Below are 57,671 nucleotides of genomic sequence, written 5' to 3'. Positions count from 1 at the left end.
TCCTTGTCGCTTTATGTTAGCGGACGAAGTTGGTCTTGGTAAAACGATTGAGGCTGCCGTCATTATGAAAGGATTACAGAAGCGACTGGGTCAAATAAGTATTGTTCTCATTGTACCTGAATCGCTCCTCTATCAATGGCGTAATGAGTTGAGTTATAAATTCTGGACTGATTTTGAGGTGTATGACGGAAAGCCAGAACAGTTGCATGAGAATCTGTTGCTTTTCCCTCTTGAGAAGGTGAATTCTAAGGATGGAAAGCAATTGCTCCAGAGAAAGTGGGATCTGTGTATTGTTGATGAAACCCACCGACTTCTCACGATGGACACAGAGTACGAGAGCATTTATAAGTTCAGTCGTACGGTCCCGCATCTGTTGCTACTAAGTGCGACACCGATTCAATCGAGACAGGTTGAATTTTTACGTCTGGTCCGTTTACTTGATCCTCCAAAGTATAGTCGCATGACTGAAAGTCAGTTTGGGCAATTGCTGGAAAAACAAGCGTTTTTACGTAGAAAGGTGCATCGCATGATGCAAGACCTAACTTCGTATTACGAAGATGAACTAGCAGAAGATTTTGAAGACGATCTTGACGATGTCGCCAAGTCATTGGAAGATTCGAATTTTCAAAAACTTGTGAATTCCATCGATATAAGAAGTGAAGATGAAGGGTTGTCTCAAGTAAAACTGGCCCTTGCATATTTAGGGGAGCATTATCAAATTGAGCGCAAAATACTTCGCCATCGTCGGAAAGAAATTGCAAAGTATCTTGGTGACCGGACACTTTATGAGGATACCTATGTCATGAAAGGTTCAGATGAGAAGTATCACGAGAGTGATACATATGATGCAATAATTGATTATTTGGAGTTTATCAAAGAATCAGATTCAGATTCGAGTGTTGGGGACTATCAGCGATGGTTACTTTCTGCTATGTTTAGCTCCCCCTGGGCACTTGAAGCGGCTATTACCAGTCGAAAAGATATCATTACCAAAAAGGCACATAGCAAAGGTAAGGGTATCCCACAACAGTTCCCGATTTTAAAAGGTGAAGAAGAATATTTGGATAGCCTTAAAACAAACGTGGGACGCTGGCGTCAGGCAGCCGAATCTGAGCTGAAGAGGGTAAAGGAATGTTACGATGATCCAGATCTGATTCAAGGTCGTCTTATGAAGGTGATGGATCATATTCTTCAGGAAACAGTAGACGAGAAAGTTGTTGTTTTTGCTTCTTGGACGGAGACTTTACTGCCACTTGAGAAAGCATTAGCGGATCACTTCAATAAAGACGCCGTTCGAGGTTTCTATGCGGGAATGACAGATAAAGAACTACAAGCGGCGGTGGACGATTTTCAGAATAATCCAAACTGCCGATTTATGTTGTGTGATCCTCTTGGAGGCGAAGGTCGAAATTTCCAAATGGCAGATCGTATTATACATATTGATATCCCGTGGAACCCTTCTGAACTCGAGCAACGAATTGGTCGTCTAGATCGTATTGGTCGCACAGGAAACGTCCTATCTGTCGTGGTGTACTCGGAGGGGACCATTGAAGAACAGTTACTCCAAATATGGCGTGATGGACTTCAAATCTTTAACGAATCACTCAGTGGAATCGAAATTGCGATCCATGATATTCAAAACGAAATGACATCGGCACTTGCTCGGGACTTGCGTTATGGTCTTCAGGATGTGATGCCTTCCATGAACGATATGTTAGGCAGAATGCGTGAGCGTGTACAGGAAGAACGATATTTTGATATGGCGCGCCAATTAGATCGTCACGTCCAAGAGCAACTTTCAAATCTCATTACGAAGTTTGATGCAGACGGTGGCATGAAACTTGCAGATACAATGATGAAATGGGCATACATGACCGGACTACACGGGAATTCGATAGAAGGTGGTCAAGTAGTCATGTTTGATAAAAATAGAGCTGTTCCAAAATCCATGGTTCGTACGTTATTACTACAACCAGACAATTCGGAGTTGCTGGATAAGTCCGGTAAAGTTGGACAGGTTCGCGGTACCTTTAGGCGTGAAGTGGCCGTAGCTCGTGAGAAACTCTCGTTTTTCGCTCCAGGCAACAGCATGTTTGATGCCATTGTCAATAATGCGCAGGAGACAGACTGGGGTAGGTCTACGGCTCTTGAAATCCCTCATGCGGATTTTGATTGGGAAGGGATCGTTTATACGTGGTCGGTATCGCTTAACCCTAACAACTTACTTGCTCTAAAGGAACCATTGGAACATCTGGTGCATGCGCAAGGATATACCCCATTAGAGCATTTTATAACGGCAGAAGCCCTTGTTCCCGGACAGGAAGGACAAAATTCAGATGTTCTTAGCATGATGCTGTCTGGAAGCATTAGAAAAGCAACTCACTTGGGTAAACGTGAAGGCAACAAGGTTAAGGAATTCGTGGAGCAATATCCACCGGATATTTGGTCAGATCTGATCCGCCGTACGAGTGAACAAAGCAAAAGGAAATTTGAACAGTACGTTAAGGAGCGCGTTGATGTTTCTCGTGCTGAGAATGATTTTGGACGCAAACTAAATGCGATGCGCGCAGCAAACTTGTATTTTGGGCAGGAAAAACACTCGGAGGCTGCAATTGGACGATTATCGAACATTTACCAGGCTCTATTGGAAGGACTTCGTCATCCTGTCATGCGTTTGGAATCTATGGCTTATGTGAGGCTGGTGAAACGGAATGAATCGATGTTATGAAATAGCTGAAGAGGCGCTCCAAGGTCGTTTAACACCAGAGACTGCGCTCCAGAAGCTAGAGAAAATAAGGAATGAAAAGACAGTGTCGACGGAACTGCGTTCCGCCACCTCCTGTCTAGTTAGACTCTTCCAATCCATGTCGAGCATTTCATTGAAACAGGCAACGGCGATGGATCTTGCGAGTCATCTCCGTCAATTCATCTTAACGTTCCAACGAAAAATTGTGATTAGTAAAGAATGGATTAAAAGTATTCAACCAGTCGCAGAGAAGTTCGGGTTAGTTATGTACAGTGATGGGGAGACGGATGTAAACACACAAGTGAATGGGGGGTATCCAGATTGGATAAGTTCCCCAGAGGCCGTAAATGATGCCTATCAGTTAAAAGTACGAAAGCAGAGGGATCAGGTTTTAGGGGATGGTGTTCTTCATAGTATGACACAATTTACCCACTACCAATCTCGGACGCAGAAGCAGTTGGTTCAATCTGCGATGCAGATGCTGCCTGGAGAAACGCTAACGATTTGTTTACCGACAGGTGGAGGAAAGAGTCTCGTTAGTCTTCTTCCTACTTTTTTTGACACGGAGGGAGGAACGCTTAAAGGAGGCATTCGTGAGACATCTGGAATCACAGTTGTTGTTGTACCTACAGTTGGGCTTGCCATCGATCAAAAAAATGCAGCAAGTAAATATTTCAATGCTAGGGAAGAAAAATACCGGCCACAGGCTTATCGATCGGAAATGCCGCAAGCGGAGAAAGATTTGATCTTTGAAGGAGTAAAGGAAGGGACGATCCCTCTCTTATTTACCTCTCCAGAGTCGCTTGTCTTAGGTCCACTCGGTCAAATCCTACTAACATCGGCCGCTAGAGGCCAAGTTAATCGGTTTGTTATTGATGAGGCTCATATTGTTGTTGACTGGGGAAACAGTTTTCGAACGGGATTCCAGTTGCTATCAGCCTATCATAAGCAACTACTCGAAAGAAGTAGTGGAAAGGTAAAGACGATTTTAATGTCTGCCACACTGACACCATGGACTTCTAAGGTATTGAAAGACCTGTTCGGAGTAGAAGGTAAATATACAGAGGTTCGTTGTGATGGCCTTCGTTATGAGCCTGCCTACATGGTGGATAAAGCTATAACTGAAGAAAATCGATTTGCGAAAATAACGAGGGGAATAGGCTTTTTGCCTAGACCACTGATCTTATATGTCAATACCATTGAGCATGCTACAAAATGGGTCGAGCGTTTAAAGGATGAAGGTTATTCGCGTGTTAATCAGTTTACCGGCGATACCAAAGATAATGAGCGAAGAGAACTTCTTCGTCAATGGAATGAAAATAGCATCGACATTATGGTTGCTACAAGTGCATTCGGCATGGGTGTAGATAAAGCAGATGTTCGGACTATTATTCATTGTGGGATACCTGAGAGTTTAAATCGATACTATCAGGAGGTAGGCCGTAGTGGACGCGATGGCTTTGCATCCGTTAGCTTAGTATGCTACATCAAAAATGATATCGAAATCGTTCGAGGTCAAGTTTCTAGGCAGTTTCTTACAGCGGAGCTTCTCGTCGATCGGTGGATGGCCCTTTTTGAGAATGCCGAACCAGGTGAACGAGCAGACGAGATGTGGCTCAATATGGCCACCCAGCGAGAGAAGCTCAAGGATACGGTTTCCGGGGCGAGAAATGAGAATTGGAACGTTGCAACCGTCTTACTTATGGTACGTAATGGATTGCTTGAATTAGTTGAGTTTGAACGTTCAGAAGTAGATACATCAAATGTACCTCGTTTAAAAGTTCGTACCTTAGTGTATAGCAGTTTGAACGATGCACAGACTCTATTGCGTGTGATCACCCCGGAGCGTGAGCGTGAAAAAGATAGAGTGATAGAGGAACTTGAAGTCATAAAGGAATATTTATATCATCCAGCGGATCGTTGTCTTTCCGACTATTTAGTTGAAACCTATCCATATAGTGAGACTGTCTGTGGGGGATGTACTTATTGCGTGAATAATGGTCAATATTTGCGTTACAATGCGACAAAAATTAATTTCCCATTCCGTTCTCGCTTGAAAAAAGAATCGGTTACTATCGGAGATACTTTGTTTCCTTATCTAATTGGTTTTCGTCATCTACTAATGACAACGTCTTTGCAGCATGTAAAAGGTGATGACTATCCAGTCATTATCCAGGCTCTAATCAATACGAATATACGAACCATCGTATTACCACCACTTGATGACAACGTTATTCGTACGATTATGGCGCAATCACCGGATGAGAGCAAGAAGAGGCATTATCTATTTCTTCAACAAGAGGAATTACAGTATCCATATGCAAAAGAAATAGATGGACCTGTAGCCATTATTTATCCTTCTGACCTAACCATAGCAAACCTTTTTTATACGTGGATGAAGAAGCTATATCATCAATCCGAAGAGACGGTTTTTATTCATATTGTGGACCCTGAGATGAAAATTCTCGATGAAGGAAAGTCCATTCGGGATGTACTCGATCATTTATCCTTGCCGTTGGATGAGTTTCTTGCTAAGCATCAGCGCAAGGCAGATATCGCACTATATTAACCTGTAAAAAGGAGGGCTTTGAATGCCATTTGATAATTCCATAAAAAACATGCAAACACCAGAGCGTGTCAGAGCATTGTGCCAGTTGGTAGAGTATTCCTCCTACACGAAGAATGAACTTCTTGAATTACTTCAACCGCCTGCTGTTAACACAAGTGAAAATATAGCAGCGGAATGTTATAACTTTGCCTCAAAGGGAAATCTCATTGTAGAAAACAAAGATCGCAAAGTGATCTCCAATATGTCACCTAACGCGGCACAAGATCCCGTGACATTCCGACGTGAAATTATTCGTAATGCCCATCAACAACCAGATCTGGTGTTTCATCGATTTATGGCGTGGGCTCTTGGAAAAGGGCAAGACGTTATGACTTACAAATCAGAAAAACTGGTAAGCAGTTTCTTCCTTGATGTCACATCCAAGACAAAAGGTATTGGGTTAAGTAATGAAGATAGAAATCGGGAATACAACACGACCAATACAAAAGGTTGGATGAACTGGGCTTCTTATTTAGGATATGGATTCGAACATAAGGGTAGTTTTTTAGTTAATCCTTCGCTTCGCTTGAAAGAGGAATTGATGTTCGACACTTCACTAGATAAAGGGAAATTAATACCTTTCCGAACGTTTATGAGTTGGCTGGCTCTCGCATTACCTGAACTTGACGGGGGAATATACAATGAGCAAGTCTATTCAGAGAGAAACGGATCTCAGCAATTGTCCTATGCGCTTTCGACAGGGTTGAGATCACTCCATTCGCAAGGTATCGTTGAACTTGTTCAAACAAGGGATGCTGGGGACGTTTGGCATTTAACCCCGAGTAAATTACATGAAGTGTCTTCTGCCGTTACTGGTATTAAGATAGTAGGAGGCCAAGAAGGATGAAACATCTTGCTATCGCGAAGCGATTAAATCAAGTCATTAAAGTAGAGGCAAAAGATACGAGCGAAGCATATTTCTTAGCTACACATAAACCGTTTGAAAAATTAAAGTATGTGCCGCGAAATATGAAAAAGGAAGAAGTTGACTTCGTACATGAAGAAAATTTCTTCAATTCCATATTTAATCACATGGATCAACATCACTTTGTGATGGTAACAGGTGATAACGGATCGGGTAAATCACATCTGATCCGGTGGGTTAATGAGCAACTCTCGTTTTCAGGTATGATCGATAAAGAAAAAGAAACCGTATTATTCATTTCAAGAGCTCAAAGTACACTTCGTGGTGCCTTAGAGCAAATCATTAATGCTAAGGCCTTCCAAGAGAGTGATATGACAGAGAAGTTACGTAAGTTAGTCCAAGCGAACGAGCATTTGAGCAAGGATGGTTTAAAACAACGTATCATTCATCACTTTGCGATTGCCGTAGAGGAAGAGGGGGAGGACAATAACTTTAGTCCTCGCGAACGCAAAGGGTTATACGCTTTCTTAGTCGATCAAGACACACAGCTTTACCTGATGGGAGAGAACGGTCCTATCGAACGGATTCAAATGAAGTTGGCTTCAGAAGCAAGAAATGAAGTGATGACGGATGTAACCCCTCGATTCGAACCAAATGATTTCAGAATTACATTGTCACAACTGGAAATTATAAAGCGTTCTGACGCTGGGAAAAGAGCGCTTCATTTTGCTGAATCTGTTGCAGACTCAACCAATTCGATGGAGCAGCAAGAGATTCTCATAAAACGGGAGCGGTATGCTGCTTACTTGAACAGTTTTCTGGATCGGGTCGTTCAAGAATGTACGCAATTCCGTGGGACAGACTTAGCAGATATTTTCAAGTTACTTCGACAAGAATTAAAACGTAACGGTAAAAGTTTAACGTTGCTTATTGAAGATATCACATCTTTTACAGGTATCGATAAAGCGCTTATGGATGTGTTGGCCTACACGCATGAGGGAACGGAATACGACGAATCTCTTTGTAGGTTAATTTCTATCGTAGGTGTAACAAACTGGTATTATGATAACTCGATCAACGATAACTTTAAGGAACGTGTAACTGCCAATGTCTATGTAGATGATGCTTTTGGTGAAGTTTCGGATATCGTCGATATGACGGCACGCTACTTAAATGCTATTTATGTAGAACCTCAATTGGTGGAAACTTGGTTGCTAAATGGGGCCAAGCAAGAGCAACTTCCCATTGCGGATGTGTTTAGCGAGCATCAATGGGCGCATGTGAAGATTGGCGAACATACGATGACTTTGTTCCCGTTTAACCAAACGGCATTAGCCAATTTCCATCAGAAAAAAGAACTAAGGACGCCTAGGCGTTTTCTGCAAGATGTCATCTTAAAGTATGTTCATTCCATGATCATTCATGGACAAGAAATGTTTCCACCCGACTACACGTCATTTGGATTAGATGTTGCTTGGAAAGATTCAAATGATGATGCTGTATTAAAACGTGAATCTGCTCCTGATAAGGTAAACCGGTATATGTCATTATTTCGGATCTGGGGCAATCGCACGCTAGACGCTTTTACAATTAATGGGGTAAAGGTTGTTGGTGGTCTTTCTGAAGATGTATTTCGCTCGTTTGGGCTACCAATTCTAAGAGGAAATACAATCACGGCACCTCTATCAAGTGGAAATGGGAATAAGGGAAACAATCAGGGACCAATAGCGATTGGACAGGGAAACAAAGCAGGGCTTGGTAATGGAGTTGTTGTGCATCGCCCTAATCTTAGAGATATCCCAGGGGATAAGCCTAAACATGAAGATGGTAACGGTGAGATAAACAAACCAGCCATTGAACCTGTTACTCCTAGGGACATTGAGGATCCGAAAGAGAAACGCTTCCGTGAAACCGAAGGTCAGATTGAAAGATGGATGCGAGGCGAAAAGCTAGTCTCGAAGTTACTAGAAGATTTGCTTGACGCACTGAGTGAATTTATACGATGGGAAGATAATGGTGTATCTGCTTTGCAAGTAAAAGAGTATTTTAATACGCGCCGTGTAGTCATTGAAGATTATTTTGGCAATGTTTCCGCAGGGACTACCCTCATTTTTGAAAGGAGCGAATCGTTAAGATACGCTTTGTTGGCACTTGCTGCATGGAAAGATCGAGGCAAAAAATCATGGGACTTTAATGGTGCTGAAGAATATGCTCTAGCATTATACGATTGGATGAGCCAGCAAGAGAATAAAATCGTTGCGTTCATCCGAGATCCTTTCCAAACCGGCACTTCATCTGTGCAAATGGATGAGTATACGACTATGGGGCAGCTCGTTGCTATTACATTAAGTGGTTCACTTACAGGAACAGTTTCAACAGCAGAAGAACTGTATCATGAATTAGCCCATTCGATCTTACCAATAAAAGTGGATACCACACGTGATCCTAAATGGCAAGCCCTTCAGAAGTTACTACCTAGTGATCTAAAAGAATTTAGTGAACGCTTTTTGCGGCACTTCAATTTAGTTCAAGGTGATATTAGTAGAGGGACCAACACAAACGTGTTTTACTTGCACGCTGCAAAAGTTTTGCCTGTTCTTAAGAAAACATTAGGGGATAACTGGGCGTTTGAACAACTTTCACTTCCAGAACGACCAAGTTCAAAAAATGATGCATGGTATCAATCGATTCATGTGTTGCATGATATCGTGAGAACCTTGCCTGAAGCTACTAGGGCTGAATATGAAAAGGCGGAACAGTTCGCTAAACATATGCAAAATTTAATCGGGGAGGATATTCATGATGTTGGTTTGCTCTTCGACGAGATAAAAGAGATGTTGAGTTGGCTTACGGCACAAAGGGAGAACTATGATCCAGCACCATTTAAATGGATGCAATCGAATCAATGCAATCCTAGTGTAATTGCACCTCATTTACAGGCCATTGCTATGCTTACGAAAAGAAAAGGGGAAGCTAGTCAATTTATTGGTTTATCCCAAGATCCAATTGCAGCACTTCGACCTTACTATGAGTCTATTGTAAGTTTTCATCAACTTCTGGATCGATTGCAGTCCACTTATAGACAGCGCCTTGCCCAGATGAGTCAGGCATCTAGTTCAGTTACCAATGTGGAAGAAGAAACCAAGAATGCACTCAAAACTTGGTATGGTGAACTTCAACTGTTGAGCGAGGAGGTTCTCTATGCTAAGAGATAAAATAAAATCTACACAAGAATTAATTCAGCAGGCAAAAGAAGCACAACAATTACAAGATCGTCATAGGCGGAGTGAAGAATTTGGCCAATTTGTTCAGGAAAAGCTTCCTCCGCTTGTTAAAGAAGTGAAAGCGATTCGTATGGTCGAGAAGAAGTATCCAGGGCAATGGCATTTATCTCAAGTGAACGAGACTATTCAAGGCTTAAAAGAGCTAATGCAGAATATTAGAAATGAACCGAGATCAAAGTTTGGGCAAAGTGTCCGGTCTTTTGAGCCCCTCCAACGGGAGGCAAAAGCGCAATGGCCAGCAATTGCAAAAGGACAGCATCAAGAGAGTAGAAAAGCGTTGGAAGTATTCCGTCGCATTCATAACGAAACAAGCACAATTGATAACCTGCTTCAGACTTTTACTAATATAGAGAAAACATGGCCGCTCTCCGAACAAAATTTGAAACAGTATCAAAATGTTCTTGAAGAGGCGAAGCAGTTTATTGCATCGCTTGGGGCGAGCCCACGGATCCAGCATTTTCTTGAAAAGATGGCTGCTGGTTCAGCAACTTTGGATGATTTAAATGATGAAGTGTTGCAGTGGATTCGGGCTCAACATTTAACGTCTAATGTCTTCATGACTTTTAAATGAGGTGAACAAGGTGGCCCGTTCGCGGTTTGATCTATTATGTGAAGAGCTTTTATCTCAAATTGAACGTAAGGAAAATCAGTTGTTAGAATGGGGCTTCATTGGCGGTTCCATAGATGCAAATGAAGTCCTTGAACCAATAATTGAACAACCGCCTTCAAAAGTGCTTAGCTTGTTAATCGATGAATTAGGTATTGATACTTCATCGATTCCAGCTATCATTGAAAATCTTCAAGATCGTAAACTCATGTTTCCTGTTCCACCAAATCGCTTCCGTACGCGTTATGCGGAAGCGTTTCGGTTACTTCTACTGCTGAAGCAAAGGTTTAGTGCGAAAGACTGGCAGTCCGGTCGTAATTTAGTCAGTCATGTAAAGCCGTTATTATCGTATCGGAAATATCCAAAACGAGATCAGCGAATGGCTGAAATTCTGTATTATCTAGGTTCGCTTCAAATTGACAATCGTACGCAACAAGCCGTCCGCGCTTTACTGCGTGATGGGGAGTTTGAACTTGCTTCCTTTCAAGTGCGCTCCTTACGCCATCTTTTACAATGGACCAGGCATCCTAAAGATCAAGCTACGATTATTGGTGCAGGTACGGGCTCTGGTAAAACGAAGGCCTTTTATCTCCCCGTATTTAGCCATCTAACAGCGCTCTTGGAGCGAGATCCGCGTACTTGGACAAAGGTTTTTGGAATTTATCCACGTGTCGAATTGCTAAAAGACCAGTTCCGTGAAGCCGTCGCTGAGATAAAGGCTTTACAAGACCATTGTACATCGTTGAATATCCGAAGCCTTACGATAGGTGTTTATTATGGAGATACACCGCAAACAGCCGATGATGTCATTCATAGTCGATATCGGAAATGGAAGAGACAAGACAATGGTTATGTTTGTCCGTCTCTTTCTTGTCCAGCATGCGGTTCAGCGATGATTTGGGACGAAAAAGATGTCCAATGGGAAATCAAGCATGGCGGTACTGGTGAAAAAGAGCGTTTAACTTGTGAAGATCCTGCTTGCGGATTCCATATTGGATCCGGACAAATTATTCTTACAAGAAAAAGGATGATTGCTCATCCACCTGATGTTTTGTTTACTTCGACCGAGATGTTGAATCGAAAATTGACAAATATCGTGGAACGTCGTCTATTTGGTGTCGACTCTATTGAACCACCTTTATTTGTGCTCATGGATGAGGTTCACATTTATGAAGGGGTAAGCGGTGCTCATGTCGCTTATTTGCTTCGCCGTTGGCGTAAGCAAATGCGCCGAGGTACACGTGGAACGCACTTCGTAGGTTTATCTGCAACGCTTTCGAATCCAAAATCTTTCTTCTCCCAGTTGACGGGGCTTAGTGAGGAATTAGTTACCTATATTACTCCTGAAGAAGATGAAATGGTTTCCGAAGGAATAGAGTACAATCTTATCGTTAGGGGAGACCCTTTTTCAGCAACGTCTATTCTTTCGACGTCCGTACAGACGGCCATGTTAATTGGTCGCATCCTAGATCCACTAGAGGATGATGTATCACGAGGGGCAATTGGGTCCAAGTTATTCGGTTTTACGGATAAACTCGATGTCATTAATCGTTGGTATCATATCGAAGTGGATGCTGAGAAATATAAGACACTTAGTCAATATCGAGATTTAGATCTCTTTCAAGATGTTTATGATGGCACAGTTGCTGCCCAAGTGGCACTAGGTCAACTATGGACCATTCCTAAAATCATTGATAAAAATAGTTTACGTCAACCGTTAACTCTGGATATTACCTCTTCACAGCATAAAGGGGTTAAAGATACAGCTAAATTGGTTATCGCTACAAGCACACTAGAAGTCGGTTATAACGACACTAAAGTGGGCGCTGTGATCCAACACAAGGCGCCGCGGAACCTTGCCTCCTTCTTACAACGTAAAGGACGTGCTGGCCGCTCACGGGGGATGCGCCCATGGACGATTGTCGTTACGTCAGCCTATGGACGAGATCGTTATGTTTATGATTACCCTGAGCAACTCTTTCAACCGACGCTAAATGATCTTTCTTTGCCACTGCGCAACTCCTATGTGCAGCGGATTCAACTTGCCTTTACCTTGCTCGAGTATCTAACGGGTAAGTTGGCGGCAGTTAACAGTTCAGTCGATCTTCGGTATTTATTAACGGAAGAAGGCTCGAAAAGGAATCCAAGAGAAAACCGGTTCATCACGAATGAGTTGAAGCGATTGCTTAATGGTGACGACGAAGAGTGGTTAGCTTACGCGACTGATGCCATACTAGTATCAGAAGCGGAATTAATGAGATTACTTTGGACACCGCCACGTTCATTCTGGTTTGAATTACTACCGACGCTATACTTACAACTTTCTTCGAACTATGCTTTGGCAGATGACGAGGAAAAGCGAGAACCGCTTCGTGGGTTTATCCCTCAGACGTTGTTCACTGCACTGGACGTTTCGGAGTTAATGTTTCTTGTACCTAATGGGAAAGAAGAGTCTTTAGGACTTGTACCAGGTATGATCGAATTTGCACCGGGGAACGTATCCAAGCGTTTTGTAAATGCAGAATGGATTACAGAAGCCCATTGGATTACCAGTGAAACAGGCATGATTGATCTAGACGGGGAAGATCTAAAAGCAAAACATATTACAGAAGTTCCCGTTTTGGATGATATGGGTAACGAGATGAACTTACCGATCTGTGAGCCTTACTTGATAAAACTACAACAAATTCCAACAGATGTTTCTGACCGTTCGACGGGATTTTATGACTGGGGCACACATATCAGGCCAAGTACTGAAGCAGGCATCGATACTCGAATCACATGGCATACGGAAAGTGCACTTGCTCCACTTTTAAAACAAGCAATCAGTTATACCAGTGAAGAGAATAACTATGTTGTATTTACGCGTTATTCGGCACGAGTAAATTCTGAGCTTAAGTATAAGAAGTCTGAATTAGGTTCTGTTAGCCGCATATTTGAATTCACTTATGAGCAAAAGCCAGCGGCGCTTGGTTTCCAGCGGTATGTAGACGCCTTAGCATTTGAAATTCATGACTATGACTTGGCACCATTGTTTAACCATGAGCAATGGGATCGTATTGCGGAAGAGTCTATACCCACTTTTTACGCGCATCTTGCGAGAACGAATGATGAAATCGCTGCTAGGTTAAATTCGTTTGAAATCGAATGGCTGACTCAGATCATCCTATCTTCTGTACTAGCTGCTGCTGTTAGCAGGCAGGGAAGCCTTTCGGAAGCTATTCAAGAGTTTAAAGAAAAGGCAGAAGCGATTAGCAAGCGAACACTTCAAGTCATTTTCCATTCCACCATCGTGGATGCAGGAGATCAAGATCGAGATCATGCAGAAGATAGTAAAGTACTCTTAAACCTGTACTCGCTTATTCAAGATAAAGAACTAATGGACCTCTTCTTGCAGTTACTTGAACCATTAAGCGGAGATCTGAGGCAAAATGCTGCTTTTTCTGAGTGGGTAAATGCAACAGTTACAACGACTTTAGCCGCAGCTATTTATCGGGCTCTAGGTGAGATGTTACCGGAGGTCAATGTTGAAGATCTATTGGTGGATATACAGGACAATTGGATTTACTTGTCTGAGACCGAATCAGGTGGCCTCGGAATCATTAGTAAATTGGCTGGTGTCATGCGACATTCGACGGGTAAGTTCGAAGAATATGTGATGAAAAGTTTGCATACGTGTGAAAGAAATAAAGTGACGACATCCCTAAAAGCGGTGCTTCCACTCTTAGAGGAATGGCCATTACAAGAGATTGTGGCACAGATTCGCCAGGAGCGTCGTGTAGAGCAGCAACAGGAGTTGCTTGAGCAGTTACTAGATACACTGGAACGTGCCGGGATTCCACCAAAACGCGAATTTGTTATAAGCCTAGTGGCCAAATATTTACGTAGTCACAGCACAACTGAATTAGACTGTTTTACGAGGGAACTCCATAAACTATGGCATGAGGAGAGTCGTAGAATAGGGTGTCATATCAGTGCTAATATTTTTGCAGTGGCATGCCTAAGACTTGATCACATTGCGGAGCAAGCAGATGTCCTTCTGGGCCTTGTTGGAAGTGATGAAGAACAACAGCAAAAGCAACGATACTTATTTATTGAATCGCTGTTGCTTAGTGATTGCCACGAATCCTGTCCAGAATGTTTGGAGCTATATTCGCCTTTCCAGAAGTTTATGAAGCCGTCTAGAATCATTACGGAACATCTCTTGAAGCCTGTGTATACGACGATTCACTATGCAGAGACCGATTGGAAGGCGCGAGTGGAGGATGCGATGGGGCGTGGAAGCCGAGTGAAGTTGATTGTGAGTTATGAAGATAGAGTACATCTCCAGCAGGAGATGCTGCAACTACTGAATTCACCAATAGAGACGGAGTTTGAGGTCTTCTTCCCATATATTAATTCCGTTCATAATCACGGAATGGATTGGCATTATGACTTGCGCGTACGAGAGGTGTCCCATGCTTAGACGAACGTTAAATGTCCGTACTGGACAAAAAGCTTTGAAAGATACCATTGCCTCATCACTCATGACTGAACTAATGAACCCAAGTCATGAAATATACTTCGTTGTTAATGAGTTAAGTGATGTTGCGCTTTTGGATAATCAGCTCGAGTCTTACTCCGATCAGTTCCCACGTGTGCGCAGGAGATGGATTCATTTGTCTGACGTCCTACTCGCTCTTGCTGCAAAAGGGGCGCTCGTTCGCATGGTTTGTAATACAGAGCACCAACAGACCCAAAGAGTGGTTATGGAGTTTGATGAGAAAATTGAAATACGCCATGAAAACGTTGGGGTCGAGCACGAAGGATTATTTACGGAACGACTGTCGCTTAGTGGAACGTTGGCATTTTCAGAGCAGGGTTCCTATACAGGTTCGGACCGAGTGATTTTGAATTTGGAACCATCTGAGGTTTCGAAACGATGGAAGGAAGCAAGGCAGTCTTGGGAGGTGGCTAAACCATTATGATGAATCGTGGTAATGATTCATTTATAAATGTCTATATTGAGCACCATTCCCCAAGCCACTCAAACGTTGTGTACCACCGCATGATTTCTCGTTTCATCAATGAACAGACTGCTGTGCTACCCATGCAAATGGGTAACGAAATAACCTGGATGATCCTTCAAAAGGATAGTAAAAAAGCAGATGATCATGCTAAAGAAATTCAGCATTTTATTGGTCGATATTGTAATTCGTTCATGCCGAGAAAAGTGTTATTTACTGGTGAACAAACCCCGTTTGAAAAAGTAGGGGCTCAGCATTTTCCAGAGGGATACTTTATATTTGTATCCCCTCTTACCGTAAGTGAGAAAGTATGGGACATGCTTAACCTTTGGATTAGGCTTGATGAAAAACGTCCGGCTATCACTTCTTCGGACACGGAACATAGTACATTTACGCTTCGAAACCAGTTCCAAGAACAGGTTGCGATGGAGCAATGGAAAGAAGCGTATGGGACTTTAGAGACTATACGCCTCGGTAACTACGTCAGCGACGATAATTATTTGTTCCTTAAAATGCAGTGGTTGGCTGCTCAGCATCGTTGGGATGATATCTGGTATTCCAAAGATTATGAGAGTATTACGCAACTCGATTATATCCCAGCACGTATCCAGCAAATGCTGCTGAGAGCGGCTTACACGGTTCTTGCTCCTTCTGATCTGACAGAAGACTTTGATAAGAGTCTGGAGTTGTTTACGGAGTCTAGGTATCGTCTAGGCGCATTGATTCATAAGAGTGTAAGCAGTGAAGAAGAGTCGATCTGTAGACTTAAGGCTTATAACGCATACCTTGAATCTGATCAAATTGGACTTCAGCGCTTATTAACGCTTGTTCAAGACAGTACCTCGATAGCGATTATTCAATTTCTATTAGGACAATTAACGCCACAACCAGAGAAGTCTGATTTGACGTTAGAAAATAGAGTGCTTACCGCATTCCAACTTCAACATTTTGAACAAGCTTATCAAGATCTAATAAAGAGTAGTTTAACTCCATTTAAGACCAAATATTTATGTAAGATTGCCACCATGACGGATGCGTCAATCGTGTATGAGGAAGCAAAACTTGCTTGGGATGCATTGGCAAGTGAAGAACAACAAACTTTGCTTCGTGACCCAGAGTGCCGCGCTGATGTGATGTTGGTTCAAGCTCGTATGAACGCCATTACGATCGCTCCACAAGTGCCTTCCAACCCAATTGTCTCAAGAAGTGAAGAAGTGACTTGGCACAGATGGTTTGCGCAATTTTTATCAAACACAGATGACATTGAACAGGGACAAGCATTGCTCAGAGAAATGGATACGACAAGAGGAGGTATGGTATGGACAGATAGTGTGCTGACCTTATTGGCCGAACAATTCGCGGAGATCGCGATGCTGCCTTTACATGGGAGTGCCAGAAGTTTATTAGAGACGGCGTTATCCATGTTTTTGACCGAACTAATGGATCCTGCCCATTTCCCGAAAGACTCCGCACTGAGTCTGTATGATTATTGCTCTGAACTGATCCTAGCTCATTCTAAGAAGAACCAAGCATCTATGACATACTTCCAGAAGTTATCCGAAGGTATTGTGTATTTGGACTTCAATCTGGCGCATACCCAATTTGAACGCACGGTAGCCTGGTTTAATCTTTCCCCTAGTAAAATGGTACTTCCATACCTACAAGCAGCACTAGAACTGTATTTCGACTACGATATTCCTCAGCAGAGGCTCGTTGATTTGTGGAATCATTGGTCAGGAGCATTAGGGGATTCGTTACAGACCCTTGAATCGGTGCAGCTAAATGGTTGGTATGAACTTGGACGTTTAATGGGGGCAGATGCGAACCTACTGGTGAGGTTATCCCAATCATTTCATAATCATGAAGAACACACGGAGGATATCCTTGCTACTTTGTCGCCGCAGAAAATAGCGATCTTTACTTTACGGGAGCATACAGCACGGCGTGCAGTAGAGAAATTGGGCCCACGAAACCCGAGTCATCGATACGTTATTTGTACAGATGATGCACTAACAGCAGAAGCCAAATCACATGTAAAATCCTCTGATATTGTCGTGATTGTTACGACATGTTTAAGTCACGCTATCTTCTACGGTATCCAACCTTATTTGCGAAATAACGTGGTTTACCCAAGAAGTTCTGGTACAACGGGGATTTTAGTAGCGATCGAAGAATATTTAAATAATTTGAGTTAGAGTGAGATTTCTAACTACAATCGGTAGATCGAACAAATATGAGCAGGGTAGGAATCCTGCTCATATTTGTGCATGAACTAAAGATAGGTAAACCGTATATTCCGTAGAGAAAACAACTTATTAAATCCTATTTGATTTTCAAGGTGTCATATCAATGAGGGGGGAATAGAGTGTCTAACTTAAGAAATCAGCCATGCCCATGTGGTTCAGGGAAGAAGTATAAAAATTGTTGTATCAATGGTGATTCCAATATCGATCGTGTTCCTCCGTATTCAGAGCAGGAGAACGTGTATTTATTACTCCTATAGAATCATCCCAATCAAAAGATTATGTTTCACTATTAGATTTAGGGATTCACTATAAAAGAAGAGGTCAGTATGAGCAAGCGAAAGAACAATGTATCAAAGCAATAAAGGTCAATCCGAAACATTTTTAGGCGTATTATAACCTTGGCAAGATTTTATATATTCTAGGGGAGTACAAGCAAGCAGTGAGGTCCTATAAAACGGCATTGGAGTTAGGACATGATAAAATCGGTGATGTGATGCGTCATCTAGGACATGCTTTATTAGATGTAGAAGCATCTGAAGAAGATCTTCCAATTGTCCGAAATTATCTTCAATCCATTGATCCCTATAAGAAACTAATCAACAAAAAACCAAGCATAAAGGATATTGATCAGTATGATGCAAAGTGTGCTTTAGCTGCCAAAAACTATTTAGAATCGAATTTAGCAGATGAATAAGATGAGAATCGCAAAGGATTTCTTTAAACATGTGCCAATCGAAAAGCAGTCGATTGTTCTTGGGAAATTAGAGACTTTTACGCGGATCATTACGAATACGAATGTTTTTCACGAGATACCGAAAGGGTTTTGGATTCGAAAAATAATAGGAACAAATATTTATAAATTCCGAGTGAACTCAGGCGATCGTATTCTATTTACGTTTAATGAGAATGGTATGATCACCTATTTGAGTTTTGAAACGCATGATAAACAGATTTTATCTGCTAAACGGATGAATATGGGGGATATCATTGAATTTAGAATAGATGAATCAGTGTATCATGAAGATATATTGGATGAAAGTATTAATCGGTATGCTGTTCATGAATTAGTTAGTAAATTAAATATTATCTCCCAGCAGGATGTTATGGATGATGAGTATGTGTCTCTATTACTCGATAATGATGATCTTTTTGAAACCGAGCAGATATTAACGCGTGAGCAATATGACGCCTTAAACAATCCATACCAGTTAACGGTTATCTTAGGCTGTGCAGGTAGTGGGAAGTCAAATATCGGTATTCGTCGATTGTTACTACATCAGGAATAGAAAAGTCCAACGTTTTATGTGAGTCATTCCTCTTATTTGATGAATGATATTAGAGTTCAATTTAATAAATGGTCTAGCACCCAACAACATATTCAGTTTTTCTCTTTGCATCAATTTTATGAACATCTATTGGGACAGGCGTTTACCTTGATCACTCGAGATGATTTTCTTCTTTGGTTTAAGGAAAACGAATTACATAGCAGATTAACGGCAGAAGATTTGTTTTTAGAAATTAATACCGTCATTAAAGGCCGTACGGAACAAAAAATGATGACACAGCAGCAGTATTATACATTTGTGTCTGATTTTTCGTTACAGGAAAAACAGAATATCTATTTTGTTGCTTGTTTATATCAGAAGTGGTTGGACAAGACATTCATACCATGATTTGAATGATTTAGCTTTTTTCATTCTTCAGAGTGATAAACAAATTAGTGAAAGTATTGTATTTGATGAGATACAGGAATTAACCACGAAACAGTTTGAGAGTTTGTTACATGTATCAACATCTATGGATCATCACTTATTACTTGGTGACCCGTACCAAGCCTTAGAAAACTATTCGTTCCAAGCCGAGCAAATCTTTTCATTATTATCTAAACATCAAATTTCCTATCAACGATATACATTGCGTAAAAACTTTCGTTCAGGATATGAAGTAGTCCATCTATTGAACTATATAAAAGAGCAAGAGAATAACTATTATCCAACAACAGATGATTTAAAAGAAACAGCAATAAGAACGACAACGAAGCCCAACTTAATTGTGCAAAAGGAATTATCGCATGAATTGTTAGAAAAACTTGATAAAGATGCAAAGCATTGTCATTGTTGCTTCAACAGATGCAAAAAAAGAGATACAAATGCAAGGCTTCCAGCGTGTGTTTACTGTATCCGAAGTACAAGGATTGCAATACAAAAAAGTATACTGCCAAGATATTTTGCAGTGGTTTACTAATGGAGATCATAAACCGTCTAAACTAAACAGAACCCATTTCCATCAGATGTATGTAGCAGCTTCACGTACTTCACAACATATCTATTTTTTCGAGAGTCACGGAATTAAAAGCAGTCTGATGGACTATTTTACATCATGTGATTATGTAGATCTAGTAGGAAGAGATAATAACATTACAACGAGTGTAGAATGGCTTCAAGAAGCTAGAAAGTTAGAATTGCTAGGAAAGTTTGAACAGGCTCTTGATGCGTATAAAAAAGCAGAAGATCTGGATGGTGTGAGTCGTTGTCAGGCCATTTTATTACGAGAAAAGAATTATGGGCACCTCGAAGAATATTTGACCATTATCAGATTTGATTTCGATCTTCAGAAACCTAAACAAATAGAGATGGCTCTTCAACTCTTTAAAAGTCAGCAACTTCAATTGATGGGTCGTATCACGTATTTTGTTACTGAGTATGGCGGCAATATTAGATTTAATCCGTTTTTTATTGAACCTGGAATGACTATGGAACAAATCAGCAAAGAGTTATTTAGTCGAATAAATTATGATTATGCAATGAAATGTACGCTTCAAATAGCAGGAGTGTTTTATCAAGAGAATGAACCAATCCGTCTCTCAGAAAAGTTCAAGCGAATACAAGATGATCTTATTTTATATCTAAAAGATGGAGGTATCAGATATCAATTAACTAATTTAACCGACTCCAGGTACAAGTTGAAAGGGTATATAGAGTTTGAAAAACAGAAACAGCCGAAAGTTAAAGAAGCTTTACTTGGTTTCAATGTAAATGTCGTAATTGAAAACGCCCAGAAGAAAGAAACAGCAGAGGATTTTCTATCGGATTTTTTTGGAGATTAGGGCAGAGAAGAAGCGATTCTATCGCTTCTTTTTTATATCTGTTCTTATAGTGTTCCGGTTTCCATAAAATCTCGTTTATGGTACTATTGTCATAGGCCTTAGAGATCAGTCTCATAAGGCCTTTATTATGTCTAATATAAGATCTGGAGGAATGGGATGTTTACTTTATATACCTATGATAACCAACGTCCAGACTGCTCCCTAATTGAAAAGAACATTGTTAAGGAGCGTCAATATACCTATATAACGGCTACGAAAGCATTGGCATCTGTTAGAGAACGCGAAGGTTTAATTCCTGAACACCAACGCCTTGAAGATGATCGTGGCGAGAAGCGAAAAATGATCCTTTTTGCAAATATTGTTCGGGCATGGACGAAACAAAAATATGCGCTATCTTCAAGAGGCGAAGAGAAGACCATGCTTTATCGTGCCATGAATGAAGTGTCGAAAGGCACTACACATCTTCGTGACTTGTTGCGTCATGATTTTTCTTCCTGGATTCGTATCTTATACGGCTTAGCTGCTTTAGGAATAGATCTTCGACATACCTCACTTCCGGAAGAAAAACGGAAACAATTGGTTAATCCCGTTATTGAAACGCATCTGAAAGATATTCAATCTTCCTTCTATGTTCAATTGGAGAAGGTAGGTAAACGATTGTTTGAAGCAGCAGCGAGGGACTATTTTCAAGAGAAGTCTTCTCCAACTGAACTCGTTATTATGGAGGGTTTCACCTATTTTACGGACCTTCAAAAGTGGTTTATTGAACAATGCCGAATACAAGGGAAGGAAATTGTATTTATCGTTCCCTACAGGGAACGTCAAAAACAGGGTTTTGCTATCATAGAAGAGACCTATAATATAGTCCCTACTCATTGCCGTTTTACCTTGGAAACGCCTCAGATTAGTGGAAAGATGGACGTTGCATTTCTTCAAGGACAACTTCTTCAAAATGAGAGCCGTACTATATTTCAGGATCCCGTTTCGAATGTACGCTTAGCTCAATATCCGAATCGGGATAGGGAGTTGCAAGGTTGTATTGCTCAACTTAAATTTTGGTTTGACAGCGGATATGAACCTAAAGAAGTGGCCGTAGTAATGAGACGCTCTAAAGAGTTTATTGATCGACTGCGCGATTATATGGCCATGAATCCCTTACACTACCGGGATCGTAAAACGGGCGAAAGGAGAAAAGTGGAATTGGTTACAAGTCCTCGCTTGCTCCTACTTACGCCTGTAGGAAGGTTTATATTGAACTTGTACCAAATCTGGAAAGAAAATAGTCTTCACCTCCAAGCCGATTTATTAGAATCGATCTTATCTTCTGGTTGGTTAGGAGCAGGAATACAAGACTCAACTCCTGTTTTTCGGGCAGTAAAGTACCAATACTTTACAAACTGTAAATCAATGGATGAATGGCTAGGTGTATTAAACCAACTCGAGCAAGACAGCGAGAAGGACACCATCTTTCGCTTACCGGTTCAACTTGTTGATAAAGAAACGGTTAGAAAGTGGCGTGAAGTTATTGAATTACTGGCTCGCATATGCAACCGTTTATTTAATCAGAAGGAAGCATCCGTAGCCAAGCATATCGAAATTTTGCAAGAAGAATTAAATCAAATGTTACCTAAGGCTCTCCGCAAAGCTGAACGTATCGTATTGGAAAAGATTCAGACGGTGTTTCAGGAACTAAGTACTTATTTTTCTATTCCGCTCACCACTGAAGAGTTCGGAGATGCGATACACGCTCTTACAAAAGGAGAGAATACGGATGAAGAAGATGAGAGTCAGAATGAGGAAGAAGAATTAAATCCTGACTTACTTCGCATTGTAACGCCTGAGACCTTAGATGGAATGGTTTATAAAGCGGTATTGTACCTGGGCTGTGACAATGTGCATGTACCTGTCTTATATCCTGAACCATGGCCTTTTTATGAGGATGGAAGAGGGAAACACCTCATGACCGAGCGGTACATGTTCTTGACGGTTGTGCGCTCTGCATCAGAACAACTTGTGCTAAGTTACGCTCAAAAAGATGGAGACCGTTCCTTTCAACCTAGTACTTACATGCAAGAAGTGGAAAGGCTGTTAGGTAGTAAAAGAGAAGTGCAGGGCATTCTAGACTCCCTTGATTTGAGTCTTGCTCATGATGGCGTTAAAGATGTAAAAATAAAGTCAGCAAAACGAAAATCCTATGATCTGAGCGAGTTAGCCCATTACGGTCTTTGCCCATTGCGATATCGATTAGAGTTACTTCATCCTGAAGCGAGAATGTATCGTAATGAATGGCAATTACAAATCTACGCTCAAAGCACATGGTTAAATCGTATCTATGGTCAGATTGAACGATCGAATTTAAAGTCTGCCTCAAAAGATATCTTTTATCAGTCACTATTAGTCTTTATGGAAGCAACACGAGGGGAAATCCACAGGATGTTTCCGGCGTTTAGCCCAATCGTTTGGCATGCTATTGAAATACAGGTAAAGGATCAATTAGATTACCTTTCGAATTGGCAGCATAGCTTTTTCCGTAGCGTTTTCAAAGGTTCTAAGGAGTCTTTTAGTGTTTTAGTTGATGGGGAAGTGGAAGAAAGAACTATTAAAGTAACGTTTGAGATTCCTTATATGCTTCAATCCGCTAGGTTTAATCTTGCCATGTTTGGAGACTTGCTTTTAGGGGAGTGGCTCTTACCGGGTAAAGATGAGAGCGAAGGTAAAGATGGCCAAGGGGAAGTAGAAATAGATGGGGTCCAATTGTTTCGTAACCAATATCAAGCCGTTTCTTGGTGGAGAAAGACGATTAACTCCTTTTTCGCTATTGAAAAGGGGCAAGTGGTAATCGAAAATAACCACACGAAAAGACTCAAAGTACATTATGATAGCCTACCGGAAAAAGTAGGCCAATTGGTTAAAAATATTGAATCAAATAAGTTCCCCATGCACTCTGGTGAGCATTGTACATCATGTCCCGTACGTCCGGAGTGTCTTGGTATAGGCAGTCAATTGGGGGTGGCCGAATGAATCATCGTGGGGGAATATCTCTATCTCAAGAGCAGGCAGAAATTGTTGACAGCGTAATCGGGCCTGGATCGATAACGGTGGTTTCGGCCGGTGCTGGTTCTGGCAAAACAAGGACCATGGTTGCCTCTGTGCTTCATCTCGTGAAAGAAGAGAAGGTAAACATCGATGACTTTGCATTAATCACCTTTACCAATAAAGCAACAGATGAGATGCGAGAACGTTTAGAAAGTGGTGTGCAAGACCGAATACGGGATGCAGAAAAAGCCGGTGATTGGGAAGAGAGAAGTCACTGGTTTGAACAAAAGGAAAGAATTGCTTCAACGTTTATTGGAACGATACATCGTTTTTGTGCGATGCTGCTTCAAAACTTTGGATATACGGAATTAATTCCGCATGAAACTGAAATTGTGATGGCACGTCATCATTTTTTAACGGCTCTCAAAGAGACGCTAGACGAGGCGTTAGATGATCCAATGACTTCTATATTATTCATTAGCAATCACATCCACTGGGCCCCTCATGTGATGGCTGAGCACGTGGAGAAGTGGTATGAATATATAAGAGGTCGTGGTCGTTCGATTAAGGTTGTGGTTCGAGAAACCTTGAATCAAAAAGAAGGGGACGAGGAACAAGATTATCGGAATGCAGTTGCTCATCTACTAAATAAACTCGACGATAAGTATCAGGAACTAAAACGGGAATTGGGTGGCGTAGATAGTAATGATCTTCTCCACAAATGTGCAGCGCTCATGACACAATACAAGGATCAAATTAGTCCACTAGTGGCCTCAAGATTTCGTTATCTCTTTGTAGATGAATTTCAGGATACCGATGAACTGCAGATGAATATAATACAAACTTTATCGCCAAAATTGAAGCATGTTTTGGTAGTTGGAGACCGAAAACAAGCGATATATGGGTTTCGCGGTGCGGATCATTCCGTGCTTCAAAAGATTGCAGACCAGAACTATACCAAACCACTATCCCTTAGTGCTTCACGACGTCCAACTGCGATATTACACAGGGCGCAAGAGGCCTTGTTTGATGAGATGGGCTTGAGATACGATTTCTTGAAAGAGAAATTAAACCAAGCAGAGGACGCCCATATGCCAAAGGATAATCTCATCCCTTTTCAATACGAACATATTAGTGTTTTTAAAGATAGGGAGCAACCGATTTTTGAACGTGTCATTCAAAAAATAAGAGACTTTCTTGGTCAATCAATACATGATCGGCATAGAGGTATGCGACCAGTTACGTATCGGGATATCTGCATTCTATTTCGTTCAAACTACCAACTGAGCAGTTATTTATCACAGTTTCCATCCGATATACCTGTGATCAACGATACCAGCGGTCAGTTCTTTAGGAAGCCAGAAATCATAGCCTGCTATCACATGCTTCAAGCCATTTTAAAGTATCCTGATGATGTCTCTTTGGACTTGGCCTTAGGAACACCGTTCTTGCCGTTCATCGCTCCAAACTCGATTTATAGGAGCGACGGTACAAATCAAATGCTTAGAGACTGGTTTGAGGATGAGGAAGACTGTAAGGATTGGCTGAAGGGGATTGCGGAACTTCGTAAAAGAATGAAAGTGGACTTAGTTCCTCAACTCTTAACGTATATGTATGAATTTACTAGAGTCAGAGAGTATTATGGTAAGCAAGGAAACTCTCAGGCTGTGGCTAACTTGGAGAAACTCGTGATGTGGTCGCGTGGTCTAATGGATGCTGAGGCCCAAACCCTTCAACAGTTTTTTGATCGTTTTCAATTAGCACTCTTATCAGGTATGGAAATGGATGAGGCAGATACTGGCGAAGATGAAGCGAAGCCGGATGCGGTGCGGCTCTCTACTGTACACTCAGCCAAGGGTTTGGAGTATCCAATTGTTATTATCCCGGATGTAGGTCGAAGATTACTTCCTAATGATCAACTTCCAACTTTCTATGATCGTGCTGGGTGGGGGCTAGATCTTATCCTTCCAGGGGAGCATGGTCGCTCGTCGAAATTTAAGGAATGGGAAGACGAGTATCGTCGGGATTTCTTTGAAGAAGAAGCACGTATTCTTTATGTTGCTATCACACGTGCAGAGCATGTGGTATGTATGATTGGTCATGGATCTAATAAGGTAAACCCTTCGGGTTCTGAGAATTGGTCTTGGAAAGATGAAATTCTTACTGCAGCACCAAGTTTAGTGAAACTAGGAATGCACATAGCTAAGGTTGACTAATCTAAATTCATAATAATCCTTATAAGGCTGAAGGATGAATGACTCAATATTGAGATTCATTCTTCGGTTTTTTGGGCTTTTTGTTATAATGTAATGAAAGGAGTGACTTTACTGAAGGAGGCAGCTGATATGATTGAAGCACTTAATAAAAAAGAATTTTATGAAAAATACAAATTATTTTTAATGGATTGCAGACGCATCTATCGCATAAAAGGTGATCATGAATCTGCAGAGGGTGTAACGAGGGAATTAGATGAACTATTATTAGAAGATTTAGGATATATGAAAACTCGTAAAGATGATGAATGAACTTCTTAGATGACTTCTAATCTTATATGTACGAATGAATAAAGTGAGAATTGTATTGATTTATTATGAGATTTAGTTCTGAAGTCGAAGCTAGTGATGAAAAGTTTATCCGTCTTGATAGTATTCTTAGCTATGGTGACGAGCTATTTAGTTGATAAATGACAAAAAATATGGTATATTTACTCTTCTGAGGTCACCACAATTGGAAGGGGAAATATATATGCCTACTATAGAACAATTGGAACAGACTATTGCAAATGGTGATGATTCCGTTAACAATGTATTGATTTTAAAGCTTAGCGGTGAATTTGAGCTAATTCAAGGGGCAGGTGCAGGGGCTGTCAGTCATTTGAATTATATAACAAGATGGGGAACCTTTGACGCAGGCAATGATTACGTTGGGAAAGATGCGTCTAAGGATAAGAAACACATAAAAAAAATAATGGACTGGGCAGAAGAAGCATGGAATAAATACTCCAAAAACGGGCATACAAAAATTCAGAACCCTACTTCCTAGAATGGGCATATAAACTTGAAAATCAATTACTTTGCTAACATTTTTGCTAACATGGCTACGTATGCAAGTTACAGGATGTATAGTGGATAGAACATAAAAAGGTGTTTTGAACCCGCATGGTTAAAGGATTTTCATTCAAAATTTCTTTAGTGTAGAAGAAGGGACGAGAAGGCTGTTTCAGGACTTAAAATCCTGCGGTAGGTGACTACCGTACCGGTTCGATCCCGGTCCTCGGCATAGATATATATTGGCAATAAGAAGCCCTGTAGAGTGAATTCACTGTACAGGGCTTCTTTATGTTGACGCACAAAGAGGCCTAAAAAGTTGAGGTGCGTTCCGCGAAAATCAGCACATGGTTGAATTCGAAGGACGACTTCTCATTCCTTCTGTGGATATAGAGGACAGCTGAATTAGCCGGATGTCCTGTTTGTCATTTTTATTGAAATAACGTTCCTATTAATCAAAGCGAGTTGCTGCATAAGCTCTCAAGAAACTCGATGGAGACGCGTTCTGCTTTGATTTTGGGTACAATCTCTGAAACTGTACGTAACCGTTGGTACATTGTAATGGTGTTCTACAACGCGTGATAACAACTTTCGAAGCTGTGTAAAGCAATCGTTCCTTTTAATTCCTCAATTTCTTTTGAAGCATATTTCTCGAGCTTTCGGACCCCTCGTGGGGAATGGCCGTAACGAGCGAGAATCATCGGCCCTAACACAGCATTTCTAATAAATGTTAGGTGATCGATCAGTTCGAACAACTCGCCTCTCCCTAATTTAGTCGCACCGTAGTGAACCCATATCCAGAAACGGTCCTCAATCCACTGTGGATCAGGGAAAGGTGAAGTTGGGGCTGTTTTGCTGAGTATTGTTGTAATAACTGACCCATTTTCCCGAAGAATCAACGGGTTCTCGATTCGGGTTTTAAGCTCTTCTGCTTGAATAAACTTAAGATCAACATGAAGAGGAGAGGGGCCGTATAAACAAATAAGTAATCTGGGTTCTCTGACATGTTCGCCTGTGAATGCCGAAAGTAAGTTGCCGAGACCTTCAGCGATTTGGACTCGTTGTTCCATGATCTCACTTAGAGAATCGGAGTTGTAAACGATTATTAAATCTAGATCACTGTACTCGTCCATTGCTCCGTGTACTATGGAACCGCCTGCAAGGAGGCCTATAAGCCGATGATCTTGCCTTACATACTCGATGGCATGTTTAATGAACATTTCGTGTAAAGGTAGCTTCATTCCTGAACACTCCTTATATTGTGACCCATAAATGGGTATTATTTCAAGGTAACATTTCCAATAAGTAACGTCAATTCGTATATGAACCAATATTCACTTCTTGTACTGTCCTGCCTGCTAAACCAACGACAAAAGGCAGCCGTTCGTCTGGCTGCCGGGGTGTCTTGCCCTATAACCGGGCAGCAACGAATTGTCGGATATTGCAGCCTAAACATGCCTACAGAGTTGATGACTGCTCGGACGCGTTTTTCTGGTCACGGATACGAGAACGCCAGCCGATCACAGAACCGGCGAGCGAAGCGAGCAGCTGCTGAAAGACCATCCCAAGCACAACGGGCACGGCTACAGGGGCAGGGAAATAAGCGACGGCCAGGACTGCGCCCGCACTAATATTACGCATTCCTCCGTTAAAAATCAGCGCAATTTGATCCGCTTCACTCCATCCCATCAGGACAGAAATAAAATAACTGAGCAGGTAGCCTGCGGCAGCCAGTGTAATGATAATCACGGCCATACCGACCAACCCCAGGCTGATATCGGACAGATAAGGGGCTACAACAGAGCCGTTAATCGCAATCACCATGGCCATGGCCAGTTTGGAGAAGGGGTTCATGCGTGGTCCCCAGACAGGCACTACAGCGCCCCGTGTCCATTCGTTCAGCGCCATACCAAGCAGGGAAGGGACAACAATCATCCCGAACAGACTGCTCATCATCGGCAGAATGTCCATATGCACGCTCGTGCCGATCAGCAGAGAAAGGATCCCGGGCACAGCAAAAGGAGCAAGCAGCGTGTCGACCAGAATAATGGATAAGGTCAGTGCAATATTCCCCTTGTATATACTGACCCATACGAAGCTGCTGATCCCGGTAGGTATCGCGGCAGCTAGTACAAGTCCGGTGATCGTATATGGATCATACGGAAAAACAAGTCTGCCTGTTAACAGGGCGACCAGCGGCATCAGCACATGCAGCACCAGCAGGCAGGCGACCAGCGGGAGCGGTTTCCGGAGTACACTAAGGAAGTCTCTGAAGCTTAGACTTATACTTCCGGCAAACGTCATGAATGCAAAGAGCCAGGGTGAGAGAAAGGTATAAGATGAAAGGAAGCCCCCGCACAAGACGCCAATCACAATACTGGTCGGAGTAATCAGAGGCATCATTCGGTTAAGCCGTGAATTCAGGTTCTGGAGCATCGTAGGTCCATCCTTTTGTATGAAGATTCATTCATTATACATGGCCTGCTTGGAATGAAAAAGGCTGCCCGCCATCCGGATCACGGACGAAGAGGACAGCCTGGCGCTGTAATTTTCAGTTAGGTTGACGAGTGCATACGAACATTCTCCAGGCTGTCCCACACGCCCAGCAGATACATTACGCCCAAGGCCCGGTCATACAGACCGTATCCTGGCCGGCAATTCTTCTCTTCTCCCCACAGATGACGGCCGTGGTCCGGACGAACGTAGCCGGTGTAGCCATTCTCATGGTAGGCCTTAACCACCTCAGCAATATCTACGCTCCCGTCCCGTCCCCGGTGGGACACTTCGATGAAGTCGCCATTGTCGAACACTTTCACATTACGGATATGGGCAAAATAGATACGCTCATGAAACTCACGAATCATCGCCGGTAAGTCGTTCTCCGGATTCGTACCGAGCGAACCGGTGCAGAAAGTGAGACCGCTGTAAGGACTGTCTACCATATCCAGGAAGCGGCGGATTGTGTCCCGGCTCCGGATAATGCGCGGCAGACCGAAGATCGGCCAGGCGGGGTCATCCGGGTGGATGGCCATGCGAATATCGACTTCCTCACACACCGGCATTAGCCGCTGCAGAAAATATTTCAAATTCTCGAACAGCTTCTCTTCCGTAACTCCCTCATAAGCGGCGAAAAGCTCATCCAGCCTGGCCAGACGTTCCGGCTCCCAGCCAGGCATGGTGAATGAGCCAGCCCCCTGCAGAATCCGTTCTACCATATCGCGCGGGTTATCCTGAATGGCTGCTTTCTCATAGAACAGGGCATTCGAGCCGTCCGGCAGTTCCTTGTACAGCTCTGTGCGGGTCCAGTCAAAAATAGGCATAAAATTATAGCAGATCACTTTGACGCCGACCTGTGACAGCTTGCGGATCGTATCAATGTAAATGTCGATGTAATGATCCCGGGAGGGCAGACCGATCTTGATATCGTCATGAACGTTAACGCTTTCAACGACGGCCGTGCTAAAGCCTTTTGCCGTAATCTGATCTGCTGTTTCCTGAATTTCTTCCATCTTCCACACTTCACCGGCTACCTTATGATGCAGAGACCATACGATACCCATGACACCGGGAATTTGCCGGATGTGATCAAGCGTCACCTGATCGTTGTCCTGACCATACCATCTCCAAGTCATATTCATGGTTCAATTCACCTCAATATGATTCATGTGTACAAACAAGTAATAATATTAATATTGAAAAGACAACTTGAAATGCGTGATAATGAAGTTGCAGAGTTAAACTTGTATACAAGATTCGATCGTAATGATCATAAGATAGGCTTCATCCTTTGTCAATGCTGATTGTATCGCATTTCATTATTAGAAAGTTGGGGAGCCATGTTATCCAAAGAACAAATCATGAATGATCTCAAAAAGGAGATCCTTACGCTGGAGCTAAAGCCGGGCAGCATGCTGAGTGAGGTAGCTCTCTCCGAACGCTTCCAATTATCGAGAACTCCCATTCGTGACATTCTGAAGCAGCTTGCCATGGAGGATTATGTTGATATTTACCCTAAGAAAGGCAATCTCGTCTCCTACATCGACCTGGAGTCCGTAGAACAGATCATCTATCTCCGTACCGTGCTGGAGAAGCAGATTATGAAAGAGCTTGCCGGCAGGCTGCCGCTCAAAGGCCAGCACGAGTTAAGGGACCATCTGATCCGCCTCAGACGCTGTATTGAGGAAGAAGGGGATACGGAACAGTTTCTGAAGCTGGACGATGCCTTTCACCAGACGCTGTTCGCCCTGGCGGGGCGGGGTTTTCTGTGGGAGGTCATCCAGCAGTTTAACGTGCATTATGTCCGTTACCGCAGACTGCATATGCTGAAGACAGAGAAGCTGCTGGAGATTCAACACGAGCATCAGCTGATGCTCAATCACCTTATGCAGGGGGAGGTGGAGCCCATCGATGAGCTGGTGCACCGCCATCTTCGGGCAGATATCGACTCGGTGGATTTTCAGGAAGAATTCGCGGATTATATTAAGCGTTAAAGTGGATCTCCAGATAAAACGAAGCTGATTAATCAATGCGGGGTATCCCCGCTGTCAGGGGCATGAAGGGGATCCGCAGGCATCCAGTTTCTGGAATCGCGGTACTGCCTCGGGGACAGGCCGTACCAGCGTTTGAACTGCCGGCTGAAGTGGGCGATATCGCGATAACCCAGTATGCCGGAGATCTGACTGACACTCAGGCGCGGATCCTCCAGCAATACTTTAGCTTCGTGGAGGGTCTGATCCGAGAGGAAGGTCCTTGGAGATAGGCCGAACACCTCCCGAAAGACACGGTAACAATGCGAAGTGCTGATTCCCAGCTCGGCCGCAATGTCATCTACGCCGTAATGGTTTTCGCCCGCGCCGTCATGCTTGAACTGCTGGTAGATGAGCCCCTGCAGCCGGCCGCGGATCTGGTGTGCAAGCTCGACTTTCTCATACGTATTGGAAGAGAGCAGATGATCGTCGATCGAGAAGGCTTCCCAGAGCTGTCCGAAGAGGTCGAAGACGGCGGACTGCAGCCGCATCCGCTGGGACATGGTAATATTCCCGTTCACGTTGGCCGAAATCTCAACCAGCTTATGCAGTACGGGGGCCAGTCTCCGGGTGATTGCACTGTCGGACTTGAACAGGACGTGATCCAGGCGGCTTAATAAAGAGATCAGAATTTTATCATCAATGTCAAAATGGATACAAAAATAGGTAAAAGGCCTGCCGTCTCCGCTGCGGCTGGAATGCGAATCTCCTGGCCGGAGAAGGACCAGATCGCCTGCCTGCTGGGTAAAGCTGTTGTTGTTGACAACCATCGTCTGAACACCTTCAAGTACATAGTTGAATTCATATTGAGGGTGTGCATGGATTGGGTAATTCCATTCACCGGCGACCTTGCGCAGATGCATGCCGAACAGATTCAGGGTTGTTTTAACGTCAGGTATAATCGTTTCGCGCAGGCTCTGCCCGAGCTCCGGCGGTATAAAAGCTGAAGCCATATGAATTTCCTCCCCGCTCATGATCATGCTTGCTTCTGTATCTGTCTCATAGTATAGCTGAATTTTGCACGATTTGGGTAAATATTTGCTTGATTTGACAATGTCATGACGCTGCGGCCCATGCTAGGATGAAGAAGAATAAACCATTTATCGTTTCCAGAAAGGAGTTCCTATGAGCACTAATAATCAATTTTATAATGTTCAGCACGCGCCAATCGGGGCATTTGCAAGCTTCACTCTGGGTTTTAAAGGGAAAAAGGGAGGTCTTGGCCTCGAGCTTGGCAAACCGGCAGACCATAATGTATACATCGGGTTTCAATCCAGAGACGGAGCTAATTATGAGCTGCTGCCCTTCTTCGAGCAGATCGAGGATGCTGCGGCCCGCTATGATATCGAGAAAGCCGACGAGGGTGAACAGGACCAGCCTAACAGCAGCTCCGATTCTTCGAACGTCGCTTTGAAAGCGTTTCCCGACGGTGGGATCAAGCGGACCTTGTCTACGGCAGCAGATACCTGGGAAGCCGGAGATGTCACGTTCCGGATCTATTCCCCGGTTCGTTCCGTCCCTGATCCGGCTGCAGCTGGAGAAGAGGAGCTTCGCGCCGCATTAGTCCCTGCCGTATTCGCAGAGCTGACACTGGATAATACAGAGGGCGCTTATGCCCGCAAAGGATTCTTCGGCTATGAAGGCAGCGATCCTTACAGCGCGATGCGCAGATTAAGTGATACGAGCGGCGGGGCCTTCGAGGGTATTGGTCAGGGAAGAATGACTGCGATCGCATGTAAGGATGAGGGTATCCGCAGCGGACTTGGCTTTACGCTGGAGAGTATCCTCGGGGAGCAGCTGGAGCACAATTTGTCCTTTGGACTAGGAGGAACCGGCGCCGTACTGATGGAGGTTCCGGCGGGTGAGAAGCGCACTTACCGTTTTGCGGTCTGCTTCTACCGGGATGGAATTGTAACGACGGGGATGGAAGCGAAATATGCCTATACCCGTTATTTCAAAAATATCGACGCGGTGGCTCAATATGCACTGGATCATTTTGATGAGCTGACTGCAGCATGCCTTACCGCCAATGACTGGATCGCTGCGGCCGGACTGTCCGAAGATCAGACCTTTATGCTGAATCACGCTATCCACAGCTATTACGGCAGCACCCAGCTTCTGGACGCGGACGGCAGGCTGATTTGGATCGTCAATGAAGGTGAGTACCGCATGATGAATACGCTTGATCTTACTGCAGACCAGCTGTTCTATGAGCTGGTGATGAACCCTTGGACAGTCCGCAATGAGCTGGAGCTGTTCGTGGACCGTTACAGTTATGAGGATACGGTGTTCTTCCCGGGAGAAAGCGAGCAGCATCCGGGCGGGATCACATTTACTCACGATGTCGGCGTAGCGAATGTTTTCTCGAGACCCGGCTATTCCGCATATGAGAAGGCTGGACTGGATGACTGTTTCTCTTACATGAGTCACGAAGAGCTGGTCAACTGGCTGTGCTGTGCCCTTGTCTATATGGAGCAGACGAAGGATCGTGAATTCATCGACCGGATGCTGCCGACGCTGCGCGACTGTTTTCAGAGCATGCTGAACCGGGATCATCCCGATCCACAGCAGCGTAACGGTCTGATGGCGCTGGACAGCAGCCGTACCCAGGGCGGTGCCGAGATATCGACCTATGACAGTCTGGATACTTCACTGGGGCAGTCCCGCAATAACATCTACATGGCGGGCAAATGCTGGGCAGCCTATGTGGCGCTGGAGAAATTTTTTAGTCAGGAAGGGCTTGCAGATCTTGCAGCCGAAGCTGGACAGCAGGCTGACAAATGTGCGGCTTCTATTGCTTCACAGCTGAACAGTGAGGGATATATCCCGGCTGTCATTCATGAGAATAACGAGTCCTGTATTATTCCGGCCATTGAGGGTCTTATTTTCCCGCTGTTTACGGACTGTGAAGATGCACTGCGTCCCGATGGACGATTCTCGGAGTATATCCGTGCGCTGAAAATCCATCTGCAGACCATACTCGTTCCTGGCGTCTGTCTGTTTGATGACGGCGGCTGGAAGCTGTCTTCCACCAGCAATAATTCGTGGCTGAGCAAAATTTATCTGTCCCAGTTTATCGCACGTACGATTCTCGATCTCCCTTGGGACGAGCGGGGAGCCGCGGCGGACAAAGCTCACGCCGAATGGCTGCTTCATCCGGAGCTGTCGTATTGGTGCTGGAGCGACCAGATTCTTGCCGGACACATTGGCGGCAGCAAATATTATCCGCGCGGCGTTACCGCAATCCTGTGGATGTTCGAACGCTCGAGAAATTTCCGCCTGACCAGAAATCAGCAGGTACAACACAATCTAAACCGTTAGGAGGCAAAAGTCATGTCAGATGTACAGCAAATGAGGAATTTCGCAGGTGACAGCGGGTATGAAGCGTGGCTGGCTTATCCTGCTGTGCCTTCCGGCAATCAGCGCGACCAGTATTTGCAGTGGTGCAAATATGTCGAAGCTGACACGGGAAACACGACGATCCGGGCTGCACTTACAGAATGGAAGAGGGGCATGCAATCCATGCTGGGACTGGGAGTGCTGGAAGGTCAGGAGAGTGGTGCCCCCCGTATTATCCTCGGTACCTGGAACGAGGGCAATCCCCTTATCACCACAGTTTTCGACGAGGAGACCATCCGCAGTACGGGACCTGAAGGGTTTGCGATCCGCTGCAGCCGGGAACATCAATGTATTGCAATAGGGGCATCCGCCCCTGTGGGCGTGCTGTATGGTGTATTCCATCTGCTGCGTCTGATGGGGACATTGGCAGATCTGGAGGAACTGGACGAAGTGATTCGTCCGGTGAATGGCCTGCGAATGATCAACCACTGGGATAACTTTGACGGCTCTATTGAACGCGGGTATGCCGGCAGATCTTTTTTATATGAAAATAACCGCTTTATAGATGAACCTGAACGACTGCGGGATTATGCACGCCTGATGTCGTCGACCGGTATCAATGGAATTTCGATCAACAATGTTAACGTTCATCAGCAGGAGACCTTGTTTATATCCAAGGAATATCTGTCTGACGTTGCCAGAATTGCCGATCAGTTCAGGGACTATGGAATTCGTCTGTTCCTAAGTGTGAACTTTGCTGCTCCTATGCACGGGGGGGATCTGGACACTGCCGATCCGCTGGATCCGCAGGTGCGCCAGTGGTGGCGCGCGAAGGCGGCCGAGCTGTATGAAGCGATCCCTGATTTCGGCGGCTTTATCGTCAAGGCTGACTCCGAGAATCGTCCGGGACCGTTCACCTATGGGCGAAACCATGCCGATGGTGCGAATATGCTGGCGGAAGCGCTGGAGCCGTTCGGCGGCCTTGTCATCTGGCGCTGCTTCGTCTATAACTGCAAGCAGGACTGGCGTGACCGCAAGACGGACCGGGCCAGAGCCGCTTATGATCACTTCAAGCCGCTGGACGGTCAGTTCAAGGACAATGTCATTCTGCAGATCAAGAACGGGCCGATGGATTTCCAGGTCAGGGAGCCTGTGTCCCCGCTGTTCGGCGCGCTGGAGAAGACCAATCATCTGATTGAATTTCAGATTACTCAGGAGTACACAGGGCAGCAGCGTCATCTCTGCTACCTGGTACCGCAGTGGAAAGAAATTCTGGAGTTCGATACCTATGCGAAGGGAGAGGGTTCCCCCGTAAAGCGGGTCGTGGATGGTTCACTCTGGGGCAACCGCTGCAGCGGGATGGCGGCGGTCACCAATGTTGGACGGGATGTGAACTGGACTGGTCATCTGCTCGCGCAGGCGAATCTGTATGGCTATGGCCGTTTGTCCTGGGACCCTGAGCTGTCGGCCGAGGCGATTGCTTCTGAGTGGACGGCGCTGACCTTCGGCTCCAATCCTGACGCGGCCCGGATTGTCATTGCTATGCTAATGGATTCATGGAATATCTATGAATCTTACACCGCACCGCTGGGCGTAGGCTGGATGGTGAACCCGGAGCATCATTACGGGCCGAATGTGGATGGGTATGAATATTCACAGTGGGGCACCTACCATTTTGCCGATCATCAGGGTATCGGGGTTGACCGGACGTTGAATACAGGTACCGGCTACAGCGGGCAGTATATGGGACTTAATGCTGAGCGTTACGACTCTGTCGAAAGCTGTCCGGATGAGCTGTTATTATTTTTTCATCACGTTCCTTATACCCATGTGCTTCATTCCGGTAAAACGGTCATTCAGCACATCTATGACACTCACTTTGAAGGAGCGGAACAGGCAGCCGAGCTGGTCAACCGCTGGAGCAGTCTCAAAGGAAGAATAGCGGATAGCCTGTATGATCAGGTGGCAGAGCGGCTGAAGGGACAGGCAGTCCATGCGAAGGAATGGCGGGACCAGATTAACACGTACTTTTACCGCAAGAGCGGGATCGAGGATATGCAGCAGCGCACGATATACTGATTGGAGGGATGGACATGGAAGCACATGCACAGACAACGACGATCGATTCCAAGCTCCCCCGGACCATGAAGGCGGCGGTTATGCCGAAGCCTGGCAGCATAGAGATCAAGGAAGTGCCCCTGCCTGCGCTGCAGGATCATGAAGTGCTGGTTCAAGTTATGGCTGTCGGGGTATGCGGCTCGGATCTCCATTATTATGAGCATGGACGGATCGGCAGGTTCGTCGTCGAGCAGCCGATCATCCTTGGCCATGAATGTGCAGGGATCATTGCTGCCGTTGGCGGCAAGGTCACCCGGGCAGCGGTTGGAGACCGCGTAGCTGTGGAGCCGGGTGTCACCTGCGGGTTGTGCCCGGACTGTAAAGCCGGCAGATACAATCTGTGCCCGGACGTGCAGTTTCTGGCGACGCCGCCGGTTGACGGCGCTTTTGTACAGTATCTGGCGATTCGGGAAGACATGGTATTCCAGATTCCGGATCACCTTTCCTTTGAAGAGGCTGCGCTGGTGGAACCCTTCTCGGTAGGCATTCATGCTGCAGTACGCAGCCGCTTGCAGGCCGGGGAGACGGTCGCCATTATGGGAATGGGACCGGTGGGGCTGATGGCTGCAGCCGCAGCCAAGTCGTACGGCGCAGCCGATATTATCGTGACTGACCTGGAAGAGGTGCGTCTGCAGGCAGCGCTGAAGCTTGGTGCTGCTCATGCCATCAATGTCAGAGAGCAGGATGCGGCAGCGGTGATTCGGGAGCTGACCGGCGGTATCGGCGTGGATGTTGCCTGGGAAACGGCCGGCAGCCCACGCGCATTGCAGTCTGCACTGCAATCACTCCGCCGCGGCGGCAGGTTGGCCATTGTAGGTCTGCCTGCACAAGATGATATTCCGCTGAATGTCCCTCTGATCGCGGACAGTGAGCTTGATATCTATGGCATTTTCCGTTATGCCAATACGTACCGCAAAGGGATCCGGTTCCTCGAGTCCGGTCTGGTCGATGCAAGTGTCCTTGTGACGGACCGGTACCCGCTGGATCAGACTCAGGAAGCTTTAGAGCGGGCGATCCACAACAAGAACGCAAGCCTCAAGGTCATGGTGTATCCGAACGGCTAGATTTTGAATGAACAACTAAAAGAGCATGCTGCCACTTAGGGAGCATGCTCTTTTGTTAATCAGCGGACATGAATTGAAAGGAACGGAAGTCAAACTGGCTGCCCGGCAGGAACAGGAAGGTGACGGTCTGCCTGCCGCTGACAGGCTCGAGAGGGAACTCCTGCTCGTTGTAACGGTCGGATCCCTCGAACTCGATCAGCTGACGGGTCTCGCCGTCAGGGCTGCTGAACAGAATCTGAATCGTGTTCTTGTCGAGCGAAGTGCGGCCGCAGATGCGGATACGAGAGCACGTTTCCTGACCAAAGTCCATATCCTCGAAGATGAGAGATACGTTGTTGCCGATGCTCTCAATTGCTGTCGCCGTCCGGGTAAACGTATCGCCATAGATTTTGCTGGAGTCCAGGGCTGCGAGAAGCTCGTAGGCTTTGTGCCTGCGTTTGAACTGGAAGCCTTTCAGATGGATTTTGCGTCGCAGCAGGAATGACAAGGTCGTCAGGCCGGTAAGCCGCTGTGGCAGCTGGTAGGTCTCCTCCTGATATACATTCCAGCGGGACGGCTTCTGATAGGTGACCGTCGTCAGCAGTTCGGCCTCGGCCTGATGCGGGATACCCTTCCAGATTTCCAGCGGGAACGCTTCACCGTCCAGGGAGAAGATAGGCAGAATTATCTCATCCGCCCCGTAAGATCCCAAATCAACACGTTCAAAAACAATTAGACTCTCACCTTCACGGGCGGTGGCAACACCGCGCTCATTGCCATTGGTCAGGTTGGTGCTCGCGCTGCTGTGGTAGGCTGCTGATACAAATTCATAAGGGTCCAAATGTGCCTGCCCAAAGCCTGTCAGGGTAAGCTCCAGCTGTGAGTACAGCCGGATTCCGTCAGCTCCATTCGTCGTACCGCAGCGAATATATACGGTTCCGTCTCCCAGGCCGGTGACAACGGCCTGCTGTCCATCTGTCCGGATGGAGGCAATATTGGTATCCACACCCGCAGCGTTGGTGATCCGCCACTGGACATTCTGATAGGTCGAACCGGCTGGATGAAGCTGAACACGTACAGGAAGCGAGGCTTGGTCAGGTGTCAGGATTTGGCCTTCCGGACAAATAATCTCCAGCTTGCGTACCGGAATTTCCACGTTCTCAGAGTCTTTCGCATTTTGTGCCTTTGCTTCTAATGGGTTATCGGCATATAGGCAGCGTTCCTCGCCGGGTGCTGCCGGTGCGATCTCCCTGGCATCCAGCTGAAGAACGGACGGGGTGATGCCTGGAGATGACGCATGTAATGTGATGCGGCCTGGTTCCAGTGTGCCTGCGATTACGGCCAGCAGTCTGCCGCTGAACATGCGGCGATTCGTGCCTTTGTAAGGATCGTAGTCTGTACTGTCCCCATTGTCCAGTCCCACCAGCCGTCCGGGGCCCTCTACGGTGAAATGCACCCGGTTATTGGCATTCTCTACCGGTCGGCCTTCGGAGTCCACTGCGGAGACGGTAACGAAAATGAGATCCTGGCCATCCGCAGACATCTCGTACCGATCCGGCTCAAGCACCAGTGCTGCAGCGTCGCTGAAGGATGAGCGGCGTTCTTCTGCGACGATCTGCCCATGTTCGTCATAAGCAATCGCATGCAGCTCGCCGCTCATATAGGGCAGCTGCCATTCACCAAGCAGCTTGCTGCCGTGGGCATGATCAATTTCGCAGGTGCCTTGGGAGAGACCGTTGAAGAATAATTCCACCCGGGGGGCGTTGGAGCAGACGCGGACGTCGATAAGCTGGCCTTCCGAGAAGTCCCAGTAAGGGAATACATGCACCATCGGATGCGTCCGGTAATCCGTCCACTCCGCCTGATAGATGTAATAGGAGTCTTTCGGAAATCCGGCTGTGTCCAGCTGACCGAAATAAGAGTTTTTCGTAAAATAAGGTGTCGGTTCGCCGATATAATCGAATCCGGTCCATATAAACTGGCCGAGCGAATATGCCGCGTCGCGGTCTGATATGATGCAGGCCTCTGTACTTTTGGCTCCCCAGCTGGTTGAGCTGTTCCCCAAGGCAGAGCACTGCTCGTCATCGTCAGCCAGGACCGGCTGGGCAAGAGGAAAGTGATAGATGCCGCGGCTCTGCACCGTTGACGCTGTCTCACTGCCATAGATAATCCAGTCCGGATGCTCCGCATGCTGCTGATCGTAATATTTCTCCCCGTAGTTATAGCCGGCAACCTTGACGATATCTGCACATTTCTGCGCATTCTCCCAAGGCATGTAGTTGGAACCGATCGTTACAAAGGCGTTGCTTTTAGGGTCATGGATCAACACTTCGTCCATTAAGGCTTTCGTCACTTCCTGGCCGCGTTCATCGGCGTGTGTATCGTAGATTTCATTTCCGATGCTCCACATAATCAGGCTCGGATGGTTGCGGTCACGCCGGACCCAGCTCGCGATGTCTCTTCTCCACCACTCCGGGAAAAAGCGGGCATAATCATAAGGCGTCTTCGAACGCTCCCACATGTCAAAAGCTTCCGATACAATCAGCACGCCCATCTCATCAGCCAGCTCCATCAGTTCTACTGCGGGCATATTGTGCGCTGTGCGGATCGCATTAACGCCCATTTCCTGCAGGAGGCGGATTTGGCGTTTCAGCGCAGTCCGGTTAACGGCCGCTCCCAGACATCCGAGATCATGGTGCTGGCAGACGCCATACAGCTTCAAATGCCGCCCATTGAGGAAAAAGCCCTGCTGGCTGTCCAGATGCACACGCCTGAACCCAAAATGCTGCCGCTCTTCTCCCAGCACCTCATGATTGCGCAGGAGCTCCGTCTGCAGAGTGTACAGATACGGATGGTTGAGATCCCACAGTAATGGCTGTGTTACGGGCAAGCGGCAGTCTACAACTAAAGAAGGGTTAGAATTCAGAGACTCTACGGAGACAAGGTCCTGCAGCACGACTTCTCCATGCGGGTCCCGTATCGTGTGGCGCAAGGTAAAGACTGAACCGGCATCCCTCGCATCCAGCACAAGCTCAGTTGCTGCATCGACATTCCAGATGTCATGATCTTGCTGTGCTGCAGAGATATAGATGCCGTCTGCAGCAACGTGAGATTTTGTATACGTTTTCAACCATACCGATCGATAAATGCCTGCACCGGAGTACCAACGGGAGTTAGGCGACTCATGAATGACTCGAACGTAGATGGTATTCTCACCGGGGGTGACGTAGGGCGTAATGTCAAATTCAAAGGTTGAATAGCCGTATTTCCATTCCCCTGCAATCTGGTTGTTCACATATAGAGTCGCATTCATATATACACCTTCAAAACGCAGAGAATACAAAGTATCTTCATCGAATTCGGGCAGCGTAAACTGTTTGCGGTACCAGCCTTCGCCATTCTCATAAAGCTGCTTCGTATCATAAATCAGCCAGTCATGCGGCAGAGTTACAGGCATCCAGCTGCGGCTGGCCGCTGCATCTGCCAGGGTGGCATGAAGCGGCTGCTTGGTGAAATACCAGTTTCCGTTGAATGCGGTTTGACGATTCTTCATAGCTTCCTCCCGGTCTTGAAATATAAGATGTGTACAAAAAAAGGCGGGTGAAAATGTGTTGTTCCATCAAAGATCATTGGATACTCTTAAAGAGGAATGCACGCTCAATTAATAATCTTGTATACAAGGTGTCTAGTTTGATCTTAAAAGCGCCGTGTAGACTTGTCAACGCCGAATCTGCTTAGCGTGTGCTGAACAGCAAATGAAGCTCTGAAAGATGCTTCTTTCCTTGGGGTCAGTTTCAGGTCTTCGTCAACCTGTCTTATTCATGGTAAAGTATAGAATAGCAGGTTCATCCAGGAGGGATACAATGTTTGGCAATGATTGGGATACGATATTAGAAGAAGAAGTACAGCAACCATACTTTGATGAACTCCGTCATAAGCTGGCGGTAGAGTACAAAACGCAAACGGTATATCCGCCCAAGGAACTGATTTTTTCGGCACTTAAGCGTACTTCATTTGCGGATACCAAAGCCGTCATTCTCGGACAGGATCCGTATCACGGGCCGGGACAGGCGCAGGGTCTCAGCTTCTCGGTGATGCCGGGCGTCCGGATTCCGCCTTCACTGCGTAACATTTATAAGGAGCTGCATGAAGATGTTGGCGTACCTGTCCCCGGCCACGGATCGCTTGTTCACTGGGCAGACGAAGGGGTGCTGCTTCTGAATACGGTACTCACGGTCCGTGATGGTCAACCCAATTCCCACAAGGGGATCGGTTGGGAGCGGTTCACAGATGCAGTAATTGCCAAATTAAACGAACGGGAGAAGCCGGTGGTGTTTATGTTATGGGGCAGTCCCGCTCAGCGTAAAGGGAGCTTTATTGATGAGGATAAGCATCTGGTGCTGAAGTCAGCGCACCCGAGTCCGCTTGCCGCACACCGGGGCTATTTTGGAAGCAGACCGTTCTCCAAATGTAATGCCTTTCTAGAAGAGCATGGAATGAAGCCGGTGGATTGGGTGATCCCGCCGATCCAGTCATAAGGAGTTGATCAGAATGCGTCACTGGGTTGGACGGCAAGTTGTTATTTTCAGCGGACCGGATCGACAGACCCGACTGCAGGGTGTGTTGGAAAAATGGGACGATACGAAGCAGTGCGTCGTACTGGGACCCAAAATGTCAGTCATCCCGTTCAGTGAGATTGCAACCATTCAGCCGCTGCCATCACTGCGGGAACGGCGAACAGTTCCGCGTTCGAAGCTGTACCCGGTCAGCTATATTATGAAGGTGCCGATGCAGTTTGATAATGCAGTCTATTTTAAATCCTGGGTCACAGTATGGCGTGGAAACCGCCTGATCGCCTACGGTACGCGGCTCAAGCGTCATGATCGTGAGCATGCGGTTCTGGAAGATGGTCGTATTCTCCGCAAGGATAGTCATACATTTGTAGTGAGATCGCTGCAAGGGGGCTGATCTTATAGCTGATATTATAATAGTAGGTTCAAATATTCGCTTCAATTTCCGATATATGGATAGAGAGCAGTGGTATGGGATTATTTCTGCTGAAGTTATAGGGGAAAAGGAGAGGAAATGATGAACCGTTGGCGTTATATCAGCCTGTTAATGGTAATGGTGCTGGCCTTGTCTTCGTGGGTTCCGGCAGGAGTTGTACGGGCCGAAGACACGGCAGGATCGATTGCTTCACTGCAGTGGTCCGTTTCAGCGAATGAGAAGGTTCTGCTTGGCGGAGGAACAAAAACGATTAGCGTATGGGCGGTGGATGCTTCATCAATCAAGAAGGAGGTAACCGCTGAAGCCCTGTGGTCTTCTTCCAATCCGAAAGTGGCCGAAATTACTGCAGGCGTCATTACCCCCAAGGCAGCCGGTACGGTGAAAATTACTGCCTTATACGGAGGGAAGCAGGTCGTCAAGTCGGTCACTGTAGCTCCAGGAGTGAAGAGCATAACGTTAAGTCCGGGGGGCAGCTTCACCCTGTTCAGTGGGCAAGAGGCACAGGTAGCGGCAGCGGCGCTTGGTCTGACCGGGGATAAAAAGGATGTCACTGCAAATGCCGTATGGACGAGCTCAAACCCGGCTGTAGTAGGAGTGGATAAAGGTAAGCTGACAGCAGCTGGCCCCGGAAAAGCAGCGGTTACTGCTTCGTATTTGGGTAAAGCCGTTAAGCTGACCATTATTGTCTATGCGGTTCCAGACAAGCTGACCAGCAGCAGGAGCAGTCTCACGCTTACGACAGGTGACAAGCTAACACTGCCAAGCATTTATGTTACCGATGCTAGCGGCAAGAAAATCAACTTTAGTTCAGAGACTGTATGGACAGTCGGGGACAGCTCGGTACTGAAGCTGGTGAACAAGCAGCTGACTGCTCTGAAAGCGGGAAATACGATGCTGCAGGCCAATTTGGCTGGAAGGACGCTGGATATTCCTGTGAGCGTTAATATGAAGATCAAGGCGCTGAAGTCGGCAACAACCGGCTATGTTATGACAGCTGGACAAAGTGCAGCTCTGCCGCCTGTGCAGGCGCTTCTGGCCGACGGACAGGCAATCGATGTTTCCTCCAAAGTAATATGGACAGGATCGGCAGCAGGGATTGCGTTACAGGATGGCAAGATCCATGCAGTCAAAGCAGGCAATTATACGATCAAGGCCATGCATCTGAACAAAAGCCTTAAGATTCCAGTCAGGGTAGAACCTGTTGTGCAGGAGCTCAAGGTAAGCAGCTCCAGTGTGAGCCTGAACTTGAAGGGGAGCACAGCTATGAAAGTGACCGCTGTGTATACAGACGGAACCAAAGCAGATGTAACCTCCAGAATGATATGGACATCCTCTAACCCCTCGGCAGCAGTCTTGAAAGGGAACAGCCTGAAGGCAGCAGGAATCGGAGAGTCTACCCTTACGGGAACCTATCAGAACCAGAACATCAGCGTGCAGGTAAAGGTTGTACCCAAGCTGATCAAGCTGGAGGCGAATGTCAAATCTGTCTCGCTGACGAGCGGCAAATCCCAGCAGATCACCGTTAATGCAGTGTACGACACCGGTGAGAAAAAGAATGTGACCTCCTCAGTTCAGTGGGTGTCCTCCAAGCCGGCAGCAGCCGTTGTCAAAGAAGGAGCCGTTACAGGAGCAGCCAAAGGGACGACCGTGGTCAAAGCCATGCTAGGAACTAATTATGTGACGATTCCGGTCAAAGTAAGCTGAACAGCATATATTTAATTACACAGAAGCTCCTGAATTCTTCATCGAAGAACGGGAGCTTTTGAATGAGGTCAAACAAAAAGGATCCTCGGTTCCCTAATAGGCGGAAACGTCAGGATCTCAGATTAACATACATTATTCGACTCCGTCTTTGTAATTGTTAACCCAATGTTTGTCACCTTTGTGCTTGAAGTCTTCAACGGTCTTCTCCAACGTAGATACCAGTTCATTCTTGATATTCGAAATGGTCTCACGGAACAGCCGTTCCTCTTCACCGCTGATGCGTTCCCCGTAAAGAGCCTGCGCTGCTACAAATTGACGGTGCTGCTCGACGAACTGATCAATGGACTGGAGGGCATGCTCCACATAGTGGGAGATCCCTTGATGCTCCTTCGGAAGCTGTGTCTTCAATAGTTCTACTCTTGACCATGTTGTTGTCATAACCATTTCACCTCATTTGATTCATTTTGTAAATCTACAGTACATCAATTTCTGAAAATTAACATTAAAATTCACTTAAATTTATATGAAATTAACGTCATAATGATGCCTGTCCTATTCTGTTTCTTAAAACGTGAAAAAGGTTAATGGCAATGTAAAACGCAGTTGAAGGGAGTAGGTCCAATGACTACGTTGTTAATTGGCGTCTATCGTACAGAGCAGGATGTATCCATGACGATCGAGGAACTAATGGAAGCGGGAGCAGAGCGCAAAGAAATTTCTATCGTTTCCAATCAGCATAATGATCTTGAACAGATTGCCGAAGATACCGGGATGAAGCCGTTCAGCGGTGGCTATGGTGCAAGAGGAATATTAAACACTCTAGAACAGCTTGCTTCTGATCTGCGTGTTATGCCGCAGCGTGCAGCTGTATCGGGTCCTGGGGCCAAACTTCTGGCCGGAGCGGAAACGGGCAGCCGTTCGGATGACCTGATTGTCCGCCTGACCGCTATTGGTATCCCCAAGGATGATGCCAGGGCTTATGCAGCAGAAGTACGGCGCGGTCATCTCCTGATGATGGTAACCAGCGAAGCGGAAGATGCGGCCGGAAAAATGGCTATCATGGAAAAGCATGATGTGAAGCCCGTGTCGATCTGATTCGTATTCCCCTTTGTATCCTAATGGAGTATAGTTGAAATAGATTAGGCGATGATGCGGCTGACTGTGAGCAGCTCATCGCAGACGATGTTATGCTTCCGGCTTCCATCGTAGAGTCCGAAGCTTTCGGTTTCCGGATCCATGACAGGCCAGCCCAGCAGAATTTCTCCGTTTCTGAGACGGATAAGTACGGCCTGTGCATGGGCAATGGCAAGTTTTAATTCGTTCATAGTATGTTCCCCCCCTTTAATTCTTATTTCGTCATCAGGGAATCGTTTATTTAGCATTTTTTTGTAAAATTGTATCGATGACAGCAAGGAGAAGTTTGTGGCAGCCAAACGGAGGAAAAAAAGAAAAAACAATAAGCCCAGCCGGATGCTGTACCTGATTGTTCTGGTGCTCGGGGTGCTCTGGCTGTACCATTATCACCCCGAAATAATTAAGGATCCTAAGGCGATTCTTGATCAGAAGGCAGATGTAACGATAACTTTCCCTATTGCGAAATACCCGCAGACCGGGCAGCATATCCGGGAAGCTATCGATGCCGGAGCATCTTCGGTATGCACGATTGACCGTAAGGGAGCGGCGGCAAACCGGGAACTTTCGCTGAAGCATGTGAAGGTTAAGAAAGGCTACGACCGTGATGAATGGCCTATGGCCATGTGTGCGGAAGGCGGGACAGGTGCCGATGTGAAATATATATCGCCGAAGGATAACCGCGGAGCCGGGTCATGGGTCAGTCACAAGCTGGAATCCTATCCGGACGGCACAAAAGTTAAGTTTGTTGTTCAATAATCTGATAGGATGCAGCACGAAAAGCACATTTCCCGGGGACAACTCAGGAAGTGTGCTTTTCGTTTACAGCAAGATATAAAGCTGCCTGACCGAAGCGTACTTCGGCCAGGCAGCTTGCGGTTACTTCTGTGAAGATTAGTAGTGTCTTTTCTTTTTCTTAGCCGACACATTAAACTGATTGACTGCAAGTGCATTTCCTTTGGCTTTGGCAGCAGCTTTTTGTTTCACCTTGATTTTCAGGCCGCCTTGAGACCAGGATTTGCCCCAGCTCTTATGCATGTCCTTACCCCAGCCGTAATGCTTGCGGCCGTGCATGGAATGGTGCTTGCGGTGATGTCTGCGGTGCTTTTTGCAGTGGCATTTTCTATATCCGTGCATTCATATCACCTCCTTTCAGGCATAACAATTCCTGTCGGACTCACCGAGAGGTGTTAAGCTGGAGGGATCAACGTATTAATAATAACGATGGTGACGCGGTTTGCAGTGATGCTTGCGGTGTGGCTTGAAGTAATGGTGTTTGCGGTGCGGTTTGAAGTGATGGTGATGCTTGCGGTGTTTCGCCTTGTGCTTACCTTTGGCAATTTTGATGTTCAGCATATTGGAGGCCAGGGCATTTCCGTGTTTCGCTTTGGCGCGAGCGGATTGATAGACTTTTACTACCAGAACTTTCTTTTTGCCGATACGGTGTTTGTAAGTTTTGACTCTCGTACGTAACATAAGATCACTCCTTAATGGTATTTGTTAAATCATATGAACCTGTTCCTTGAAGCGAAACGGCCGATACCCGCAGGCTATAAATCTATGCGTTTGACATGTTGGCGGAATGGAGTGGAGCGTGCCGCGGGAAAAAGGTAGAGTAGTAAGGAGTGTGTCTAAGAGAAGATTTCCTGTTGAGATGATATAAGGATATGCATGATTGAGAGAGCCTGTATCCGCTTCCCCCCAAAGTGATCGGAAGTTCTGCTGTTGTCACGATAAATCGGCTATGTGTACGAAAAAGACCCCGCACCAAGTGCGGGGTCCTCCATTCTGATTTGAATTTTTAATTTAGAGGCAGCTGATTCGACAACTGTTTGAATTTCTGCAGCACAGGAATCATCCGGGACTGGATGGACTGGAGATATTTCAGAGCAGCTTTGTTCCGGAGTTCAGCGGCGGCATTCTCAACAGGCAGCTGTGTGTAGTACTTTTTGAGAGATCCTTTTGCATAGGTTACTTCAAAAAAGCCCCCTTGAGCCCAATCGGTCGTCATCCGGCCGTTGCTTCCCAGGATATGCAGCGATTCATTACCATTCTTATAAGTAAAGCTGTAATCCGGATCGGCAACAGCATGAATGACCTCATACCCGTTAGTCCAGAGGTTCTGACTGAAGGTACCGGTTTGAATTTGGTTATAACGTACGTTTCCTTCCGAAGTGGTGACTTTATTGGTTCGTGTTCCTTGTCCCTGCATCTTATCCTTTTGCCAAGAGCCATTGTAGACGATTTTATGTTGCTCACCGTCCATTACGTATTGGTTTATGTATTTCCCCTGGCCGGAACGCTTTCCGTTGACCCATTCTCCCCAGTATTGCTTGGTGGGTCCCCACTGCATCGTTCCTTTGCCATTAGGCAGACCGTTCTTGACTTCGCCATAATAAGCCGCACCGTCTGGCATCTGTAAGTTCGTGCCTTTCACTGCTGCATAAACGGAAGAAGAGGCTGGTGAGTATACCGCCGCTGCAAGTGGCGAGAGCAGGGCGATGGTCAATGCGATGGCAAGCTGTTTTTTCATAAATAATAACTCCTTTATTGTTAGACTGGATGAACATCCCTAATTTTACAACATCTTCATTATAAAAGGGTAAAAAAAAGAGACAGTGAGCCTGTCTCTCGGTTTGATACAAGTTACAAATATATATTACATTTGCATCTAACTGACGCCGTTCGCCTTATTCCACGAGCCCTGTTCCTTACGAATGACTACGATCTGGCCGATGTGATAAGCATTGTGAATGGTCAAATGGGTGAGATCTGGAGCCCAGCGTTCCAAGGTCGAAGGATCGGCCTGCTCCACTGCGTCCATCCAATCTGCCAATGTCTGATCGTAACGTGCCAGTGTCCGGCTCCAGACTGCATCTCCTCTTGTAAAGGTATCATCATTAGAACCTTCGACTGGAGCAACCTCTTCTCCCCGAAATCGGTTCAGATACCTTTCATTGTAGAAGTCCAGATGACGCACAATCTCGATGATGCTGTTCATTCCATCCCGGTCACTTTTGGCATGGACCTGTTCTTCGGATAAATCCGCAGCAGCCGAGGCCATGGAGGTAAACCATCCGTTGTCATTTCTGCAGGCTTTAAACTGGTTCAGGAGTATTTCTTTTCCCGTCATTTTCAGCCACTCCTCGTCTTTTATTTGGGAGCTGTCAGTTCGCTTTCGGTCACCCATTTATGGTTCTTGACCGGTTCACCGCCTGTCGTTGGCGTATAGTCCAGCATGTATACCGTTGTCCGTTCTGCGGACTCTATGGTCGCAGACGCGCCTTTCATGCCAGGCATATGATCCGCTTCCAGTACGACAGATGCTCCTGTAGGAAAAGGTTCGTCACCGGCACCCTGAATCTCCTGCTGAATCACCCATTTATGATGCTTGACCGGCTCGCCGCCCGTGGTCGGTGTATAAGTAACAACATATGCGGTGGTGTCGTACGCTCCGGTAATGGTTCCTACAGCACCTTTCATACCAGGCATATGATCCGCTTCAATTAATGCCTTGTTTCCGACTTTAAATTTGGGATTGGCTGCTTCCTTTAAGTTGGCTGGAACTTCGGGGGAGCCATTGTGTTCCATCCCCATACTGCCGCCGGATCCCGTTGTGCTGGAATCTTGAGAGCTGGAACCTTGAGAGCTGGATGGAGCTGTCGCTGCTGTACTGCTTGCGTCATCCGACTGAGCTCCGCAGCCGCTAAGTGCGATCATGGCTGTAATCCCTACTGCGGCTAACTGCTTTTTCATAAATACCACTCCTTCATTATAGGTGAGTTGAATGGCCTGCTGTATCTATAATATACCCGATAGGGGTATATTATAAACCGGAAGGGGGAACACGCAGACTTTTACAGCCATATCTATATACATGCGCTGTGACTGGAGAGGAGAGATGCAATTGCGTGTTAACGTGAAGGATTATACAGGCAGAGATGACACTGAACGCTTTCAAGCAGCGGCCGATCATGCCTCTACGTTAGGAGATTATGTGGAGGTATACGTTCCCGCAGGGCGTTATTATCTTACTCGTATTGCCGGATACGTTGAAATCCCTGCCCATGATGACGGCACGGTTATGGAGGGATATGGCACACCGCTGGAACCTGAGCCTATTTCCAAAATGCCTTATATCATCGATGTGCCGTATAACGTAAAGTTTGTGGGGGAATCCCGCTGGTCTACGGTTATTTATGGTCCCTATGTATATGGGAATGCAGATCTTCAACAGCCTATCGGTTTTATGCAGAGCGGCAGACCAGATGTAAATGGTGTGATCGACCGTGGTGTCCGGGGCTCCACGGTGTACAATGTGGGATTGTCGAATATGGAACTGCGCAATTTTTTCTTTGCTTATGCGGCGCTGAACCTGACCGTAGCCATCAGTGATTTTCATCAGCTTCGTTTCAGGGATTGTGCGATTGGAATCTACAGCCGGGTGCAGGAACAAAATAGCTATAGAAGGATCGAGTTCATAAAGTGCGGTGCAGGCATTGTCGTTGGAGGACAATGGTCCAACCGGAATGACAATTATCTTGAGCAGGGCGGGTTTGGGGATAAGTGTTCGTACGATCAAATAAGATTTACGTATGAGCGTAATTACCAGGTTGGTAAAGATGATGCCATTGATACTTTTTTTGATGACTATTTTTTCAAAACGATCAATAACACTACTCGCCTGAGCAGGCCGATCCTTGGTTACAGTATAGCAAAAACAGCCAAATATTATGGCATCACTGGAATCATGATAGCAATCTATTCGCGTTATATGAGGAACAGCAATAATAATTCCTTTTCGAATCTCTTTCATGGCTTTACCCACCGTTATTGTGTTACCGGGAATATGATACGGTGCAGTGAGGTCACGAATGTGAATCTGGAATCGGTGGGGTGGGCTGAAGTACAGAATACAGGACTTGGGTATACGCGTGGCGGGGCTGTGGGAAGTGATTTTACCGATCCCTATCTTGGCACGGGAGTCAGACTGCCTTCGATCTTTCCGGGCTTTCAGCCTGACTGCACATTCCGGAATATTCAGGCGCAGAAATGTTATGCCGCCAACCCGATCCCGCCTGTTGTGCAGTGGATCGGCCTGGACGCGATAAACGGAATGGCCTCAGACTTCAGCGGCGGCAATCTGCCGGCGAATAAGATTGACAATGATCTGCAGCCGGTTCTTACAGGGATTCAGAGTACGGTTCCGCTGCTGGGCTACCGCAGTCCTTCATGGAATACCGTGACAGCAGTGCCTGGTCAGGATGTGACGATGACTTTTAGGCTCCAGGACTTACAATTACAGCGGGGAACATTTCATGGGGTACTAATGGTGTCAGCCAACGGTTCAGCGGACCAGGCTTTACTGCAGCAATTCAGCCTGATTTACATCCCGGCCACGACCTTCCGGGGGCTTGTCAAGATCAACCTGGTGGGGCCGGTCGTTGCATCTAATGGGGATCTGGTTCCCACGAATCTAAGAATAACTGATCCTGCAGCCGATGGTTCATTCACGGTAACTGTCACCAATCCGAACAAGCCGAATTCATTACGAATGAGCTCCCGAATACTTGGCTTGACTCGTACGTCTACGTGGCAGTGATTGAGCAGGGATATCGGGTCTTATAAGCATCGGGTTGTCTGTGAAGACAGCCTGATTGCTTGCTCGTACGGTAGAATGATCTCTGAATTCATGTTCTGAATCCATTTCTACTTCTGAATTAACGATTCCCCTAAATTGAGAATTCTATAGTAATATACATCAGTAAATGGGTGTTTAGGAACTGGTTTGAAGGAACAAGTTTTGACACCTTTCAGGTAAACGAAAGCAGCGGTACATGTCCGCTGCTTTTTTTCGTATCAGGAAGTGATTCGTATCAAATTCGTATCAATGCCGATTTTCGTCTCAACCAGAGCAGCATAAAAATAATAAAAACCCTTGATACACAAGGGTTTACGTGTATGATCTGTAGTGGGCTCGAACCACTGACCCCTACCCTGTCAAGATAGTGCTCTCCCAGCTGAGCTAACAGATCAAGTCGTATATTAACTTTTTTAATATTATCAGCAGCTTTGGGAACTGTCAACTGAAAATATATATAGATGAGACGCTGGGCCTCACGACTAAAACCATCATGTTCCGTTCACAATAAAGCATAAAACCTGCAGCAGGGAGTGAACTCCTAGTGATGAGTCCTAAAGCAGCAACTCCAACAAAAATGTTCAAAGGCTTGTTGATGACAGCAGCGGTCCTCCTGATTCTAAGCGGCTGTACGCAGCAGCAGATTGAGCCCTCTCTGGAACCCGTTCAAGATCACAATGCAGCGTCGGAGCTTCCGGTCATTCGTGATGTATACTCCGATTCCGACTCGGTACACAGCCGGGTATACGGAGAGTCCGAAAATATAGATCTGCCATAAAAATAAACAGGTTGGCGTTATCCGAGCGGCTCGTGTATAATAATCCCGTTTTATACCGGTTACAGATGAGACCATGAAGAGGGAAACCGAAATGAAGGGGGAACGGGCATGCCAGCAGAAATTGTACGTGTACAAATCGATGAACAGCTCCAGGAGGCGCTCGCCATCCGTAAAGCTGTATTCGTCGAAGAACAGAATGTATCCATAGAAGAGGAAATTGACGATTACGATTCCCTGGATGCCGAGTCACACCATCTGCTTTTGCAGGAGGGAGGCCAGTTTGTGGCAGCAGGCCGGATTAAGCATTTTAACGAAGATTCCGCCAAGCTTCAGCGGGTCGCTGTGCTGATGCCGTTTCGCTCCAAGGGTTATGGCCGTGTATTGATTCTTGCTATGGAAGAACTGGCACGTGAACTTGGTTTCAAATACGCCGTCCTGGATGGACAGGTTCAGGCCGAGGGCTTTTACCGCAAGCTGGGATATGAAGTTATCTCTGAAGAGCCCTTCTATGACGCTAACATTTTGCATGTACGCATGCAGAAAAAGCTGTAACACAGAACAGCTGTCTAACCATAAACCCCGCAATCGGTATTACAGCCGGCTGCGGGGTTTTGTTTATGGTTCCGGAATCAACTGGTCATCCATGATGGTATAGGTAGCATGCTGTCGCAAGAAGGGGAGATCTCCTGCTGATTCACGCAGCTCCTCCATTCGGTCACTGTAATGCATGAGATACATCCGTCTGCGGACAGACTCTGGCAGCGACTTGAGCTCATCCAGAGTCGTATGCACCTCGCCACGGCCCTGCAGCTGGCATTCATGCAGAATCAGCGAACAGCCGCGTTGGTCGACAAGCTGGTTCAACAGTTCCGGATTGAAGGTCATATCGGCACTATAGAAAATATGCTCATTCACATACAGCGAATAGCTGTCTTTGCCCGGTATGTGCCGGGTAGGGAACAGCTCGACTGAAATACCTGGAACAACTTCTATCGTCTTGCCTGGCTTAAGGGGACGAACCTCGAACACGTCATTGATCGATTCAATGATTCCCTGCTGGAATATACCGCCCTTCAGCGTATGTTCCCACAGCGGCTGAATCAGTGTCTCGGCAATGTAGAGCACAGGCCTGCGCTGGTGTACGAATCTCATCTGAAAGGCAAGCTCCTCCAGTCCTCCAACATGATCGGCATGAATATGGGTGATCAGTACCGCATCCAGATCCTGAAAAGAATACCCCAGCTGATGTAACGAAATCGGAGCTGTAGTGCCACAATCCACCAATAGACGGGCTGTATCGCTCATAAACAGCGCATTGTTGTTATAGTAGGTTTTGGCAAAGGCATCTCCAGTTCCCAGCATCTGCAGTTTCAGTGTCAATCAGAACACCTCCGGTATGAGTATGGGGTTATCATTTGGTTTAAATGCAATCAAGGAAATTTTAACATGCTTACAGCAGGAAGCGCTAACAAGCGGCTAACTGAAATTCAATTGTAAAAAATCAACTGTTCCAGCGCAACTTGTACGGCGATTCCTAGTATACACTTACAACGGGCGTTCTGGTGAAGAAAACTATGGTGAGAGGTTTAAATCAAGACGCTGCGACAGGATACAGATGGAGGGACTCCTAAGATATGAAGTGGAAAAGAATTCTAATTTGTGTCATCGCAATCATGCTGATGAGCAGTACCGTGCTCTTCGCGGATTCCTTGAACGAGAAAATCCGGGTATTGATCAACGGAGAAGAAGTCAGTGACGGAGGTTACATTATTAACGGCAGGACGTATGTGCCGGTGCGGGAGTTTAATGGAATCGCCAACTTTAACTCGGCTGCAGGCAAAGTAACCTTTTACAAACCCAATGTACATATTGCGCTGTTTAAAGGGGATACCATTTTCGGCAATGTGAACAAGGGCAAGCTGAAGTTTAATGTACTCAGTCAGGTGGATAACCTGAAGACCGACATTGCAGGCGTGAAAGTGACGATTACAGATCCTGGCGGTAATGTGAAGGATATTCAGTCCCAGGACACGAGTAATCTGGACAAGGATAATTTCTGGTTCCGCACGTACGACTTCACGTATGACTTCAAGACAACAGGCAAGTACAAGGTTGGTTTCTATATGAAGGAAGATAAGGACAGCGGGTATATTCTTATCGCGGAGAAGGTCATCACGGCGCTTGACTAATAGGTGAATACAAATTGATTTGTAGCATGGAAAATGTTAAGATACCCCAGTAGCAACAATCCAATTTAAAGCGAGGTATTCCCATGAGCGATCACAAACATGAGCAAGGACATGACCATGCTCACGACCACGATCATGATCACGAAGAGATTGTCGTAACTCTGACAGATGAGGAAGGCAATGACGTCGATATGGTTCTGATCGAAACGTTCGACGTGGCTGAGAGTGTATATGCCATCCTGCTGGAACGCGATAACCCTGAATCTGACGGCATCATTCTGCGTGTGGAAGAAGAAGACGGAGAAACGGTGCTTGTAAATATTGAAGACGAAGCAGAATGGAATCGTGTGGAAGAAGCCTACAACCAGCTTGTAGCTGAGCACGAATAATTGCTTCTCCGGTGCAGACCGGCATCCTGAAGAGCTCCCTTAAGGGGGCTCTTTTTCGTCGTGCCATAGATGTGATTTATAGGGAGGGCGTTCTTTGCACACACAGCAAAACAGACCAGGCCGCAATGGCCTGGTCTGTGGATCTATTAGAATCATTTAGATAATCGGGTCCGCTTCACTGATGACTTTGACATATTGCACACTGCGGTCTTCAGGTCCCTTTACAGGCAGGCCGACTTCCACGTGTTCCATAATATAATCAATGTTATCCTGCGAAATGACTTCTCCCGGCAGGAGAATCGGAATACCAGGAGGATAGACATAAATAAATTCAGCAATAATGCGTCCGGCAGACTCCTTGAATGGAATAATCTCCGTATCACCATAAAAGGCATCACGCGGAATGAGCGCCAGCAGCGGGATTTCCGGGATTTTGACCACCAGTTCATGGGCCTGATTGACCAGATGGAAGGTCTCGGACAGCTTGCGGAGCGCCGTCAGGAGAATCTGGATCGTATCCTCGTTATCCCCAGGGGTTACCAGGCAGAGAATGTTGTACATGTCGCTCATCTCAACTTCAAGATTAAAATGCTCGCGCAGCCAGTTCTCAGCTTCGTAGCCGGTAATGCCCAGGTGTCGGACATGAATCGTTACTTTGGTTGGATCGTAGTCATAGGTGGCTTCACCGCCAAGAATGTCTTGACCGAAGCAGTAGAGACCATCGATCTCATTAATCTCACGGCGGGCCTCCTGAGCCAGCCTGATAGCACGGTCGGCCATTTCGTATCCGTTCAGTGCAAGGTTCCGTCTGGAGGTATCCAGGGAAGCAAGCAAAATATAGGAAGTAGAGGTTGTTGTCAGCATACTGATGATGGTCTGAACCCGCTGCGGATTCACAAAACCGTTTTTGGTGTTAACATTCAGTACAGAGCTCTGTGTCATGGACCCGCCCAGCTTGTGCACGCTAGTAGCGGCCATATCAGCACCGGCTTCCATCGCCGACATCGGCAGCTCGGGGTGGAAGTGAATCAGCACACCGTGCGCCTCGTCAACGAGAACAGGAACATCGTAGCTGTGAGCCAGATCGACGATTTCTTTCAAGTTCGCACAGACACCGAAATAGGTCGGATTAATGACAACGACGCCCTTCGCATCCGGGTGGCGCTCAAGCGCGTGCTGGACGGAGGTCGTCGTAATTCCGTGATCGATACCCAAATTCTCATCACGGGCCGGGGAGACGAAGATCGGCTTCGCTCCGGCGAAGATAATGGCCGATAGGATGGATTTGTGTACGTTGCGTGGAACGATGATTTTGTCGCCAGGAGAGCACACCGTAAGAATCATGGTCATAATGGCTCCGCTGGTACCCTGCACGCTGAAGTAGGTGTAGTCTGCACCAAATGCGTCGGCGGCAAGCTGTTGCGCCTCCTTAATTACGGCTGTAGGCTGATGGAGATCATCGAGAGGCGCGATATTGATCAGATCTATGGAAAGGGCATTATCCCCGATAAATTCGCGAAATTCCTTGTCAGTTCCCATTCCTTTTTTGTGTCCCGGGATGTGAAATTGTACCGGATTGCTCTCTGCGTGCTGTCTCAGCGCGGTAAAGAGCGGAGTACGGTGGTGATCCATGGGCGTTGTCACAACCTTTCGTTTTTGGAGTTGTTATTTTTGATATTGGGGTAAATCTGATAGATGGTTTCAATTCAAACAAAATAGAGTATAGCAAATTAGGGACGGATTGCAAGCAAGATATGAAGGACACTGTAAGTTTCTGTCGTCCTGAGGCAATAATGTGAATATACCATGAACGGCAAACAATGATGCGTGGGATGTGAAAACGGATGAAACAGGAACGTCAACACAGGTCTTCCAATGGTATGAATGAACGACGCAGGCTGCTGTCCCCGTTTTTTATCGAATTATGGAGCATTGTTTTTCTGGTAGAATTTCTCAAAGGCTCGCTCCTGGTTGCCGTGCTGCCGGTGTATATGGGTGATGTACTCGGATTAACGGCTGGTGTCATAGGCGTTGCATTCTCCCTTCAATATCTGGGAGATAATCTGTTCAGAGCCCCGTCTGGCTGGGCAGCCGAACGGCTGGGCTATCGGGGAACGATGGCGGCTGCACTTGCTTTTACACTGATATCCGTATTGCTGATTACCTTCACCTCCGGAGCGGGTTGGCTGATTCTCTCCTGTCTGGTTCTGGGCGTGGGCACGTCGCCGCTGTGGCCGTGTGTCATGACCGGAACGACCGAAATCTCGGGTCCCAATAACAGCAATGGAGCAGCTATGGGTACCCTGGAGATTGCGGCGCTCGGCGGCACGGGTCTTGGCCCCATCGTTATGAACTACCTGCTGGCCCATACCAGTCAGAACTACCGCACGATATTCTTGGTGTTGATCGGCAGCAGCATTGTAATGATCCTAATCAGCCTGCTGCTCCCGGGCCGTGTCCGGGGGAAGGCAGCAGATGCTAACGCGGCATCTGCAGAGCCGGCTCAAGCGGGTCCACCGTTCTCCATTAACGCTCAGCTAAGGAAGCTTAAACGCAGTGTGTCAGGCACGATGCAGTATATTCGCGGAACACTCAAATTGAGCCCGCTGGTTTATCCATCTTTATTTATGCAGTCATTTGTCATTGGTCTGCTGAGTCCGGTCATTACGCTGTATACCCGGACCGAGCTGGGGATTTCGCCCAATATGTACAGTTTGCTGTTAATTGTAGGAGGCGGTCTGACCATGCTGGCACTGATTCCGTTCGGGAAGCTTGTGGACCGCTTCGGAACGAGAGTATTTCTGAATATCGGCTTCCTGTTCGCGGGATGTGCACTTTTCGTATTCGCCCTGGTGCGCTCCCTGCCGCTGGTGTTTCTGCTCGTCAGCCTGGTGGGTCTCGGCTATGCCATGATTCTGCCGGCATGGAACACCTTCGTGGCAGGTCTCGTTCCCAAAGGAGAGCGGGGGGCTGTCTGGGGCTTCTTCCTGACCCTGCAGGGCTCTGGTATGGTCGTCGGACCAATTGTATCCGGCCTTCTCTGGGACAAGCTGGGGCATACCGTACCTTTTATGGCGAGCGGAATTGTGATGTGGCTGCTGCTGCTCAGTCACCTTACACTTACCCGGCGCAGGGACCGTACGGCCTGATCTTCAGATACAGCATGCAAAAGCCTCTCTTCCTTGTTAAAGGGAAGAGAGGCTTTTGCTATAAACAGATAATGTTCAATTATTCCGATAATTTGACAATATGTTC

General features: G+C 46.1%; 47 protein-coding genes, 1 tRNA gene and 1 pseudogene (2 of these 49 cut by a window edge). 33 read left to right on the top strand and 16 right to left on the bottom strand.

What is annotated here, in order from left to right; all coding sequences use genetic code 11:
* The 18 genes and pseudogenes from Q5741_RS02800 to Q5741_RS02725 form a co-directional block, all read left to right on the top strand.
* Nucleotides 1–2,728: the 3' portion of an SNF2-related protein gene (locus Q5741_RS02800; protein ID WP_305022509.1), read on the top strand. It extends 575 nt beyond the left edge of the window; only the last 2,728 of its 3,303 coding nucleotides appear in the window; its start codon lies off the left edge, out of view; its stop codon occupies nt 2,726–2,728.
* Complete coding sequence (gene dpdF, locus Q5741_RS02795) at nt 2,712–5,315, top strand: protein DpdF (protein WP_305022508.1); 2,604 nt, start codon at nt 2,712–2,714, stop codon at nt 5,313–5,315. The genes Q5741_RS02800 and dpdF overlap by 17 nt, the downstream gene beginning before the upstream one ends.
* A 22-nt stretch (nt 5,316–5,337) precedes the next feature.
* Entirely contained in the window at nt 5,338–6,201 is an 864-nt protein-coding gene (locus tag Q5741_RS02790; RefSeq protein ID WP_305022507.1) for a hypothetical protein, read from the top strand.
* Entirely contained in the window at nt 6,198–9,434 is a 3,237-nt protein-coding gene (locus tag Q5741_RS02785; RefSeq protein ID WP_305022506.1) for a hypothetical protein, read from the top strand. The genes Q5741_RS02790 and Q5741_RS02785 overlap by 4 nt, the downstream gene beginning before the upstream one ends.
* Nucleotides 9,421–10,074, top strand: coding sequence for a hypothetical protein (locus Q5741_RS02780; protein WP_305022505.1), 654 nt, complete (start codon nt 9,421–9,423; stop codon nt 10,072–10,074). Before Q5741_RS02785 ends, Q5741_RS02780 begins: the two co-directional genes overlap by 14 nt.
* A gap of 10 nt (nt 10,075–10,084) precedes the next feature.
* Nucleotides 10,085–14,575, top strand: coding sequence for a protein DpdJ (gene dpdJ, locus Q5741_RS02775; RefSeq protein ID WP_305022504.1), 4,491 nt, complete (start codon nt 10,085–10,087; stop codon nt 14,573–14,575).
* Entirely contained in the window at nt 14,568–15,077 is a 510-nt protein-coding gene (locus Q5741_RS02770; protein ID WP_305022503.1) for a hypothetical protein, read from the top strand. The genes dpdJ and Q5741_RS02770 overlap by 8 nt, the downstream gene beginning before the upstream one ends.
* Nucleotides 15,074–17,311, top strand: coding sequence for a protein DpdD (gene dpdD, locus Q5741_RS02765; RefSeq protein WP_305022502.1), 2,238 nt, complete (start codon nt 15,074–15,076; stop codon nt 17,309–17,311). The genes Q5741_RS02770 and dpdD overlap by 4 nt, the downstream gene beginning before the upstream one ends.
* 170 nt (nt 17,312–17,481) lie before the next feature.
* On the top strand, nt 17,482–17,619 hold the full coding sequence (locus Q5741_RS21655; RefSeq protein WP_407074306.1) for an SEC-C metal-binding domain-containing protein: 138 nt from the start codon (nt 17,482–17,484) through the stop codon (nt 17,617–17,619).
* A gap of 140 nt (nt 17,620–17,759) precedes the next feature.
* Nucleotides 17,760–17,819: pseudogene (locus Q5741_RS21650) on the top strand (hypothetical protein); the annotation flags it as partial.
* Nucleotides 17,820–17,822: 3 nt separating this feature from the next.
* Nucleotides 17,823–18,056 (top strand): hypothetical protein, encoded by a 234-nt coding sequence (locus tag Q5741_RS02760; RefSeq protein ID WP_305022501.1) that lies wholly within the window; start codon nt 17,823–17,825, stop codon nt 18,054–18,056.
* A gap of 1 nt (nt 18,057) precedes the next feature.
* Nucleotides 18,058–18,648: a hypothetical protein gene (locus Q5741_RS02755; protein ID WP_305022500.1), complete on the top strand. Its 591-nt coding sequence runs from the start codon at nt 18,058–18,060 to the stop codon at nt 18,646–18,648.
* Nucleotides 18,649–18,687: 39 nt separating this feature from the next.
* Nucleotides 18,688–19,035 (top strand): hypothetical protein, encoded by a 348-nt coding sequence (locus Q5741_RS02750; RefSeq protein WP_305022499.1) that lies wholly within the window; start codon nt 18,688–18,690, stop codon nt 19,033–19,035.
* A 425-nt stretch (nt 19,036–19,460) separates the two neighbouring features.
* Complete coding sequence (locus tag Q5741_RS02745) at nt 19,461–20,468, top strand: hypothetical protein (RefSeq protein WP_305022498.1); 1,008 nt, start codon at nt 19,461–19,463, stop codon at nt 20,466–20,468.
* Between the two features lie 156 nt (nt 20,469–20,624).
* Nucleotides 20,625–23,489 carry a PD-(D/E)XK nuclease family protein gene (locus tag Q5741_RS02740; protein ID WP_305022497.1) on the top strand — a complete coding sequence of 955 codons (2,865 nt, stop codon included), beginning with the start codon at nt 20,625–20,627 and terminating at the stop codon, nt 23,487–23,489.
* Nucleotides 23,486–25,720: a UvrD-helicase domain-containing protein gene (locus Q5741_RS02735; RefSeq protein ID WP_305022496.1), complete on the top strand. Its 2,235-nt coding sequence runs from the start codon at nt 23,486–23,488 to the stop codon at nt 25,718–25,720. The genes Q5741_RS02740 and Q5741_RS02735 overlap by 4 nt, the downstream gene beginning before the upstream one ends.
* Before the next feature lie 129 nt (nt 25,721–25,849).
* The gene (locus tag Q5741_RS02730; protein WP_305022495.1) at nt 25,850–26,029 is read left to right on the top strand and encodes a hypothetical protein; all 180 of its coding nucleotides are present in this window, start codon (nt 25,850–25,852) and stop codon (nt 26,027–26,029) included.
* A 220-nt stretch (nt 26,030–26,249) separates the two neighbouring features.
* Nucleotides 26,250–26,546, top strand: a complete 297-nt coding sequence (locus Q5741_RS02725) for a hypothetical protein (protein ID WP_305022494.1) — start codon at nt 26,250–26,252, stop codon at nt 26,544–26,546.
* A gap of 574 nt (nt 26,547–27,120) precedes the next feature.
* Here the strand turns inward: Q5741_RS02725 and Q5741_RS02720 are convergent.
* From Q5741_RS02720 to uxuA, 3 genes are all read right to left on the bottom strand, one after another.
* On the bottom strand, nt 27,121–27,792 hold the full coding sequence (locus Q5741_RS02720) for a nucleotidyltransferase domain-containing protein (protein WP_345784148.1): 672 nt from the start codon (nt 27,790–27,792) through the stop codon (nt 27,121–27,123).
* 217 nt (nt 27,793–28,009) lie between these two features.
* A complete protein-coding gene (locus Q5741_RS02715; RefSeq protein WP_305022493.1) occupies nt 28,010–28,987 on the bottom strand; it encodes a bile acid:sodium symporter family protein in 978 nt (325 codons plus the stop codon).
* A 119-nt stretch (nt 28,988–29,106) separates the two neighbouring features.
* Nucleotides 29,107–30,189: a mannonate dehydratase gene (uxuA, locus tag Q5741_RS02710; protein WP_305022492.1), complete on the bottom strand. Its 1,083-nt coding sequence runs from the start codon at nt 30,187–30,189 to the stop codon at nt 29,107–29,109.
* 219 nt (nt 30,190–30,408) lie between these two features.
* Here uxuA and Q5741_RS02705 point away from each other — a divergent pair, with 219 nt between their 5' ends.
* Nucleotides 30,409–31,041 (top strand): GntR family transcriptional regulator, encoded by a 633-nt coding sequence (locus tag Q5741_RS02705; protein WP_305022491.1) that lies wholly within the window; start codon nt 30,409–30,411, stop codon nt 31,039–31,041.
* Between the two features lie 32 nt (nt 31,042–31,073).
* Here Q5741_RS02705 and Q5741_RS02700 read toward each other — a convergent pair whose 3' ends face one another.
* Nucleotides 31,074–32,030 (bottom strand): AraC family transcriptional regulator, encoded by a 957-nt coding sequence (locus Q5741_RS02700; RefSeq protein ID WP_305022490.1) that lies wholly within the window; start codon nt 32,028–32,030, stop codon nt 31,074–31,076.
* A gap of 172 nt (nt 32,031–32,202) precedes the next feature.
* Between Q5741_RS02700 and Q5741_RS02695 the strand changes: the two genes are divergently transcribed.
* From Q5741_RS02695 to Q5741_RS02685, 3 genes are read left to right on the top strand one after another with little or no spacing between them, the layout of a single operon-like run.
* On the top strand, nt 32,203–34,398 hold the full coding sequence (locus Q5741_RS02695) for a glycoside hydrolase family 52 protein (protein WP_305022489.1): 2,196 nt from the start codon (nt 32,203–32,205) through the stop codon (nt 34,396–34,398).
* Nucleotides 34,399–34,410: 12 nt separating this feature from the next.
* The gene (locus Q5741_RS02690; protein WP_305022488.1) at nt 34,411–36,495 is read left to right on the top strand and encodes an alpha-glucuronidase family glycosyl hydrolase; all 2,085 of its coding nucleotides are present in this window, start codon (nt 34,411–34,413) and stop codon (nt 36,493–36,495) included.
* Between the two features lie 14 nt (nt 36,496–36,509).
* Nucleotides 36,510–37,598, top strand: coding sequence for an NAD(P)-dependent alcohol dehydrogenase (locus Q5741_RS02685; RefSeq protein WP_407074305.1), 1,089 nt, complete (start codon nt 36,510–36,512; stop codon nt 37,596–37,598).
* A 55-nt stretch (nt 37,599–37,653) separates the two neighbouring features.
* On the opposite strand, the gene Q5741_RS02680 is transcribed toward Q5741_RS02685, so the two are convergent.
* On the bottom strand, nt 37,654–41,130 hold the full coding sequence (locus Q5741_RS02680) for a glycoside hydrolase family 2 TIM barrel-domain containing protein (RefSeq protein WP_305022487.1): 3,477 nt from the start codon (nt 41,128–41,130) through the stop codon (nt 37,654–37,656).
* A 310-nt stretch (nt 41,131–41,440) separates the two neighbouring features.
* Here Q5741_RS02680 and Q5741_RS02675 point away from each other — a divergent pair, with 310 nt between their 5' ends.
* The 3 genes from Q5741_RS02675 (at nt 41,441) to Q5741_RS02665 (ending at nt 44,288) form a co-directional block, all read left to right on the top strand.
* Nucleotides 41,441–42,115, top strand: coding sequence for a uracil-DNA glycosylase (locus tag Q5741_RS02675; protein ID WP_305022486.1), 675 nt, complete (start codon nt 41,441–41,443; stop codon nt 42,113–42,115).
* Nucleotides 42,116–42,128: 13 nt separating this feature from the next.
* Nucleotides 42,129–42,545, top strand: coding sequence for a hypothetical protein (locus tag Q5741_RS02670; RefSeq protein WP_305022485.1), 417 nt, complete (start codon nt 42,129–42,131; stop codon nt 42,543–42,545).
* Between the two features lie 120 nt (nt 42,546–42,665).
* Complete coding sequence (locus tag Q5741_RS02665) at nt 42,666–44,288, top strand: tenascin (protein WP_305022484.1); 1,623 nt, start codon at nt 42,666–42,668, stop codon at nt 44,286–44,288.
* A 132-nt stretch (nt 44,289–44,420) separates the two neighbouring features.
* On the opposite strand, the gene Q5741_RS02660 is transcribed toward Q5741_RS02665, so the two are convergent.
* Nucleotides 44,421–44,726, bottom strand: coding sequence for a hypothetical protein (locus Q5741_RS02660; protein WP_305022483.1), 306 nt, complete (start codon nt 44,724–44,726; stop codon nt 44,421–44,423).
* Nucleotides 44,727–44,909: 183 nt separating this feature from the next.
* Here Q5741_RS02660 and Q5741_RS02655 point away from each other — a divergent pair, with 183 nt between their 5' ends.
* Nucleotides 44,910–45,383 (top strand): general stress protein, encoded by a 474-nt coding sequence (locus Q5741_RS02655; RefSeq protein ID WP_305022482.1) that lies wholly within the window; start codon nt 44,910–44,912, stop codon nt 45,381–45,383.
* Nucleotides 45,384–45,427: 44 nt separating this feature from the next.
* Here Q5741_RS02655 and Q5741_RS02650 read toward each other — a convergent pair whose 3' ends face one another.
* Nucleotides 45,428–45,613, bottom strand: coding sequence for a hypothetical protein (locus Q5741_RS02650; RefSeq protein ID WP_305022481.1), 186 nt, complete (start codon nt 45,611–45,613; stop codon nt 45,428–45,430).
* A 145-nt stretch (nt 45,614–45,758) separates the two neighbouring features.
* Between Q5741_RS02650 and Q5741_RS02645 the strand changes: the two genes are divergently transcribed.
* Complete coding sequence (locus Q5741_RS02645; protein ID WP_407074314.1) at nt 45,759–46,178, top strand: NucA/NucB deoxyribonuclease domain-containing protein; 420 nt, start codon at nt 45,759–45,761, stop codon at nt 46,176–46,178.
* 135 nt (nt 46,179–46,313) lie between these two features.
* Here the strand turns inward: Q5741_RS02645 and Q5741_RS02640 are convergent, their stop codons facing one another.
* The 5 genes from Q5741_RS02640 to Q5741_RS02620 all read right to left on the bottom strand — a co-directional run bounded on the left by Q5741_RS02640 (nt 46,314) and on the right by Q5741_RS02620 (nt 49,175).
* A complete protein-coding gene (locus Q5741_RS02640) occupies nt 46,314–46,556 on the bottom strand; it encodes a hypothetical protein (protein ID WP_305022479.1) in 243 nt (80 codons plus the stop codon).
* Nucleotides 46,557–46,631: 75 nt separating this feature from the next.
* A complete protein-coding gene (locus Q5741_RS02635) occupies nt 46,632–46,895 on the bottom strand; it encodes a hypothetical protein (RefSeq protein ID WP_305022739.1) in 264 nt (87 codons plus the stop codon).
* Between the two features lie 325 nt (nt 46,896–47,220).
* Nucleotides 47,221–47,952: an MORN repeat-containing protein gene (locus Q5741_RS02630; RefSeq protein WP_305022478.1), complete on the bottom strand. Its 732-nt coding sequence runs from the start codon at nt 47,950–47,952 to the stop codon at nt 47,221–47,223.
* Between the two features lie 138 nt (nt 47,953–48,090).
* On the bottom strand, nt 48,091–48,552 hold the full coding sequence (locus Q5741_RS02625) for a DinB family protein (RefSeq protein WP_305022477.1): 462 nt from the start codon (nt 48,550–48,552) through the stop codon (nt 48,091–48,093).
* Between the two features lie 20 nt (nt 48,553–48,572).
* A complete protein-coding gene (locus Q5741_RS02620) occupies nt 48,573–49,175 on the bottom strand; it encodes a YdhK family protein (protein WP_305022476.1) in 603 nt (200 codons plus the stop codon).
* A 151-nt stretch (nt 49,176–49,326) separates the two neighbouring features.
* Here Q5741_RS02620 and Q5741_RS02615 point away from each other — a divergent pair, with 151 nt between their 5' ends.
* Nucleotides 49,327–51,021: a hypothetical protein gene (locus Q5741_RS02615; protein ID WP_305022475.1), complete on the top strand. Its 1,695-nt coding sequence runs from the start codon at nt 49,327–49,329 to the stop codon at nt 51,019–51,021.
* A 360-nt stretch (nt 51,022–51,381) separates the two neighbouring features.
* Here Q5741_RS02615 and Q5741_RS02610 read toward each other — a convergent pair.
* A tRNA-Val gene (locus Q5741_RS02610) sits at nt 51,382–51,454 on the bottom strand.
* 153 nt (nt 51,455–51,607) lie between these two features.
* On the opposite strand from Q5741_RS02610, the gene Q5741_RS02605 reads away from it, so the two are divergent.
* Nucleotides 51,608–51,838, top strand: a complete 231-nt coding sequence (locus Q5741_RS02605; protein ID WP_305022474.1) for a hypothetical protein — start codon at nt 51,608–51,610, stop codon at nt 51,836–51,838.
* A gap of 108 nt (nt 51,839–51,946) precedes the next feature.
* A complete protein-coding gene (locus tag Q5741_RS02600; RefSeq protein WP_305022473.1) occupies nt 51,947–52,390 on the top strand; it encodes a GNAT family N-acetyltransferase in 444 nt (147 codons plus the stop codon).
* Between the two features lie 63 nt (nt 52,391–52,453).
* Here Q5741_RS02600 and Q5741_RS02595 read toward each other — a convergent pair whose 3' ends face one another.
* Nucleotides 52,454–53,218, bottom strand: a complete 765-nt coding sequence (locus Q5741_RS02595) for an MBL fold metallo-hydrolase (protein WP_305022472.1) — start codon at nt 53,216–53,218, stop codon at nt 52,454–52,456.
* 254 nt (nt 53,219–53,472) lie between these two features.
* Between Q5741_RS02595 and Q5741_RS02590 the strand changes: the two genes are divergently transcribed.
* Together Q5741_RS02590 and Q5741_RS02585 are read left to right on the top strand one after the other, a co-directional pair.
* Entirely contained in the window at nt 53,473–54,027 is a 555-nt protein-coding gene (locus tag Q5741_RS02590; protein WP_305022471.1) for a copper amine oxidase, read from the top strand.
* A gap of 83 nt (nt 54,028–54,110) precedes the next feature.
* Entirely contained in the window at nt 54,111–54,416 is a 306-nt protein-coding gene (locus Q5741_RS02585; RefSeq protein ID WP_305022470.1) for a DUF1292 domain-containing protein, read from the top strand.
* A 156-nt stretch (nt 54,417–54,572) separates the two neighbouring features.
* Here the strand turns inward: Q5741_RS02585 and Q5741_RS02580 are convergent, their stop codons facing one another.
* Entirely contained in the window at nt 54,573–56,048 is a 1,476-nt protein-coding gene (locus tag Q5741_RS02580) for an aminotransferase class I/II-fold pyridoxal phosphate-dependent enzyme (RefSeq protein WP_305022469.1), read from the bottom strand.
* Between the two features lie 212 nt (nt 56,049–56,260).
* On the opposite strand from Q5741_RS02580, the gene Q5741_RS02575 reads away from it, so the two are divergent.
* Nucleotides 56,261–57,565 (top strand): MFS transporter, encoded by a 1,305-nt coding sequence (locus Q5741_RS02575; RefSeq protein ID WP_305022468.1) that lies wholly within the window; start codon nt 56,261–56,263, stop codon nt 57,563–57,565.
* 79 nt (nt 57,566–57,644) lie between these two features.
* On the opposite strand, the gene Q5741_RS02570 is transcribed toward Q5741_RS02575, so the two are convergent.
* Nucleotides 57,645–57,671 carry the final stretch of a S9 family peptidase gene (locus Q5741_RS02570; RefSeq protein ID WP_305022467.1) on the bottom strand. The gene runs 1,983 nt beyond the window's last position, so only the last 27 of its 2,010 coding nucleotides appear in the window; its start codon lies beyond the right edge, outside the window; its stop codon occupies nt 57,645–57,647.

It is taken from the genome of Paenibacillus lacisoli (assembly GCF_030580655.1).
GTDB lineage: Bacteria > Bacillota > Bacilli > Paenibacillales > Paenibacillaceae > Paenibacillus > Paenibacillus lacisoli.
Note: the sequence above shows the minus strand (reverse complement) of the source record. Positions and strands in the feature narration are given on the sequence as shown.

What these genes read in the sequence shown, in the direction of transcription:
- dpdF (WP_305022508.1), top strand. Translation starts at nt 2,712, where the DNA reads ATGAATCGATGTTATGAAATAGCTGAAGAGGCGCTCCAAGGTCGTTTA.
- Q5741_RS02790 (WP_305022507.1), top strand. Translation starts at nt 5,338, where the DNA reads ATGCCATTTGATAATTCCATAAAAAACATGCAAACACCAGAGCGTGTC.
- Q5741_RS02785 (WP_305022506.1), top strand. Translation starts at nt 6,198, where the DNA reads ATGAAACATCTTGCTATCGCGAAGCGATTAAATCAAGTCATTAAAGTA.
- Q5741_RS02780 (WP_305022505.1), top strand. Translation starts at nt 9,421, where the DNA reads ATGCTAAGAGATAAAATAAAATCTACACAAGAATTAATTCAGCAGGCA.
- Q5741_RS02770 (WP_305022503.1), top strand. Translation starts at nt 14,568, where the DNA reads ATGCTTAGACGAACGTTAAATGTCCGTACTGGACAAAAAGCTTTGAAA.
- dpdD (WP_305022502.1), top strand. Translation starts at nt 15,074, where the DNA reads ATGATGAATCGTGGTAATGATTCATTTATAAATGTCTATATTGAGCAC.
- Q5741_RS02755 (WP_305022500.1), top strand. Translation starts at nt 18,058, where the DNA reads ATGAGAATCGCAAAGGATTTCTTTAAACATGTGCCAATCGAAAAGCAG.
- Q5741_RS02750 (WP_305022499.1), top strand. Translation starts at nt 18,688, where the DNA reads ATGAATGATATTAGAGTTCAATTTAATAAATGGTCTAGCACCCAACAA.
- Q5741_RS02745 (WP_305022498.1), top strand. Translation starts at nt 19,461, where the DNA reads ATGCAAAGCATTGTCATTGTTGCTTCAACAGATGCAAAAAAAGAGATA.
- Q5741_RS02740 (WP_305022497.1), top strand. Translation starts at nt 20,625, where the DNA reads ATGTTTACTTTATATACCTATGATAACCAACGTCCAGACTGCTCCCTA.
- Q5741_RS02735 (WP_305022496.1), top strand. Translation starts at nt 23,486, where the DNA reads ATGAATCATCGTGGGGGAATATCTCTATCTCAAGAGCAGGCAGAAATT.
- Q5741_RS02730 (WP_305022495.1), top strand. Translation starts at nt 25,850, where the DNA reads ATGATTGAAGCACTTAATAAAAAAGAATTTTATGAAAAATACAAATTA.
- Q5741_RS02725 (WP_305022494.1), top strand. Translation starts at nt 26,250, where the DNA reads ATGCCTACTATAGAACAATTGGAACAGACTATTGCAAATGGTGATGAT.
- Q5741_RS02720 (WP_345784148.1), bottom strand. Translation starts at nt 27,792, where the DNA reads ATGAAGCTACCTTTACACGAAATGTTCATTAAACATGCCATCGAGTAT.
- Q5741_RS02715 (WP_305022493.1), bottom strand. Translation starts at nt 28,987, where the DNA reads ATGCTCCAGAACCTGAATTCACGGCTTAACCGAATGATGCCTCTGATT.
- uxuA (WP_305022492.1), bottom strand. Translation starts at nt 30,189, where the DNA reads ATGAATATGACTTGGAGATGGTATGGTCAGGACAACGATCAGGTGACG.
- Q5741_RS02705 (WP_305022491.1), top strand. Translation starts at nt 30,409, where the DNA reads ATGAATGATCTCAAAAAGGAGATCCTTACGCTGGAGCTAAAGCCGGGC.
- Q5741_RS02700 (WP_305022490.1), bottom strand. Translation starts at nt 32,030, where the DNA reads ATGGCTTCAGCTTTTATACCGCCGGAGCTCGGGCAGAGCCTGCGCGAA.
- Q5741_RS02695 (WP_305022489.1), top strand. Translation starts at nt 32,203, where the DNA reads ATGAGCACTAATAATCAATTTTATAATGTTCAGCACGCGCCAATCGGG.
- Q5741_RS02690 (WP_305022488.1), top strand. Translation starts at nt 34,411, where the DNA reads ATGTCAGATGTACAGCAAATGAGGAATTTCGCAGGTGACAGCGGGTAT.
- Q5741_RS02685 (WP_407074305.1), top strand. Translation starts at nt 36,510, where the DNA reads ATGGAAGCACATGCACAGACAACGACGATCGATTCCAAGCTCCCCCGG.
- Q5741_RS02680 (WP_305022487.1), bottom strand. Translation starts at nt 41,130, where the DNA reads ATGAAGAATCGTCAAACCGCATTCAACGGAAACTGGTATTTCACCAAG.
- Q5741_RS02675 (WP_305022486.1), top strand. Translation starts at nt 41,441, where the DNA reads ATGTTTGGCAATGATTGGGATACGATATTAGAAGAAGAAGTACAGCAA.
- Q5741_RS02670 (WP_305022485.1), top strand. Translation starts at nt 42,129, where the DNA reads ATGCGTCACTGGGTTGGACGGCAAGTTGTTATTTTCAGCGGACCGGAT.
- Q5741_RS02665 (WP_305022484.1), top strand. Translation starts at nt 42,666, where the DNA reads ATGAACCGTTGGCGTTATATCAGCCTGTTAATGGTAATGGTGCTGGCC.
- Q5741_RS02660 (WP_305022483.1), bottom strand. Translation starts at nt 44,726, where the DNA reads ATGACAACAACATGGTCAAGAGTAGAACTATTGAAGACACAGCTTCCG.
- Q5741_RS02655 (WP_305022482.1), top strand. Translation starts at nt 44,910, where the DNA reads ATGACTACGTTGTTAATTGGCGTCTATCGTACAGAGCAGGATGTATCC.
- Q5741_RS02650 (WP_305022481.1), bottom strand. Translation starts at nt 45,613, where the DNA reads ATGAACGAATTAAAACTTGCCATTGCCCATGCACAGGCCGTACTTATC.
- Q5741_RS02645 (WP_407074314.1), top strand. Translation starts at nt 45,759, where the DNA reads ATGCTGTACCTGATTGTTCTGGTGCTCGGGGTGCTCTGGCTGTACCAT.
- Q5741_RS02640 (WP_305022479.1), bottom strand. Translation starts at nt 46,556, where the DNA reads ATGCACGGATATAGAAAATGCCACTGCAAAAAGCACCGCAGACATCAC.
- Q5741_RS02635 (WP_305022739.1), bottom strand. Translation starts at nt 46,895, where the DNA reads ATGTTACGTACGAGAGTCAAAACTTACAAACACCGTATCGGCAAAAAG.
- Q5741_RS02630 (WP_305022478.1), bottom strand. Translation starts at nt 47,952, where the DNA reads ATGAAAAAACAGCTTGCCATCGCATTGACCATCGCCCTGCTCTCGCCA.
- Q5741_RS02625 (WP_305022477.1), bottom strand. Translation starts at nt 48,552, where the DNA reads ATGACGGGAAAAGAAATACTCCTGAACCAGTTTAAAGCCTGCAGAAAT.
- Q5741_RS02620 (WP_305022476.1), bottom strand. Translation starts at nt 49,175, where the DNA reads ATGAAAAAGCAGTTAGCCGCAGTAGGGATTACAGCCATGATCGCACTT.
- Q5741_RS02605 (WP_305022474.1), top strand. Translation starts at nt 51,608, where the DNA reads ATGAGTCCTAAAGCAGCAACTCCAACAAAAATGTTCAAAGGCTTGTTG.
- Q5741_RS02600 (WP_305022473.1), top strand. Translation starts at nt 51,947, where the DNA reads ATGCCAGCAGAAATTGTACGTGTACAAATCGATGAACAGCTCCAGGAG.
- Q5741_RS02590 (WP_305022471.1), top strand. Translation starts at nt 53,473, where the DNA reads ATGAAGTGGAAAAGAATTCTAATTTGTGTCATCGCAATCATGCTGATG.
- Q5741_RS02585 (WP_305022470.1), top strand. Translation starts at nt 54,111, where the DNA reads ATGAGCGATCACAAACATGAGCAAGGACATGACCATGCTCACGACCAC.
- Q5741_RS02580 (WP_305022469.1), bottom strand. Translation starts at nt 56,048, where the DNA reads ATGGATCACCACCGTACTCCGCTCTTTACCGCGCTGAGACAGCACGCA.
- Q5741_RS02575 (WP_305022468.1), top strand. Translation starts at nt 56,261, where the DNA reads ATGAAACAGGAACGTCAACACAGGTCTTCCAATGGTATGAATGAACGA.